Consider the following 54,502-nt stretch of genomic DNA (forward strand, 5'->3'; position numbering starts at 1 on the left):
TTGGAATCGGAACAGAAAATGCTGGCACTCATAAATTAGCAGTAAACGGCTCCATAAATGCCAAAGAAATTCTAGTAACCGAAACAGTACCAAGTTCTGATTATGTATTTGAGGAAGATTACCCATTGATGCCATTAACAGAGCTAGAAAACTACGTAAACACCAAAAAGCATTTGCCAGAAGTAATGAGCGCCAATGAGTTTGCCGAAAACGGATACAACCTTGGAGAAATGGATGATGTCTTATTAAGGAAGGTGGAGGAATTGACTCTTTATATTATCCAACAGCAAAAGGATATTGCTCAACAGCAGAAGGAGATAGATAGTTTAAAAGAAAAGCTTGAAAACCAATAAAAAGAAAAACGATATGAAAAATATAATATTTGTGCTTGCCGCACTTTTGATTGGACTTAGCTCTTGTAAAAAAGAAGAGGAAGTGGAACCACAAGTTAATAAGGATGATTTGCTTTGTAGGACATGGCAATTAGATAAAGAAATTAAAAATGGAGTAGAAAACGAAACTATGTTTGATACCGACTATAAGTTTAATAAAGATGGTACAGCCACTGCCATAGTGTATTTTGCTCAACCATATACTTTTAATATTGAATGGCGATGGATAGATAATAAGGAGAATATAGAGATTTATGTTATCAATTCGAAATCTCATATTCTAAAACAATTTGAAAACTTTTCCTTTCCATATTTCAAATTAGTGAAGTTAGGATGGGATAAGGTGGAGATAAAAAAGCTTACTGCTCAGGAACTAGTATTTGAACAATTAATTGGAGAAGACCTCTACAGGATGGAATTCTCAGAAAAATAAAACATAATGAATAAATTGTATTTTAAACTTTTGATGTATTCTTTGGCATTATTAATACTTTCAATGTATTCATGCGATAAAGAGGAGAACTTAATAGAATTAATCAAAGGAAGTTATAATATTAAGTATGCTAGTGTTGGTGGTGAGGATTTGACAGGATATTTAATTAATGACTCTGTGAGTTTAACAAATTTAGTTGTTGGTCAAGATGGAGGTAGTTACTTGTTTTACATGTATTTCCAATCTTATGATCGTCACTTTGTTTATTCATCGAGGTATTCATTTTTAAATGATGAAAAGTTATCAATAACAAACACAACTTCAGAAAGTGGTATGCCTATGATTATTTACGAAAACATTGCTTTTCTTCCTTTTTCTAAGCAAGAAAAAATTGTTTTTAACCTTGAAAAACTAACTGAAAATCAATTGGTTTTAAATACTTTTTATTCTGGCAAAACATATAGATATGAATTTGAAGAATAAACTTATTATATTTTTTACTCTAGTTTTTTCAATGCAATCTTTTACTCAAAATAATTTTAATACCTCTATGGCTTCTGAATTGCATGAGAAATATTGGTTCTATAGAGAGCGATTAAAATATTTTGTCTTACCTGGTGAAGGTCCTGGTAACAGTGTTGTATTTGGTTCAAGAAACCATTGGGAAAGTGAAAAAGTTAGTGTTGGAGACCAAACAATTAAATTAGGTTGGTATTTATCTGTACTTGCGACAGAATATAAGCTATTAGGGAATCAGTCTTTAGAAAGGGATCAGACTTTGACAGAATTGTATTATGCAATAAAAGCTTTTGAAAGATTGGACTTATGCGAAACATATGATCCATGGTTTAAAAATGTGGCTTATAAAGATGGTTTTTTTATGAGGTGTGATATTCAGTTGGTTAACGGAGAAGCAGAACCTGATTATAATCATTTAAACTTTGGTATGAATCAAGAAGACGATTTTAAAAGTAGGCCACCTGGTTTGCCTGCATATATTAGTGATGTTCATTTTGATGGAAATACTTCTCAACATAAGAAGGCTGAAGCAATGAGTCAAGATCAAGCTGCTGTAATGATTATGGGATTTGGTATGGTAATCAAGTGTATGCCTTGGGGCGATATTACTTTTAATAACACATTGACAGGTGAAGAGAACTTTCCATATAATTTTGTACAGAATGCCATAACAAATGTGAATAATATTGGTGACTATATTGGCAATGTTGATTTAAGCAATGGTCCTGCGTATTTTAGTTTTGATGATATGGATGAAGAAGAGGGGATATATTGGGAGATATTATTTAATAGAATTCTTCCAAACCCATTGCCAGCTGTTGATGTGGCGAGTTATTGGACTATTTTTGATCCTAATCAAGAATTAGTAAACAGAGGCCCATGGGTATATTTTTTTAGATGGGGTTTCAGTGAAGCGATTAGGAAGTTAACGGGTCATACTATTCCAACCTCATTTCTAAATGATTGCACGAATGGTGACGGTAGTGAGCTATGGTGGGGATTTTCAATGTTTGCTCCAGCTGGTAATCACTACAACAGAGTGAATGCTTCTACATTAGCAGCTATTGCAAATTCATGGGATCAAGCATTTACTAATACAGATGGAAGAATTAATGACCTGCTAAATAATGAAAATCATCAATATTTGTATTTATTAGCCTATATCCTGTTTCAGGGTCCAGATGATGATGCAAATACTGAATATATAAATGATGGAACTGGGTTGTCAGGAAGTTTTAATGGAGAAGAAAATTCGGAAGCTGTTATACATGAAATGTTAGAAACAGCTCCTTGGTGTGGGCCTTATCAATTTAAGCCTGAGGGAGGAGATGATTATATCCATTTTGATTTCTGTGATTGTGAAATATATAGAAGGGCTGGGAATGGATGGGCTTCTGGTAATAGGTTTAGAAGTTATGTATCAGAACAGTATGGTGAGGATTGGATTGAGCAAGGTAGGGGTAGCTCACCTGGTTTAGACTATATGCTTTTATATAATCTATTCCATTACTATCTCAATTGGTGGTATGGTTGGGATTATGGATATATTCCATATAGAAATATGTTAAACTCTGTTTCTTCACAAGATTATCCATATCAGGAAGATGGAGTCACATATGGAAATGTTAATAACCCGGCAAATCTCCGAGCCTTTCATTCATTTACGGATAATGGAGTTGTGAGTTCAAATGGTGATTTAAACCTGGTGGCAGGGGAGATGATTAAGTTAACTCCTGGTTTTCATGTTGTTCCGGGTGGGCGTTTCTCAGCTAAAATAGAAGAATTCGATTGTTGGGATAAGGCTCAAAATAGCAAATCAACCCAGTTTGCCGATAATAATTATATTCAATATGAATGGGAAGACCTACCGGATAACTCAAGTTTTACTTCATCAAATGAGGAGGCTAAAAATATTGACAAAAGCAGTATCGTTGATAGTGAAAATGTTTTTGTAGTTATCCCTAATCCAGCTAATAATCAATTGCATTTTGAGTTTAGTAATCGTTCAGGTTTATCCTATCAGATCACAATTAGAGATGCATATGGTAAAACAGCCCAAATAGAACCCAATTATCATTCAGGAACTACTATAGATATCTCTGCCCTAAGCAATGGACTATATATTGCAGAGGTAGTAATAGATAATCAAGTTTATCAGGAAAAGTTTGTAGTGTTATAATCAATAAATAATCATTTATAAAAACCGTTTCATTTGTTCGAAACGGTTTTTATTATATAGAAGCATTTGATAATAATGGCATAGCATTTCGAGAAAAATTTATTGTAAAGCACTAAAAACTAAAATATGAAAAAAGCGTTTTTTTATCTCTCATTAATTCTATTGGTTTTAATAATCAGTTCTTGTAATGACTGTAAGGAACCTGATTGTCCTAAATTAACAGCTGAAGAGTCATCTTGGTTTCCATATAATGAATATGACTCCTTGCTTTTTAAACATACTGCATCTGATTCAATAATACTTGTCCGATTAAGTAATTACGGTAATAGTTCAAACCTTTATACTCCAACAAATGGAGATGAATGCAATAAGTACTGTCGAGCGAGCATGGGCATATATTCGCGTTATTATATTGACCAAATAGAAATATTTAGTGGTGATTTTGTTATTAGTAGAGTAAAAGAAGGTTTCTATGTTGTTATTTCTCCTTCAACTAGTATTGATGTAAGTCGTCCTGAAGCGAATAGTTACTTCGATTTGAGGTATGCCATAAAATTAGACAGCATAAACATTAATGGTAACTTGCTTGAAGATGTCTATCATTATACCTGCAAACCACAGCAAGAGGAGTTGGCAGAGACTTATGTAAAAAAAGGCATGGGCTTGGTAAAAATAGTTTTAAGAGATGGACAGGAATTTGAGTTAGTGGAGCATATAAAAGCGGATTAAATAATTAATAGTCAGGGCGCGAATGAATTATATTTTGTGAAATATTCGCAACCTGACTTCATTTTATCAAAAACAAAATGAAAAAATCAATTTTAACATTATTCATTTTTGCAGTGCTTTTTTCGGCCTGTAAAAAAGACGAGGAAGAAGAGCCAACACCTCCTACAAAAGAAGAATTACTATGCCAAACATGGAATATTGACACCTATTACTTAAATGGCCATGGCTATGCCTATCTCACCTGGCAATATGTATGGAAATTTAAAACCGATGGTAGCATAGAGTGGCGTAAAATAGAAAATGGTGAGCTTTACAAAACCACCACTTGGGCTTGGGCAGAAAACCAAACAGCATTGGATATCACGGTACCCGATTGGAATGACAAAACAGCCCGCACCACAATTAAAAAGCTAACAGAAACCGAAATGATACTAGAACCCGGGGAAACTGATATTGTTTTGGAAATGACTTTTTCCAGGTAGATTATCTCGTTTGGAAAGTTCTGCTGAGGGTAGCCTTAGTATGTTTTCTGAGTGGATATAATACTCAAAACAATTTGTTACTATCGTGGTTAGTAAAAATATAACACACAAAAAGTTTACATAAGACGAAACATTGTGTATCTTTGTAGTCTATTTTTCTTTCAAGACAATATGGTAAAACGATTTGAAACAAAATTACTAGAGGAAGCTTTTGAATTTATTAAATCGCAAAATCTTAAAACCAGAAACAAGATATTACAGAATATAAGAAGAGCAGAACAACAATCTGATCCAAAATTCTTTAAGAAACTTACTGACGAGATTTGGGAGTTTAGAACCTTGTATTCTGGGGTTCAATATCGGCTTCTAGCATTTTGGGATAAAGATGATAAAACGGAAACGCTAGTTTTTGCAACTCATGGAATTGTAAAGAAAAAGAGCAAAGTCGAAAAAAAGGAAATTGATAAGGCAAATAAAATTAGAAGCGAATATTTTAAAAATACGGAGAGATGAAAAGTTACACTTTAGACCAGGCAGAAGACCTTTTAATTGGGAAAAAGGGGACTGTAGAACGAGATGAATATGAATTTGAGTTAAAGCTTGAATTGATTGGGGATATGATTAAAATTGCCAGAAAGAAAAGGAATCTAACTCAAGAGCAATTAGGAGAATTAGTAGGAGTAAAAAAAGCACAAATCTCCAGGCTTGAAAATAGTACAGGAAATGTAACTCTTGAAACAGTAATGAGAGTTTTTAATGCTTTAGGAGCAAAACTGAATTTGAACCTTCAGATATAGAGATTCACCTTTATTAGTAAACTAGCTCGCTCGGAAAGTTCTGCTGAGCCTAGCCTCAGTATGTTTTCCGAGTGTGTAAGTTTCTCAAAACTATTTTGTTATCTTTGTTTAGCTCAGCTAGAAATCCGATAACTATCGGATGCTGAATGGCCTATTGTATTGGATATAATAATGGAAATACTTGAATTAAAAACATATGCTTAAGATACAGAAATACAGTATTGTAGGGCGCATGGAAAGCGTTTCTGCGCTAGCGGGTACTGGAGCCCGGCGACTCTGATCATCAGCTTGAAATGACTTTTTCGAGGTAAATGAAAACCAAATAACAAGATAAAAGCCGTTTCAAATGAATTGAAACGGCTTTTATTATATTTTAATCTGCGATTAATTACACTTCAAAACTTCTTTAACTTGAAATTCGGCAGCTTTAACATTTGGGCCACCAGTAACTTTTTTATAAGAAGTACATGCATTGGCAGCATCGCCTTTTCCTTCGTAAGCTTTACCAAGCTCAAAATTAACGCTGTTTCCATCTACACCTTCTGTAGCTAGAGCTTGAGTGGCAGCTTTAATGGCATCGTCAAATTTACTTTGCTTGTTATAGGCTAAAGCTAACATATAATAAGTGTTTGCAGAGCCTGTACCATAAGTGTTGGCTTTGTTTAAATAATCAATAGCTTGCTGTGTATGCTCAATTTGTAATTCTTTAGCAGCATTGGCTTCTAACATGTTTTGAGCTGCTGACTTGGCTTTATTTACTGTTTTTTCAGCTTTAGGATTTCCAGCTCCATTTTTAACTGCATTATCGAAACTTTCAACTGCAGCATCAATATCGTCTTTTTCTTTATAAGCAAGTCCCATACCGTAATAAGCATTTACACAATCGGCTTTAGATCCTAAAGCTTTTTCGAAAATCACTAAAGACTCGTCGTACTTTTTGTCACCAACTAGGGATAAACCTTGACTGGCATATACCTTAGGGATAAAGTTTTTAGCTTTTCCAGCTGTTTTTGTATCTTTAGATACTGCAGCAGCTTCAATGGCTTTATTGAACTCAGCAACAGAAGCGTCAAATTTCTTTTTCTTATAAAGAATTTGGGCATTATAATAATATGCTTTTGTTAGCTGTTTTTCTACATTAGCTTGCAGATCAGCAGCGTCAGCACCAATCATATTACATTCGTCTAAACTTGATTCGTAAAATCCAACAGCACCAGCAAAATTCTTAGCTTTAATGGCTTCGTTACCATTATTAAAAGCTTCTCCTGCAGCGTTCATATCTTGAGCATAATTAAAGCTCACCAATCCAACAAATAATAAAATCAGTACTTTTTTTAGGTTTTTCATAGTTTTCTCTTCTATTTTATTTCAATTTCATTTTAATGAGTGGCAAATATAAAAAAATACAGGAAAAATCGGGTCCACTTAACATTTTTTGGTATTCAATGAAAAAGTCATGCCAAAAGTAAAATCACTTTAGTAGTCTAAATATCAGTATGAAATACGCTGGTTATTTTTGGTGCTAATAGTGGAGATGGTTAATGTTTTCTGTTGTTGTTTTATAGTAAATGGATTCTCTTTAAAAACAAAATATTATCTTTATCAAAAATTAAAACTATGCATGGAAAAAGATTTTTAATAGCAACAGCCATAGGTGCGTTGGCAGGTGCGTTTTGCGCTTATGGAACAAAAATGTCTTCAGATGCTGGAGAATTAGGCTTTGTAGCTACTACTGGCATTATCGGCTCTGTATTTTATAACAGATTGCTCATTGGTATGTTTATTGGTTTTATGGGGAACTGTAGACCACATCCTGTAATTAGAGGTGCTATTGCTGGTATCATTGTTAGTATGGGATTAGGTATCACTCCTTTGTTAGATGGTAAGCCCATGGGTGCTGTTATTCTAGTGGGTGCAGGAATGGTGATTGGAATTATTATAGATGTAGTTGCCACATGGCTGAGCAAGGAAAAAGCTGTAAAATAATTATTTTTAAAGCTTCCAACTTCGAGCTTCGCGCTTCAAGCTTCAAGCTTCCCAACAGATTTAAAAAAAAGCTTCCTCATATTGGAGGCTTTTTCCATATCTATTATCCATGCTTTTCGCTCAATGCTTAGACAATTAATTGGTGAAACACCTTGTTTTAGTTCTAGTTTCTCATATTGCTCAATGGCCAATTCTATGATACTCGTAAATACGGCCAATACTTGTTTAAACTTTTTGAAATACCTAGGAGAGGAGCTTACTTTAAAAGCCAAGCCTAAAATTTGTTCTTCTTTCTCCTCTAAAACAAATCGGAGATCAATTATTTTTTGCGATTGATTCACATAGGTTCTAATTCCTTCTTTTTGATCATCATATAGGTCAAACACATCATCCATCAATTGTCCAAAGCTACCCAATTGATAACCTAGTGATGAGAAATCCTTTGCACTAGACTCCTGCAAAAACAGGGTGTACATAAGACCAGAAAAACCACCTTTCCTATCGCTAATATCCAAAAGCTGTTCTTGGTTTAAGGATTGGTCTTTTTGATTTTTGCTTTCTAATTGAGCCAAGAATAAATCGTCAGCCGCTTGTAAGAAAGCCTTTTGATTTATGTCAGACTTTAAAATATTATTTAAGAAATGGACAGATAGTTTTTCAGAAGGAGATAAAGCACTGTTTTTATCTGGGTGATGAAGTAGTGTTCTGATGTGGTCTAAATCGGTTTTGTTTTCAAAGAAATCATCAAAAATGGGAGCGCAGGAACTTAGATTGGCAAAAAGCCTTCTTTCTTCTTTGCTCATCTTTCTCCCCAAAATACTCGTGAGCAATTCACCAAAAAAATGATTGGCATGCATATATTGCTTGGTTCTATTGTAATAACTGGAATGATAGAAATAGTTCTTTTTCAACTCCTCAGGAAAATCTAAATCCTTTGAATATTCTATCTTTAAATACAAATACAACTTCAAGTATATAATTGAAGCATTGCTATAAAGACTAATGGCTTTGGTATAGGAGCTTATTTTTGTCAAAGGAATAATTTTGGTGATAAAGATAGATATTATTCCCATTAGATAATTCTTCCTGAAAAGCGGATTGGGAATTACCTAGAAAAATTTTCCTTAATTCTTTCCTTTTTATTATATTTGTTTCGCCTTATTAAAATATGCTATGGATATTATTCTACAAGTAATTTACGTCATTATCAGTTGTTTAGTCATTTGGCGTGCAAGTGACGGTTTTGAAGCAGCTGCTAGTTATTTAGGTCGTCATTTGTCGGAGGGGGTAAAAGGAGCCACTATTAATGCCATTGCTAGCTCTATGCCCGAATTGCTCACCACTTTTTTCTTTTTGTTTTATCTGGGAGATGAAAATGGTTTTAGTGGAGGAATAGGAACTACTGCCGGGAGTGCTATATTCAATGGTATGATTATACCTGCTGCTGTTATCTTTGTGGTTATCTTCTCAGGTGTTGCTAAAAACATTGTGGTGATGCGTAAAGTTTTATTGAGAGATGGAATAGCATTGATTTTAGCAGAGATTATTTTAATAACCATGATTAGTGGTGATACTTTGCATTGGGGGCACGGTTTGATATTGATGGTAGTATATGTGATATATGCAGCCTATACTTTAGGCACCATGAAGAAAAAGGACAGAGATGCTGTTGAAGAATATCATTTGGAGGTAGATAGAATGCCTGCTATTCGAAGCTTTTTTACTTTTAATCTAAAGTCTCTAGTGTTAAGTGATAGGAAAATTAATAAATCCAATGCTTGGTTTTTATTAGTTTTGTCTACTACTATTATTGCTGCAGCTTGTTTGTTATTGGTTTTTTCCATTGAACAAATGGGTCATACTATGGGAATTCCCATTATGTTTCTGGCTATTGTTTTGGCTTCTGCTGCTTCTAGTGTTCCCGATACAATTTTATCCATGCGTGATGCTAAAAAAGGGAATTACGACGATGCTGTAAGTAATGCTTTGGGAAGTAATATTTTCGATATTAGCTTTGCACTGGGTTTACCATTGTTCCTTTATACTGTTATTTATAGTCCTATTCATATGTCCCATGAAATTATCTTGCAAAGTGGTGAACTGAGGATGTTTTTGTTGATTCTAACGGTGATAGCTTTTGTTATCTATCTCTCTGGGAAAAAACTTGGTATTGGGAAAGCTATAGCTTTAATAAGTATTTATGTGGTATTCCTACTTTATATTGTTGGACGTAGCGAAGGAGTGGAAATCACCAATCAAATTGCAGATTTCTTGTTAAAAATAGTAGACCTCATTTCCATTAAATGGTTTTAAGTTTCGGTGGTTCATTACCAGATTGAAATCTTTCCTATCTTAGCTTTTTATTAGAAACAAAAATATAGCTATGAAGAAAACTGCTACACTTTTATTATTATCATTATTTGCATCTATTGGATTATTTGCACAAACCTATGGTGAACTCACCGTCACGGCTACTACCAGTAATGCCGGAGGAAATTACAACCCACGAAATGTTGTGGCCATTTGGGTAGAAAATGACAATGGGGAGTTTGTAAAAACCCTGATGGCTTATGCTCAAAACAGAAAGACTCACCTCAATACTTGGCAAGCCTCCACAGGTGCTGCCGGAAGTGAATATAATACCACAGATGCCATTACTGGCGCTACTCGAAATAGTCATGCCACTCGTAGTTGTACTTGGAATGGCCTAGACTTTAATGGTGATTTAATGCCTGATGGAACTTATCATGTTTGGATGGAATTGACTGATAAAAACAATACTGGAAATTATTCGTCTTTTACTTTTACCAAAGGAATTGACCCAGATACACAAACCCCAGCAGATGTTCCAAGTTTTGCAGGTATCAGTATCCATTGGCAACCAAGTGGTACAGGTATTGCTGTAACTGATAAAGAAAATCTTTATAGCATCACTAATAATCCTGGGAATGGTATTTATACTATCAAAGGAGCTCAATTTGATGAAATATTAATCACAACTATGGCAGGAAAATTAGTCTACCAAGGTCAAAATGCCAATATCGATTTAAGCAAAGAGAATAAAGGGATGTATTTATTGACCATCAAGAATGATCGTCAAAAAACGGTAAAGAAATTAATTAAGAATTAATCATCCACAAACTAAACCTTTCGAGGTAATCCCAAAAAGATTGTAATAAATGAGCTGGCACATCTGTCAGCTCATTTAATGCTATCTGATAGCATTGTAGCCAAACTATTCTGGCATTCATATCAATAGTAAAAGGCAAATGTCTTTTGCGCATCATGGGCTCACCACGACTTTCCTTATAATATTCCGGACCTCCCATTAATTGAATAAAGAAGTCGGCAGAATGCTTTTTGGCAGCTGCTATTGCTCTTTCATGGGTTGGGAATATTTCTTTAATAGAACTCTCCACTAAGAGGTCGTAATGTCGGCTCACTAATGCTCTAAACTTCTCTTCGCCAAGATATTTCAAAAACTCAGGATTTGGTAAAGTCACTCGTGGTGGATTGCCATCGAAATCGGTATTAATATTGAAGTGTGTTGTGTTCATGCTACAAAATTACTGTATACTGGTTCAAAGCTTGGATATTATGAAATATTTATGAGTTCTATTCTTATGACAAAGGTTTCAATAAGTGTATTTTTGCTTTACAAATAAAAAAAATAATATCCCATGTCAGATCAGCATAAGCACAGCAATAAACTCGTTAACGAAACCAGTCCATATTTACTTCAACATGCCCATAATCCAGTAAACTGGTATCCCTGGGGAGAGGAAGCTTTGGCCTTGGCTAAGGCAGAAAACAAACTTATTTTGGTGAGTATTGGGTATTCTGCTTGCCATTGGTGTCATGTAATGGAAAGAGAAAGCTTCGAAAATGTAGAGATAGCACAGTTGATGAATGAAAATTTTGTGTGTATCAAGGTGGATAGGGAGGAACGACCCGATGTGGACCAAGTTTATATGAATGCGGTACATTTGATGAAAGGACAAGGGGGCTGGCCTCTCAATTGTTTTGCCATGCCCGATGGAAGACCTGTTTTTGGTGGAACTTATTTCCCTCCAAGCCAATGGCGTCAAACTCTTAAGTCGTTGCATAATTCTTATAAAGAGAATCCACAGAAGTTCGAAGACTATGCCAATCATTTATTGAACGGAATTGCCCAATCGGAAGTGATTCATGTGAAAAGTGATCATGACTTATTTGAGGAGGCTGATTTACATGAAATATACAAAAATACTGCTGCTACCTTTGACCATAAAGAAGGAGGTTTTGGTGGAGCTCCAAAATTCCCATTACCCATAGGACTCGAATTTGTATTAGCTTATGGTCAATACTACAAAAATACAGAGGCATTAGATTTTCTTCACCTTACTCTTGACAAAATGGCCATGGGTGGAATTTACGATCAAATTGGAGGAGGATTTGCTCGATACTCAGTAGATAATATATGGCTGGCACCTCATTTCGAGAAAATGCTTTATGATAATGGGCAATTGATAAGTTTATATGCTAGAGCTTTTAAATTAGCACCCAAAGCACTTTACGAAAAAACCATTCGCCAGAGTTTGCAATATATTTCTAGAGAAATGAGCCAAGAAGAGGGTGGATTCTATTCTGCTTTAGATGCCGATAGCGAAGGAGTGGAAGGTAAATTCTATGTATGGACTAAATTAGAAATAGACCAAGTTCTTGGAAATAGTGCTGAAGTCTTCTGTGCAGCCTACGATATTAGTGAACAAGGTAACTGGGAAGGTCATAATATTCCCATGAGAATTGAGACTTATGAAAAACTAGCTCATCAATTTAATTTGGAGGAGTCTGAATTACAAGAAATTCTAACTAGGTCGATTGAGAAGTTATTAGAAGTACGAGCAGAACGAGTGAGGCCGGGATTAGACGATAAAATCCTCACTTCATGGAATGCTATTATGTTACAAGGTTTGATAGATGCCTATGTATCCTTATATGAAACAAGTTATTTGATTATGGCTGAGAGGAATGCTAATTTTATTTGGGATAAACTGAGTGACAAGAAAGGTAAATTATACAGGACCTATAAAAATGGAGTGGCAAAAATTGATGCTTTTCTCGATGATTATTCTTTGCTCATCAAGGCTTATGTGAGTTTATACCAAGTGACTTTCAAAAAAGAATACCTAGATAGAAGCCAGTTATTGCTCAATAATTGTTATCATGAATTTCTTCATGCTGATTCTCAAATGTTCTTTTATACAGAGGAGGATAATAATTTAGTGGCGCGAAAAATGGAAACGACAGATAATGTGATTCCTGCTGCCAATAGCATCATGGCTCAAAACCTCATGGATTTAGGTTTGATATTATCCGATCAAAGATATATCAGTCATGCACAGGTGATGCTTCAGAATGTGCAGTCGAGCTTGAAAAAAGGACAAGTTTATTATGCCAATTGGGATTTATTACTCATGCGTTTTCTTAGTCCAGCCAAAGAAGTGGTGATGATGGGAGAGAAGAGTCAGGAATGGATTATTGAAATCCAAAAATCCTATAGTTTTAATACTGTGTTTGCAGGTAGTAAAAAGGATGCTTATTTGCCTCTTATGGAAGGAAGATATCAAAAAGGCACATCTTTGATTTATGTTTGTGAGAATAAGTCTTGTAAATTACCAGTTTCTAGTGTTGAAGAAGCACTAGCATTAATGTAAAACTTCATTTGTTTAAGAATATTAGAATTATGGCTGATTATGATAAATACTACGTGACTGAGAATTTGTTTGGTGAACCCTATGTTGAATTAATAAAGTTTTTTAAAGATTATCCAGTCAAAGGTAAGTTGATTGATATAGGTTGTGGTCAAGGTAGAGATGCCATTGCATTAGCAAAACTAGGATACGAGGTTACAGGTCTTGATCAATCAAAGCTTGGAATTGATCAAATGAACAAAATATCTGAAAGAGAAAAATTGAAATTAGTAGGCATAGTAGATGATATCTACCAATTTGATCAGTTCCAAGATTTCAATATTATTCTGTTTGATTCCATGTTTCATTTTGAAAAAAGAGATAGAAAGCGTGAAACAGATCTGATTATTAAAGCGGCTTTAAAAATTGAAAAAGGAGGGGTCTTATGTATTTGTATTCAGGATACATGTTCTAAAGTTAAGATTCTAAAAGAGACTATTCAGAATTCAAATATAGATTTTGAAATATTAAAGGATTCATCATTAATCTATAAATATGAAGATAAGGCATCGGGGCATAAATCAGAGACAAAATACCTGATGTATATTATTAGAAAAGTCTAATGAATCTCATTAAGCTTGGTGTTTTTTCAGTAAAAAGGAATGAGCCTATTTTTTCAAGCCTTCCGCATAGAAAGTCAAAGGAAGTAAACTACCAATACCTTCTAAAACCTGAATACGAGTATGGGGACTTCCGAGAATGATTCTCAATTTTGTACGATAAAGATTTTCGTATTCTGCCATGACTTGTCTACAGGATCCACAAGGACTCCCAGGGTCTTCTAAATGCACCACATCAGATTTTACGCCTACGGCAATCGCTTTCATTGGTACTCCAGGATAGTGCGCCGAAGCATAATACATGGCTACTCTCTCTGCACACAGACCACTTGGATAGGCCGCATTTTCTTGATTATTTCCACTAACAATTTCACCATTTTCTAATAGAACAGCAGCTCCAACATTAAACCTACTATAGGGAGCGTATGCGGTATCACAGGCTTCCCATGCTTTTTTAAGTAATTCTTGATCTTGCTGGTTTAGTTCTGAGATATTTTCGAACTCTTCGATTTTTATATGTAGATCTATTGTTTTCATCTGTTGGTTTTTCATTCCTGAGCTTTGATAAGCCCTAGGAAAATTGAATTTACAAAGTAACGAAAGAATTTTTTAATTCTTCAAGTTTTTTTAAGGCCTATCTTTTGATGAGTTTGATAGTGTTAATGCGGTTTCCATTCACTAGTCTCATGATGTATAAACCATCAGAGTTTTCATGTAAATCAACTTCTGAGATTCCAACTTCTAATACTTCTTCTTTTATGATATGGCCTTTTAAATCAATGATTTGCATATGGGTTCGTTCTGAGAGTTCTATTTTGAAGTATCTAGAGCTTGGGTTTGGATAAGCGAAAATTGAAGAGGTCTCTGTATTCTCAATGCCATCAATAAATTCGAAAACTGCTTTAATATTGCGATTTGACCAAGCAGAGAAGTTATAATTATCATTTTCACTCACCAACTCACCATCCTCTTTCCAACCTACAAATGTGTAGTTGGTATTTGGCGTGGCACTAAGGGTGATGGAGCTACCATAATCATACGAACCAGCTCCTAATATAATTCCACCATATGCAGGAACTGCTAATGCTTCTATGTTGAATTGTTGAACCTTGAAATGTGCCTTTAAGTTTCTGTCTGAGGTAACAGTGAAACTGAATTCTGGGTCTATAGATACCACATCACCATCCTCTGTCCATTTTAAAAAGTAATAAGTAGAAGAAGAGTTGGCAATAACAGTGGCTGTTTCTCCGTAAATAAAATTTCCGTCTCCTTCAACTTCACCACCATCATCGGTATTAGCTGAGGTAGAAATATGATATTCTGCAATGATGAAATTGGCTTGTAAAATCATGCTGTTGTTCACTGAAAATGTGTATGTAGCTTGATCACTAATTACAATGCCATTATAGGTCCAGTTAAAGAATTCCCAGCCCGTATGGGGTGAGGCCAAGACAGTAGTTTCATCGCCAATATTAGCAAACCCACCACCGCTAGCAATACCTGCAATTGATGAACTCACAGTTGTTGAGATTTCAAAATCGTAAACACCAAAATGAGCTTCTAGATTTCTGTTTTGTTCCACAGGAAAAACAAGGTGAGGATTACTTGATATCGATGTGCCGTTTTCTTGCCAACTGATAAAATAGTATCCTGGATTTGGAATGGCATACATGTGACAAGATTGTTCCGGAGTAAAGTTTCCATCTCCTTCAATTATGGCTGAACCATCTGGAATAGCATCGGCGGTAATGGTATAATAATCTTCAGAGAAATTGGCTACAAGATTTCTGTTCTTTGTAATTTCAAATTCATAAATGGCATTTGATGAAACAACTAAGCCATTTTCTGACCAATTTACAAATTCGTAATCGTTTATTCCTGAGGCTGTCATGCTTACAATATCACCATAGTTATATTCTCCAGCACCAATTATATTTCCTCCTCCAGTAATGTTAGCCTCAGCAGTTACGGTAAACGAATTGCTCTGGAAATAAGCTATTAATTCGGTATTTTGACCGACATAAAAAGTATAATTGGTATTGGTGGATACCTGCACTCCATTTACTCTCCATTCCATGAAAATATATTCTGGATGTGCAATTGCTGATACCGATACTGACTCTCCATATTGATAGATTCCTCCACCTTCTACATTTCCTCCGATACTAGGATTGGAAATAAGGTTAACTGTAAAGTCCTTTAAAGCATAATTAGCTTGTAGTATTAAGTCTTCTTCAACAACAAAGCTATAGGTTTCGTCAGAAGTAATTTCGGAGCCATTTTTTGTCCAATTTATAAACTGATATCCTTCGTTTGCTTCAGTATGAATGGTGCAGGCTTCTCCTAGTAAATAACTTCCGTTCCCTTGGGTGTTCCCAGCTGTGCTGGGTGAAGAAAATGTTTCAATTTGAAAGTATTGATAAGGAGTGATATGAACTAGAAAGGCCACATTCCAAATTCCTTCATCACCTTCTAATTTCAAATTAAAGATAACATCTTTTTCTGGGCAGTCCTGAGCAATTTCAAAGTTGAAATCATTAGATGACCAAGCTTGTGATCCTTCAGAGATGTTGCCAAATTCTTCAAAATCATCGGTTATGGTAATGTGAGGATCGTTGGTAAAAAGTTGCCCAGAAACAGAGTGAACTGGACCATTTCCAATGTTACTAATATTAATAGGTAGTTCTATGGTTTCTCCAGGTTGGGCAACACCATTGTTGTCACCTGAACTTCCGCCTTCATTATCGTCATTTATTTCAAAGGAATCAAATGTTAATTGTGGAATGCCTGCACCAGCTATAGGTAAAAAGAATGTGCTGGTCCAGCTTCCTTCATCAGCAGAAATACTTAATGTAAACATGACTGTTTTGTCTTCACAATCATTGGCAATTTCAAAATTATAAGCATAGTTGGATAATCCATATTCACCTACATTTAAATTGGGATAAGATTCGTTGGCATCTGTAATATTAATATCGGAATCTTCGCAATTTAATACTGCAGAGATGTTATGAGCACTGGCATCGCCCATATTCTCAATTTCTATTTGTAATTCAATATTTTCTCCAGCAGAAGGAATACCATCACCATTACCATTGGAGCTACCATTGTCATCATCATCAATAATATGGTCGTTAAATCCTATTGTAGGAAAGCCTTCTGTTGTATGAATGTGTACTATAAAGGTATCGGACCAATTACCTTCGTCAGATAGAATGTTTAAGTGAAATATGACATCCTTTTCAGGAGTTCCATAACCCACAGTAAAGTCAAAATCTAAATTGGACCAATCCACTTCACCTACTGAAACAGTGCCGAAACTTTCTGTATCATCGGTAATGCTGATATCAGAATCGGAACAAGAAATAATTGCGGTTACGTTGTGAGCTATGGCAGTACCAGTATTGATTAGGGCTAATGGAATTTCTATGTTTTCACCAGGTTCGGCTTTATGGTCGCCATCTCCAGAGCTGGAGCCTTCATCGTCATCATCAATATTGAAACTTGAAAATTCTAGTTCAGGATTACCAGCTATGCTCACATGAATAGTGAAATTGGAAACCCAAACCCCTTCGTTGGAGCTGATGCTTAAGGTAAAAAGGACATCTTTATCTGGGCAATTTGGTTGTACATAAAAGTCAAATTCATTATTGGACCAATCGGAATCACCAGCATCAATGCTGCCAAAATTTTCGTTGGCATCCGTAATATCGATATGAGGATCGTTTGTGCTTAAAACTGCACTTACATTATGGGCATTTGCTTCCCCATTGTTTTGGATGAGAATAGGGAGTTCTATATGTTCTCCTGGTTCCACAAATCCATTAATATTCCCATTGTTATTTGAGTTGTCATCGTCAATTGTTAGTTCTTCGAAAGCCAATTGGGGCATTCCTTGTTCAGAAATGTGTAGCACAAAACTATCAAACCATATTCCCTGATTGGATTCAATGGTCATATTAAAAACCACATCTTTATCAGGACAGTTGGAATTCACTTCGATATCAAAGTCATTATTGCACCAAGCAACTGCTCCAGCAGCAATATCTGCATAGTATTCAAAATGATCAGTAATTACAATATGAGGGTCTGATGTAGAGATTGAAACAGAAATATCTGTGGCGTTTAGGACTCCTGCATTATGAATTTGTATGGGAATTTCAATGGCCTCACCAGCTTCTGCAACTCCATCTCCATCACCGTCACTAGAACCAGAACTGTCATCGTCAATATTATGATTGGCATATTCTAAAATTGGGGAACCTGGATGAATAATGGAAATAGTAAAACTTGAGTTCCAGCTACCTTCTTCAGAAGTAATTTGTAGAGTGAATTCTACATCTTTATCGGGACAATTAGGTGAGATATTAAAATTGTATTCGTAATTAGACCAAGATTCGTCATTTGTAATTATATCTCCAAATGATTCAGAAAGATCAGTGATTTCAATATCAGGATCGGTACAGGTAAGAATTGCCGATACATTATTGGCTGTTGCTTCGCCTGTGTTTTTTATACTTATTGGTAATTCAATAGATTCTCCAGATTCTGCAATTCCATCTCCATCTCCGTCGCTACTGCCGTTGTCATCGTCATCAATTTGGTGATTGAAATAAGAAAGCTGAGCCTGACCAGCTTCGCTCACATGAATGATAAAAGTACTCACCCAATAGCCTTCATCTGATGTAATGCTTAATATAAATTCAATATCTTTTTCTGGGCAAGAGGCAGATACCTCAAAATCGTAATCATTATTACTCCAATCAATTTCATCAACAGAAATGGTTCCAAAGGATTCTTGATTGTCTGTAATATCTATCATGGGATCGGAGCAGGAAAGAATGGCACTCACATTATGTGCTGTTAAGGTTCCGGTATTAACAATTGCTAAGGGGAACTCAACTGTTTCTCCTGCTTCAACTAAACCATCTCCATCACCTTCGCTTGCACCACTCGTATCATCATCAACCAGGTGAGAAGAATAGACAAGCTCTGCTGAGTTGACTCCTCTATTTCCTTGTGCCATAGTTTGGTAAGGAATAGATGCAAGCCAAATGCAAGCCAAAAAAATGACGCTTAAATTTGAAGACTTTAGTCTCATGAATACAACATTTACAACACAATTTGAAATTCAAAGTCTACCTTAAATTGAATTCCGACTAAAGTTTTCAGCTTTAGCTAGTTCGTTATACTCAGGATATAAGGAAAAGTTACAGTTTTATTGGATGTTTATTTTCTGGCTAGCAGTTCTTTTGCCATCAAATAAGCGAAGGAAATATATGCCTTTTTGTAATTGAGAAACGTTAATCTCGATCTCTTGACTGTTTAGAGTGTTTTTTCGTTGATTTAAGATCATTCTCCCTGAAAGGTCGAGTATCTGATAGTTAATTTCTGAATCAAAATCGGAAATTTCAACTTTTATAAATTCATCAGCAGGGTTAGGATAAATAAATAAAGAGCTTAGTGCATTTTCTGGCTTAAAAATACCATTGGCTTGTTGTGTGGTACTTGGGTATATTGTGCTGTCTGCAACTAATATAGTATCAATGATATCTGTAGCGTGAATAATAGGCCAGATGTCTTGAATAATAATGTTAGTATGAAGTATTTCAATACTGTTAATGGTGTCGTCAGCCATAATCGTATCAATATAGGTTATACTATCAAGACTCATTAAAATAACTGTTGGAAAAGATTGTATTTCGAAAGCATTTGTGATGTCATTTCCATTACCTCCTATTCCAGGAACAACGCCATGTTGAATAGATAAGGAGTCGATATACTTTTTACAGGCTGCAGAGTCATTTCCCATATTTATGGAAATAAAATGAATGTCATGCTCATTATTTCCAAAATACTGATAAGCTGAATCTACCATTGGAGAAATTTCCTGACAAAATTGGCTTTCTGTAAAGAAGAACTCTAAGGCCACATATTTATTGGGATATTCATTCCAAAATTCTACCAGATTAAAAGTATCCTTCTCCATGGTAATGGCAGTGAAATCTGGGGAATATTGAGCATTTGATTGTCCAATAGACATCATATAAAGCGTGGCAAAAAATGCTAATAGTAAACTTTTCTTCATATCATTATTTTTTCAGGCGGTAAAGATAATAGTTTGCACCAAACCAGCCTATTTAAAATGATGGGGAAATCTTAAAAAAGCTTATGGTAAAGAATGCACTGTGAATATTGAGGTAATCCTCTTGTGAAACTCAAGAAAAGATTTAAATATTTTAAGCTTTATTTATTGAAAATGGTTTTAATCTGGTCCAGAAACGCGAGATCGTTTTCAATAGCTGTTCCAATAACAACCAAGTCGGCACCAGCATCGATTTTCTCTTGAATGGCTTCAGCACTTCTTATGCCGCCACCCACCATTAATGGTAAATCAGTGATGGCTCTCACTTTGCAAATCATTTCTTTTGAAACGCTATTTTTTGCTCCACTACCAGCATCTAGATAAATCATTTTCATACCTATCATTTCTCCTGCCTTAGCAGTAAGTGCAGCAATATCTGGTTTATTGGCGGGAACAGGTAAGGTGTTAGAAATATATTGAGCTGTGGTCATGCTTCCACCATCCACTAATATATAACCCGTGGAAATAGGTTCAATATTTGCGTGAAGAATATATGGAACAGATTCTACCTGTTTTCCTATTAATAGTTCGGCATTTCTACCAGAAATAAGAGAAAGAAAGAGTAAGGCATCAGCTTTGGGATTAATTTGCATTACACCACCTGGGAAAATAATCAATGGAATATTGCAGACTTCTTTAAAGGCTAGAAGGCACTCGTCCAGCAAATCTTTACTTAATAAGCTCCCACCAATTAAAAAATAATCGATAGGGTAAGAAGACAACTTGCTAGCTAAAGGAAGGAAATCTGACACTTTATGTTTGTCAGGATCCACCAATACAGCTAATTGCTTTTTTCCTTGCTCTGATTTTTCTTTAATGCGGGAATAAATATCCATTATTCAATTTTGGCCTTCAAAATTATTAATTATGGCGGATTTATCATAAATAATATGGTTATTTCTCAAAAAAGACTTCAATCTTTGATGTTTCGACCTTTAAATGCTTGTTTTTTTATGAATCTGCTTCTTTCTGTAACATATGCCACCGCTATTCAAATTTAGATGGAGATATTTCCCTATTTTTGCAACACAATACCTAAATATACGTAACAAATAAAAAAATATACAATAAATGGCTAATTCATTAATGGATCCTATTGGGAAACTAATGGGCTTAAGATATAAATCCCACCCATGGCATGGTGTGGATGTTGGTACAGGTGCTCCAGAAGTAATGACTTGTTATATCGAAATGGTTCCTACCGATACGGTAAAGTATGAGGTAGATAAGGAATCAGGATATTTGAAGCTAGATCGACCTGCAAAATATTCTAATACAGTACCTGCTCTTTATGGTTTTATTCCTCAAACCTATTCTGCCGAGAATGTGGCGGAGTATTGTAAGAAAATGACGGATAGAAAAGGAATTGTTGGGGATGGTGACCCAATTGATGTTTGTGTTTTAACAGAGAAAGAAATCACTCACGGTGATATTCTCGTTAGAGCACGACCTATAGGTGGTTTTAGAATGATAGATGGTGACGAAGCTGATGACAAGATTATAGCAGTTTTGGATGGTGATGTGGTTTATGGAAATATGAAAGATATTCATGATGCACCTGCTTTAATTATTGAAAGACTAAAGCACTATTTCCTAACTTATAAAGATATGCCAGGGCAAAATGAACTGAATGTAGAGATAACTCATACATATGGTGCCGAAGAAGCTCAAGAAGTGATTAAAAGGTCGCTAAAAGATTATCAAAATAAATTTGAAACTCTTCAGACTATTTTATCAGGATATTAAAATTTGAATATTATTTCTTGATGAATGTTCTGGAATATCTTTCTCCAGATTTGTATTCTACAGAAATAAGATAAACCCCATTTTGAAAGTCATTCACATGGATAGTTATATCTGATGTGGATGATTTTCCATTTATAGTGAGTACCTCTTTTCCAGTGATAGCGTATATCCTAATGTTTTCAATGATTTGATTGGATTGAGATTGTATTTGAATATTATCGGTACTTGGGTTTGGAAATACATTAAAGGCCGTTTGGTTTGTAAGCTCATTTGTGGAACTAGAAATTAAACCATGTGATTCTAATAACTCAATGAGTTCTTTGGCTGAGGAGGGCTCCGGAATAGCTTGTTCTATAATACTATGATCTGGAGCTATCAGTATTAAACTTGGATAATATGGAATTTGATAAGCCTCATATGCATCACCACCACCACCATCTAATCCTGAAACCAAAGGGTAATGAGTGGCATAATCCTCCTCAAAGCCCATCACCATATCAGTAGGGAAGAACTGGTCGATGGCCATGACATATAACCCATGTTCGTTTTGGCCGAAATAATGATACACTGAATCTATCATAGGAGCCATAGTTTGACAAGGTCCACAAGTCACACTAAAGAAATCAATAAGTACATATTGTTGATCTTCATCCAATATAGTAAAGAGTTGTTGGATTCCGGCATGAATATCTTTGGTTTTAAAATCTACAGCTTCGGTTAAAGGCGTTTGCGCTTGTAGGCCTAGGCTGAGTATTAAACTAAATAGGATAATATAGATTGATTTTTTCATGATTCAGAATGATATAGTATTGTGTCTTGCAAAAATAGGCAAATTCCTTGCTTGCATTTGTTAAAAGATTTTAAAGGGTAGGCCTTCTGTTTCTTTTATGAACTTTCGCATCTTGTTGGAGTATAGGGGGTAAATTTTTTTTTCTGTCCGCGACAATTTGCGTTTAAACCTTGACCGTAGTGTCAAGGCTTCCTTTTTTTTATGCAATTGCCATTTGTGGTCATCCATATCTGTCTTGGTTTACCTTGCCATTCCTGCATGGGTGGCAAATTAATAATTCTCCTATTTGTAAATCCAATTTCATCCCCATCCTCAAAATTCTTATTTTTGCGCAAATAGCTGATTTCTCATGAGAAGATTTTTTGTTTCCCTATTAATGTTTATGGTGATTTTGTCTTATAGTCAGGTGACTATGGAGAATGTACTAGTAGAGATAGGTACGGCCACATGGAGTTCTGCTTGTGCAAATGAGGCTCAGATTATTGAGCAAATGAAAGCTGATGGCTATCAGATTAGTGTCATCAACTATCACTTAAACGACCCCTTCTCTAATATATATGCCAATCAGAGAGCTGGTTTTTATCAGATTCAGAATATTCCATATCCTATAATAGGTGGTCAAGCCATAGCAGCCGGAGCATACGAAGATTACGTTAGTGCCTTCCATCAATCAAATAATACACCATCTTCATTTACAATAACCGCAACAGGTGAGTTTTTTGAGGATACTCTGGTTTTAGAATTAGGTATATTTAAAGTAGCAGCTATTGAAAGTGACACCATTAGTTTGATTTTGGCACTTACCGAATCCGAAATAAACTATGAGTGGCAAGGCAGTTATATTTTGAATCATGTGGAAAGAATCATGTCGCCCAATGCTCAAGGTATATCTTTGGATTTTTCAGAATCAAATTACCTTGAAATAGAAGCACAATTTTTATTAGAGGGGGAGTGGAATCCTGAAAATATGGAATTGGTAAGTTTTATTCAAAATGACACCACCAAGCAAATTTTGCAATGCCATTCTGAAAATGTTACCGCATTTGCTCCTTTACCTGTTCATGCTTTTTTTCAGGTAGAAGATACTATGATTTGTCGTAAAGATATCATCACATTCGAGAACTACAGTACGGGTGATGTTGTGAATACCCATTGGTATTTTGAAGATGGAAATCCTGAGGAGTCGAATGATATTAATCCTGCGGTTAAATATGAAGAATCGGGTGTTTATCAAGTAAAATTGGTGGTGAGTAATTCGGTAAGTTCCGATACTTTGCTCCTTGAGGATTATATTCACGTTCAGGAATTACCAGAACTTTCATTTGCTTTATTACCTGAGTTTTGTCACAATCATGTGGCTTATCCTCTAATCGAAGGACAACCTGAGGAGGGCCAATATTTTGGACTTTTTGTTGATACCGGTTATTTTCATCCTGAAGCAGCTGGAATAGGAAATCATTTTGTCTATTTCACCTATCAAGATCCAGTAACCCTATGTTCTGATACTTTGGGGCAAGAAGCTTTTGTTGATTTATGTGAATCAGTTGAAGATTTTGAACAAGAAGATTTTCAGATGTTCATTACTAATGATGATCAACAAGTCAGGGTGTCTTTCCCTTTTTGCAAAAATGTGATAGTGAGCGGTTTTAGTGTTTTTGATTTGAAAGGAGCAATGATTTATCAATTGGCTAAGGAACCTAAAAATGAGGAAATCATTCAATTTCCCATCCCTTCATACAACCCCTGTTTGATTTTTCGTGTCCATACAGCCAAAGGAATTCAAGTATTTAAATATAGTTTAAAGTAAAGCTGATAAATTTAATAATTAACAGCTTCATACTTAAATTATTAGTATACTTGCGCTATCTTTTGAAATATTTTTACAAACTCAAATAAAATTCAATCATGAAGAAATTTTTACTAATTGCTATGGCTGTAATGATGGGCTTTGCCTCATTTGCAGACGGTAGCTTTTCTGTGAATTATTCACAGAGCTCTGATAGTGAAAGACAATTGTCGTTTACACTAGGCGAGTACAGTATTGAAAACACAGTAATTAATGGTCAAAACTATTCTAAAATTATTTTTGACCATAGTGTAGTTACTCGAGAAAAAGGATGGGCTGAACTACCATTTTTAAATAGTTCTGTTCAAATCTCGAATCAAAAGAACGTAAGTATTGATGTCGCTAATAGTGAATATGTAGATATCACATTAGATTATCCTTTGGTACCTTCAAGAGGAACCATCTACAGAAATCAAGATCCTAACACTATTCCTTATGAGATAGATCCAGCTTCTGTAAATGATTCTTGGTATCCAAAATCAATTGCAAGTGCAGATGAACCTTTCATTTTGAGAGATGTTCGTGGTACTAATGTTAAGGTATATCCTTTTCAATATAATGCCGCAAATAATACACTAAGAGTTTATACTGAAATCACAGTAAATGTTAATGATAACAATAGCCGTGCTATCAATCCTAAAACTCGTACTTCAGTTATGGTTCTTCAAGAAATGGATGCCATGTATAATAGTATGTTTGTAAACTATGCAGACTATACTCGTGAAGCACTTCCTATCGGAAACTTTGGTGATATCTTGGTCATTACTACTGAAAGAGATGAGGATGCTTTACAGCCATTTATCGATTGGAAAATGGAAAAAGGATTCAATGTTTATAAAGAAGTTGTTGCTACTGGAACAAATGTAAAGTCATTGATTCAAGAGTCTTACGATAATAATCCTGATATCATGTATGTTCAACTTTCAGGTGATTGGGCTGATATCAAAAGTGATTTAGGTGGTGGTGCCAATGCACCTATGGATCCTATGATGGGTTGTGTGGAAGGAACTGATTGGTATCCTGAAATTGCAATAGGTCGTTTCTCTGGTTCTTCTCCTGCTCATATTACTATTCAAGTTGATAAAGCTATTAACTATGAGAAAAATCCTGAAGTAGGTGGTGAATGGTATACTCATGCTTTATCATTAGGAAGTAATGATGGTAGTGGTGGTGATGATGGTGAAAAAGACTGGGCTCATACAAATGTTATCTATGATAATAAATTAGAGCCTTTTTCATATACTACACATACCACAGCTTACGATCCAGGAGCCAATTCTGGTATGGTAGCTAATGCTGTAAACGATGGTATTAGTATTGCTAACTATTGTGGTCATGGTTCTGAAAATTCTTGGGTAACTTCTGGTTTTAGTAATTCTCATATTGCTTCCTTAACTAATGAAAACAGGTTACCTATTCTTTTCTCAGTAGCTTGTGTTAATGGTGCTTTCCATTCTGGTGAGTGTTTTGCTGAAGCTTGGTTGAAAAAAGAAAATGGTGGTGCTGTAATGGCATTAATGGCTACCATTAACCAGCCATGGAACCCTCCAATGAGAGGACAAGATTATTTCAACGATATTTTAACTGGTGGATATGATTATGCTACAAATCCTGGTAATGGTACAAGTACCGAAGAAGGAAGAACTTTCTTGGGAAGTATTGTTGTTAATGGATTGAACTTGATGTATGCTGAGGCATCTCAAGGAGAGGATCTTGAAACTGTTCAAACATGGACTACTTTTGGTGACTGTGCATTACAGCCTAGAACTATGGCTCCTGCTGAGTTGAGTTTAAGTAGCGAAACTATTATTAGTGGTATTGCTTTTTCAACAACAGTAACTAGTGATGGAACTCCAATGCCAGGTGCAATGGTTGCTATCTCTCAAGCTGCTGATGGTCTTTATTATAGTGCTATTGCTGATGAAAATGGTGAGGTAACTATTGAGCATGAATTACTTCCTGGTGATGCCAAACTAGTAGTTACTGCTATGAATACCCAAACTATTTATGAAACTGTTCAGATTATTTCTCCTGAAGGACCTTATATGGTTATCGAAGGTTTTGAAGTAAATACTGATGATGGTTTAGTCATGTATGATTCTGAAATTTCTATGGATGTTGCATTTAAAAACTTAGGTGCTGATCCTGCAACTGCAGTTACAGTTACCATTACTTCTGAAAATGATGATTATTGTACTTTATTATCAGCTGCTACCATTACTCTAGGTGATGTTGATGCTGATGAGATGATCACTATGGAAGATGCATTCAGCTTTGCTATCGCTGATAATGCTCCTGACCAATATATGGAAACCTTAACTTTCGAAATCAATGGTACTGCTAAAGATATGTGGGAAGATAATGTAAGTTTCAAAATTAATGCTCCTGCTTTAAATATTGTATTTGCTGAGATTGACGATGCAGCTGGTGACGGAAACGGTCGTTTAGATGCTGGTGAAACTGCTATCCTTAAATTCAATGCTAATAACAATGGCCATGCAGGTTCTCCTGAAGCCAATATGACCATTGCTACTTCTAGTCCTTATATCACTATCAATACAAGTGCTGCTACTTTAGGTGCTTTAGATGCTGCTGGAACTGCCATGGCTGAATTCGAAATTACTGTTGCTGATGACGCTCCTCTTGGAGAATTAGCTAATTTCTCAACTGATTTAAGTGCAGGAAATTATTCAACTAGTAATTCTATCATGCTTCCTCTAGGTTTGGTAATTGAAGATTGGGAAACTGGTGATTTCACTCAGTATGAATGGACTTTCTCTGGAAATGCGGATTGGACTATTATTGAAGGTTCTGATGTTTACGAAGGAACATATTCTGCAAAATCAGGAACTATTTCCCATAACCAAAGTTCAAGTTTAGAAATTGAAGTTTCTGCTGCGAGTGAAAGTTTGGTAAGTTTCTATAGTAAGGTAAGCTCTGAAGGAAATTATGACTTCTTAAAGTTCTTCATTGATAATACTGAGATGGATTCTTGGTCTGGTACAGAAGCATGGGGAATGCATGAGTATACTTGTCCTGCTGGAGAACATACCTTAAAATGGTCTTATTCTAAAGATGGTTCTGCATCAAGTGGTAGTGACTGTGCCTGGGTTGACTATATCGTTCTTCCTGGTGCTAGCTCTTCTTCTCCTTTATTCGCCGATTTTGCTGCTGACCAGCAAGATGTTTGTGATGGTGAGATGGTAGAGTTCTCTTCTAATTCTGTTGGAGCTGTAACTACTTATAGCTGGACTTTCGAAGGTGGAGAGCCTGCAACATCAACTGATGAAAACCCAACTGTAGTTTATGCTACTGCTGGAGTATATAATGTAAGCTTAACTATTGGTGATGGTACTAATGAAAATACTATGACAAAAGAAGCCTATATCACCACACATAACTGTACTGGTTTAGGTGATGTACAAGCTTTCAATATGGAAGTATATCCAAATCCTAATAATGGTCAGTTTACTATTAAATTGAACCAATCAGCGAAAGTTGAAATTATCAGCGCTGTTGGACATACCGTTTATTCAAACCAATTGATTGGTAAAGAAATGATTGATTTATCAAGTCAAGCGGAAGGGGTTTACTTTGTAAAAGTAGAAACTGAAACAGAAAGTAAAGTAGAAAAAGTGGTTGTTAGAAAATAATAACTGTTTATGATATTTTTAAAACCTCGGCTTTTGGTCGAGGTTTTTTTTGTGCTTTTTTTGAGGAGCTTATCTTGGGTGTTTAGTTTCATTCCCAAATAGCTGCAATGGATTTGTAATCCGTTGCCAACTTCTTTTATCTATCATATTGTAGAAAGCTTAAATTAAGAAAGCGGAAAACATTTCCGCTTGAGCTGGAAGATTAAATAATGAGCTGGAAATATTTACCTAAAACAAAAAAGCGACAGAAAACCTGTCGCTCAAAATAATATCAATAGAAATATCTTATTTCTCCGTTAGAAAATGTCAAACTCTTCGTTACTTTCGTTTTAAAACAGTCATTTACGAAAGTAAATTCCTTGGCTTTTAAAACTTCAAAAGCCTCTATTTTGCCTTTTTCTAATCAGAGATTTTCGCTTTCTTATCCATGTAAGTCCAAAGTGTGAATCATATAGATAGAATGCATTAGTGTTTTTTGAATTTCTTCTAAATACTCTTTTACAGCTCTTGGGCTACCAGGTAAACAATAAACTAAGCTTTGGTCGATAACACCTGCAACAGAGCGACTGGTTAAGGCAGAAGGATGAATCTCGCCATATTTCATGCGAATTAAATCCATGATACCAGGAATCTCTTTATCAAGCATAGGTAGCACGACATCTGGAGTTAGATCCTTTGGTCCAATTCCAGTACCGCCAGTGGTGACAATGATGTCGCATTTATCTTCAACCATTTTTTGAAGGGTAGCGGTAAGTATTTCAGCATTATCAGGTATCAGTTGATAATCGAATTCTATAGGACGTTTTTTCTCTTCAAAGAAAGAAGTCATTAGTTTTTGGATTTCTACGCCACTTACATCTTTATAAAGTCCTTGAGAAGCACGATCGCTTAGAGTAATCACACCAACTCTGATTACTTTTTGTTTATATTTAAAAGTATCTCCGGCTTTTAAATCGCCATATTTCAGAACTCTTACAAAAATACCTTCCTTAGGCATCACGCAATTACCTACTTCTTGAAAAATCTGGCAATTACTACCATGGCATTTTTTACCAATTTGAGTGACTTCCAACTCTACATTCTCGCCTACAAAGCGATCCAATGGTAAGGTTTCGTAAAGTACTAGTCCTTCTGTAGTGATGTTTTCAGCAAATTCACCGTATTCTATTGTTCTTCCAGCTTCCTTGGAAAATTTATCGAAGCTTTCGGTTCCTAATAAGCTCACCATACGATTCCATTTTCCAGAATGGGCGTCGTTTTTAACTCCAACATCGCAAAGCTGTATTTGATCAACGGCTTTTTTTACGGTTCCTTTTTTCTCAGAAACATTTACAGATATGACTTTGAATTTTTGCATCTTAGTTTTCTTTGGTTTTTTCGATTAATTGTACAGCGTCTAATACCATGTTTTTGTCTACGGCTTTACACATGTCATAGATGGTAAGTAATGCCACCGAAGCAGCTGTTAAAGCTTCCATTTCTACGCCAGTTTGTCCTTGGCATTGTACCATGGTAAATACTTCTACTCCATGTTCTCGTAAATGGCATTTTACTTCTATTTTTGAGAGCAATAGATTGTGACAAAGTGGGATGAGATAAGGAGTTTGTTTCGCCGCTTGTATACCGGCCAATTCGGCTACTGTTATCACATCGCCCTTTTTCATTTCATTTTGGCTTATGAGTTCTACTGTGGCCTCCTCTAGTTTTATAAACCCTCTAGCTTTGGCTCTACGTTTTTGTATAGGTTTATTCCCAACATCTACCATGCTGGCTTTTCCTTCATCGTTGATATGACTTAAAGCTTCCATTATCCTCCAATATTATAAAATGAACCTACTTTATTACTGTGGCCACTTTTTGGTTTTAAACCAACAGCCATGTTATAAGCATTTTCTATACCTAATTCTTTAACATTATATCCACTAGAACTAAATAAGCAAGGCATAATATCGCCTTTAGCTGTTAATCTTAGTCTATTGCAGATACTGCATTTTCCTCCTTCACCACCTTCTACAACGGAGAATTCTCCTTTCTCAAGAGACATTTCTTGAATGAAACGTAATTGTAATCCTTCTTTGTTACAGAAAGATTTCAAATCTTCTTTGTCAACGGTGGTGGTAGTTGGAGTAACTACACAGTTTATTTTCACAGGCTCCAAACCTGCTTCTTTTGCAGCTTGAATTCCTGCTAATACTTCTTCTAGTTGACCCACTCTAGATAGCTTTTTAAATTTCTCAGCATCTAAACTATCCAAACTAATATTAACCCTATGAAGTCCGGCTTTTTTTAATTCTTGTGCAAATTCTGGAAGTAAGATTCCATTGGTGGTCATAGCGATATCTTCAATACCATCAATAGCTGCTATTTCTTTCACCAGACTCACAATACCTTTTCTTACTAAGGGTTCACCACCTGTAAGTCTAATCTTTTTAATGCCTAAACTGGCTCCAACTCTGGCCACTTCAGCAATCTCTTCTAGACTGAGTATTTTTTGATGTGGAATCCAATCGATACCCTCCTCCGGCATACAATAAGTACATCGAAGATTACAACGGTCGGTCACCGAAATCCTTAGGTAGGTGATAGGTCGTTTATAGGAATCTAACATCGACTTTATCTCCTTTTTTTAGTTGTTTTTTTCCAATAGGGAAGCATGCTAAAGCCTCCGCATTCTCGTAAGCATTAATATGAGCCGAACCATGATATTCCAAAGGATGCACTTCCATGTTTTCATCTACAACAACAGGTAAGAACAAATCTCTTTCACATACTTTCCTATCCATATCATTAGAGATAGGAAGTTGGAAGATTCTTGTGGCTTGACTTTTCCCCATTAATTTATTGATTAAGGGCTTGGTCAATAATTCAAATTGAATGGAGGAGGATACCGGATTACCAGATAGTCCAAATAAGAACTTATTGCCAAGCTTACCATAAAGCATAGGTTTGCCGGGCTGGATAGCTAGTTTTTCGAGTAGTATTTCTGCTTTAAGCTCTCGTAGAACCTCTTCAGAATAATCGAAGTCACCAAAGGAGGCCCCACCAGTAAAAACGATGATATCATGATCTGGAATTAATGATTTTATCTTCTCCAATATGGCTTCAGGACTATCCTCAACTACGCCTATATTATTTGTTTCTGCTCCTAATCTGTGGCAAAGTGCTTGTATTTGATAGGAGTTGCTATTTCTTATTTGAGGAGGAGTGATGGATTCTGATGGGTCCACTAATTCTGTTCCAGTGGCTAATATTCCAACCTTAACAGTTTTGTGAACAGGAACTTTTACCGCTCCCACATTGGCCATAATGCCAATATGTGCTGGATTAATGATGATACCTTTTTGAAGAACTACATCACCTTTCTTTTTATCTTCACCTTGGTATAAGATATTGCTTTTGCTCTTTTCTTTAAGGAATTTTATCTTTCCATTTTCTAAGGTTTCAGTTTGTTCAATCATGATTACAGTGTCTGCACCTTTTGGAACCATAGCTCCAGTCATAATGCGACTACATTGACCGCTTTGAACGACTTTCTGAGGAGCAATACCAGCAGGAATATGCTCAATCATCTCCAGCTCTTTAAACAAATCTTCCTGTTTCATGGCAAAACCATCCATGGCAGATTTAGAAAAAGAAGGGACATCGGTATCTGTTTTGATATCAATTGCCAAATATCTATTTAGCGATTCGTGAATATTCACTTCTTCGGTTTCCACTGACTGCGCGTCTTGCAGAACAATTTCCAAAGCTTTACCTAATGGAGTCATCTTTTTTAACATACAAAGTATTTTATTAAGAGCATTATGTTGCTAAAAATATTCATCATCAAACTATAAAATATACGGAAAGGACAATATCAGAAAATGACATTGTTTTACTCCTTTCCAAAGTCAACCTGATAAAATCGTCAGGTATCGGGAGGCTGATGGTTTCCCAGGCAACCCATTGGTTTTCATCTCATATATCCAATGGATACTTAGAAAATCAACTCGGAGTTTAATGAGACACAAAAGTAAAAATAAAATCAATGGAATGGCAATTTATTAACATATCGCTTTTTGTTAACCATAGCACATGCAATTAATTGAAAAGAATAATTTATTTCGTTAATAAATTGGGTTTGAAAGTGAGCATAATACTAGCCCAATAGGGCGAAGTGCTCATACCTCTTGGTACGCCCTTTACATACTCTGTAGTTTCGGTTGCAAAATAATAGCCGAAAAAGGCTTGAATATTAAAGGTCTTATCATATTTATAGGTGTAACTAAGATCAAGTTCAGCACCTAGATCCTTATTTAGGTATGAATAATCTCCTCCAACCATATATGTATAAGAAGCTGTTTCGAGCCAAAATTTATGGAAAGCTGCATATAAGAAATGTTGTTTATTAATAGACCATTTAATATTGGCGTTAAGGTCAATGAGTCCTCCATTCTTAGTGTTTCCAGGAATGACATAATAATTCATCTTACCATTATACTTAGAGCGTGCTCCATACATATTATCAAAAGCGGCATTGTTTTCTCCATCTCCGCTAATGTATTCGAAACCCGCTCCAAGTTCAATTGCATTGATTTTGTGTTTTCCCGAGATGGTTAACATATAGGAGCTTTTATTTTGATTCGAGCTTTTATTACCATATTGATAAAACACATTTGCTAAAACCTTGGTATTTTCTGTATGATAATCGAAATGCACAGCTGTAGTAGCCAAGGTATATAAAGTAGAAGTAGTATTTGGAGCTAAATAGTTAGCAATATATTCTGATAGGCTAATAGAGAATTTCTTGGAAGCATGGAATTTCATCCATAAGAAATTGAAATACTTGATTCGATATCCTAATGGTTCTTCAAATGGGCTATTGGGGTTGAAGCTTGTTTTGTCAAAGCTAAGCCAAGTGTTATTTATTGAAGAACCCAGGTGGAGCTGAAAATCATCTTTATCTAAGTGTAAAAGAAAAGCATCATAAGCCAATCCATATTGGTTCCAATTTCTCCATGATAATAATCTTCCATCGTCATAATTCCATATTTGTCGACCTGTTTTTAAGCCCCAATTCTTAGTAAATCTCCAATCGAACCAGGCTTCTGAAATTCCAAATCCTTTAGTGCTGGTTTGTATTCCAGTTTTAGTGGCTATATCGTTCTCTCCCCAGACTCTTACATCTTGTATGCTAAAATAGGAGACGAATTTTTCGTTTTTATAATTTAAATTCAATCGGCTTCGTTGGGAGACAAATAATACGGCTTCAGAATTCTCTGTGGGAAGAGTCATGAGTCCATGATTCAATTCAGCTCTAGTTCTGAGTTCTGCATTGATGGTGAATTGAGCAAAAAGGGGAGTGCTGATTAACAATACGAACAGCACTAAGAAATTTAAATATCTATTCATGATTTAGGTTTTGGTTGCCGCAAATATAAAAAAAAGAGGAGCCGTTGGGACTCCTCTTAAATATTCATCAAAAAAATTTAATGAATGAAGCAGATCTTTATTTCGTTATAGGGTTCGATGCAGTCTCTTTCCATTCGTTCATAGCACCATCATATACTTTTACATTAGGAAAACCTAAAATTGTTTTGGCAACTAAGTAAGGAAGTCCAGCTCTAACAGAAGTAGTACAGTAGAAAACAATAGTTTTGTCAGCAGTGATACCAGCAGACTTCATTAGAGATTCTAGAGTAGCTTTATCTTTTAATACACCTTGGTCAGTAACTAAAGTTTCCCAATTTAAATTAATAGCGCCAGTGATATGACCAGGACTAGGATTTTTAGTAGAAGTGCCAGCAAATTCTTCACCATCTCTAACATCAACAATAGTTACCTTGGCATCTTTAGCGTGAGCTTGTACCCAAGCCATATCCACAATAATATCAGTGTTTACATTAGCAGTAAAAGTTGTAGCTTTAGCTTTTGCGGGGGCTTTAGTTAAAGGTACTCTAGCTGTTCTCCAGGCATTCATGTCTTTCTCAAGAAGATTTACATTTTCAGCACCTAAATACTTTAGTATCCAATATACTCGTCCAGCATATTTGTCTTTTGCACCATCATAAATAATGATAGTATTGGTATTTGAAATTCCTAAGTCACCAAAAATTTGAGCAAGCTCCTCAGGTGATTTAAGCATGCCTTCAGGTTTACCATCTTTGTATAGGCTTTTGTGGTCTACATGAATAGCATCTTTAATGTGAGAAACACCATAGTTCTTGCCCGTTTGTGCAGAAACTACAACCGTGTTTTTGTCTTTTATGGCTTTGCTGAAATCTTTAGCCGTGATGATATCACCTTGAGCAAATGAAAAGCTAGCTGCAAATAAAAAGGCTATAACTAGCGTGAATGTTTTGATTGTATTTTTCATAATATAGTTTTTTTAATATTTTTAATTTACTAATGAGCTATTGATTAACAGCCACCAACTTCACCACCACCTTCGTGAACTTGGTCAAGGTTTTTCTCTTGTTCAAGAGGGTAAGTTAATTCCCATTTCTTGAATCCACCATCTAGTACCTTAACATTTTTGAAACCTAATTTTTTCACTGCGTCTACGCTCATAATACTTCTATGGCCTTTTTTGCAAATGAGTATAATGGTTTCTTCTTTTAATGGAGGATATAAAAATTGATCTTCCCAAAACTGATCTTTTGCAATTTTAAATTCAATTAAACCACGAGGGATGTTAACAGATCCTGGGATAAAACCTGGATTGAATTCATTGGCTTCTCTTACATCAATGAGCAGAACCATTCCGGTATCTAGCCAAGTGTGAAGTTCTTCAACAGTAAGCAAATCCACTGAAGGAGTGAGCTCTACTATCATTTCATCCACATTTTGATATACTTTAGTGTTATCACTGCAGGAAACCATCAAAACGATGCTTAATAATCCTAGCAGTTGAAATAAATATGACTTTTTCATTATCTTGATTTTTTCTTATTATCTATTTCTTTATTTGTCCCACTGCATGGCAGCAGCATTTTTAGCATCTACATCTAGTATGAAGCCTTCTACACCATTGATTTTTCCATCTTTGGTACAAGGTGTCATGGTAATAGTGTGATAACCAACGCTTCCGTCTTGGCATTTTCTCATCACCAAGCCATGTTCTATGGTCTCGCCCTTCATTACTTTTGCAAAAGAATCCTCTAATTCTTTTAAGGCTTCTTTTGAACGGGAAAGGCTATAGTGTTTTCCAATAACATCAGATGGGCTATGGTATTTATATAACTTCACCCAAGCTTTATTTACATCTTCAAAGTTCCCTCTAGCATTTATTTTAAAATAACCAGCTCCACTATTGGCAATCACATCGCGGAATTGATGTTCTTTATTGATCCCCATTTTCTTTTCTGTGGCTTCAAGTGCATCATCTAAGAATTTACTACTGTCTTCTTTAGACATGAGTTGTTCTTTCGTCTTTTGAAGGTTGTGTTCCATAGAGCTAATGATAAGTTCTTTGGCTTCTTTCTCATCCATCTCTTCCCAACCTGTAAGCATGGCTTTCATACTACTCATTGGCTTATGACCAGTAGTAGTTAAATAGATGTGTGCTATAACAAAGATGATAAGGAAAAAGGCACCCATGGTATGAATGGCAGCAACTGTATCTAGAGATGCCAACTCAAAAGCCATATTGGGATAATTCAAATACATATAGGCAAATCCTGACAATACCATTACTGGGATTACCAAAATTTTCAGGCCTAAATAAATCATTCTCTGTAAAGGGTTGAATTTATTATAAACTAACTTGTTTGTGGGGTGTTCGGCTCCTTTAAAAATACCTGTGATATAGTATTGTGCTTGTTCTTTAAGCATTTTTGTAGTTGGAATATATTGTCTCCATTCACCAGTGGTGAAGTGCCAGAATATGGCAAAAACAATAAGTACTAAGAAGGCCCATGCTGCATTATCGTGAAATAGAACAGCTTCTCTATATCCAAATAATTCATAATAGCCATGGATTTCAAAGCCTGTAATAGCAAGGAATAAAATGAGCAAGGCTTGAGTCCAGTGCCAGAACCTCTCAAATATTTTATATATATATACTTTCATAATTTTTCTTTTTTCAAGTGAAGAACCGACCTACTTCTCTTTGTGATTAGCATTACTACCTAAAACAACTCGGATTCCGCCATGAATAACCACACCTGCTAGTGTTAATAATAATAGAAGGATTCCCATATTATCAATTAGAGCAAATCGGTCTCTTCCAGGTAAATAGAAGTCGCGAAGATTTGCCAAGCGTCCTTTTTTACTACTAGTGTGACAATCGATACATTGTAAAGAATGACTAGCGGGAGAAACTTGATGGTTTAAAGGCCAATACATTTCGGTTTCAGCGAAATCATACTCTCCACTATATGGAAGGCCTAAATAGCCCATGCCCGCTATAATGGATTCGTTCCAATCGAAATCTACCCAATAAGCACTGTCACCTTTTACTGGCGACCATAATTTAGGTTGAACTAAGGTCATGTTTACCTTATCGTAGGGCTGTTTACCTCTGTGCACTTTAACAGGCCAAATCTTTGAACTTCCAGTGGATTCAATATTGGCATTTTTATCGGTATAAGAACCAGCTAATGAATTCATTTGGATAGGAAAAGACCTGATGGTGTCAGTAATTAGCATATGATCTGCTAAACCATTAAACCAAAAATACTCGGGAATTACATGATCGTTATAAACGAAATTCCCCTTTATACTTAGGTAATTATGATTTCCATCCGCATCATTCTCATGTGTGGGGTGGCCGTCTTCGTCTAATCGTCCAGCTGTACTCCAGTCCCAAATCATCTTTGTAGAATTGGCTTTGGCATATTCTGGAATATGACAGGTTTGACAAGCAACACGATAACCATGGTCGTTTAGAATTTTGTCTTGATGTGGTTTGTCAGTGTGACATTGGTCACATGTGACCCTGTTTTTGTTTTCAGAAGAAAGAGCATAAAGTTTACCAGAAATGTAGTGATTCTCTGTTACGTGGCATTCTATGCAACTCATGTCTTCACCTTCAGTGGTCATGTGAACATCTACTTCTCTAGAGCAGTCGTTCATGGCTTTGTCTAGGTCACCATGTTTTACATTGTTTCCGCCTCCACCCCAGTAGTGGCATATCCCACAGTTTGCTCTTTCTGGAGAGCCAACACTCTGAGATATTACATTTAAGTTCAAGCCTGCAATTGGATTTCCAGCCTTTCCTTTTTTATACATTCCACTTTGATCGTGACACACCAAGCAATCAATATTTTCTTTTTTTGAGAAATCGAAACTCTTGTCTTCCCATCCATATCCAATATGACAACGAGTACATGTTTTCTCGCTGGCATTTACTCCAATACAAAAATTGTTAAGAATGTTCGTTTTACCCACTGAAACTAAGCCTCTGCCGTGAAGTTTTTCTTTACGGTCCCAAGTCCAGTGGTTGTTGGCCATGATTTCTCCATGTCTTTCGGTGTGACAGCTTAAACAAGCCAAGGTCACATCTTGTGGACGTTCGAAATCTTGTCGTAGCTCTTTAAATTTGGTATGATCTACTACTTTTTTATCCAACCTGTCGGCTTTCTTAATGTAGTTGACCAATTTGATGTCTTTATCTTGCTCCTCATCGATATTGGTTATGTAACCAAACACAATAATCTGCGGAACAATCAAAATTAAAATTACATAAAATATCCGCTTCATACTTTTTTGTTATAATATTCACAACAAAATTAGAGCTAGTGGACTTGATTGGCAAAAAATAGATAGCCAGATACATAGGTTTAAAATCAAGATTAAATCAAATAAAACTTGATATAAATCAAGTTTAAATTTGTTGTGGAGTTCCCATTAAAAATACAATGCGCAAAAGTATTGGTTTTGAGATGTTTTTCTTCCCTCTAATCTACAAACAGTCAATGTAATATGAGGCGTTTTTAGACTGGTTTTAAGAAAGGGAAATGGAGAGGATTTGAGGGAGAATTAATGCGGAATCTTACAAACTGCTGGACGAGATTTTACAAGCTCCTCAAAATTTTGTCTTAAACTAGCTTTTATTACTGTAGAATTTTCAGAATGACAAGAGAGACAAGCGCCTATTTTTAGAACTTTGTTTTGTTCTTCCTGATTCAAGGATCTAAAATCACTTCTGGTAGATTTTCCTCTCATTTCTTTTTGGTCTATAAAACTTGTCCAAGCATCTTCTGGTAAGCCATCATATTTAGAATTTGCAAAGCTTGGATTGAATACCCATTGGTTTTTTTGGAAATCTAATCTTAAATCTCCTCTACCAAATCCTAGAGCTAAAGAATTGAGGTGGCAAGACTTGCAATCTCTGCCTTTGGATTGTGTGGTGTGTGGGCTTACTGGAGCATATAATCTATGAAAAGCATGAGCGCCTTTTCTATTATAAAAACTGGCCGTATCAATGGTCATAATCATTCCTGGTGCAGCAGATTCGTATATGAGCTTATTGCCATGCTCTCTCACTCCAATAACTGGCGCTTCATGGAAATACTTCCCAATAAACTCGTTCCACTCTCCTTGAATTTTCTTTCTGTCGAGTAAATCATAAGCCATTTCATCCTCTGAATCATAGGCATTATGACATCCTAAACATTGAGGAACCCAAGAGCTATGACAAAGAGAACAACTTACGTTTTTGTGAGCCTCGGCGGTACAGACTTCAGCTGGAGGATTTAGAGGATGTTGTTTTTCGGTGAATTTCCCTAATAAATAGGCTTCATTTTCATTAAGTACTCTTGAGTTTAAAACGGCTACATTATCGTTCAGGGTTTTTATTATTCCTAGCTCTGAGTTTATATATTCCCTTAAATCGAATACGTTTTTCTCTTCTCTATTTAGATCTTCGTAATTGGTCGTTGAAGTAAAGGCCTTACTGTGACAATCTATACATTGTATTTTTACCGCTTGCTCCTGATGTGCATATTTTTTACCATCCCCCATTACTCCTTGATAAAGGTGGCAATCGATGCATTGTAGGCCCGCTTTATGATGAACATCAGCTTCTATCATTTCGAATACCCTTTTATCATTTAGTAAACGAAGGCTATCTGTTTTTACATAATCCTTATGGGAAATTAATGTTTCATGCCATCCTTCGTAATTGGTAGAAATTCTTCCAGAGCGGCTATGGCAACCAAAACATTTTCCATTATCTACTTGTATATTGAGTTGAGGATGTTGATAATTGAGGATACTGTCTAAAGCTTTGCCATTTGAGAGTGCTTGATGAGAAGCCAATTGTGTATCTGAGTATTGGAGATGACAAGCTAAACAGCCTCCTCCTCTCGACTTTTCATGGATAGGGCCAGTTTCTGTTTTTTCTTTTCCCAAATGACAATTGGCACACAGGTTTCTAATGTGGGTTTCTGCAGGAGAATGGCCTATTTCTTCAATATGATATCGAGCATCGAGATTGTTAGATTCATGAAACACAAATTTATCCACAGCCACCAATCCACTATTACTCGTCATCAGCGAATTGTTAATATGCTCTAATTCATTGGGATGACATTCACTTGTTCCACAGGTTTGCTTAGCATTGGAAAGATTTCCGGGAAATAATACCATGCCTTGGTGTGCAATATCTTTATCGGTGCTTAGTTTGTTCCCTAAATGGCAAGAGGCACAGCCAATGGCTTGCACATCATGTGATATGACAAAGCCACTAACCTCACCATGACACCACATGCAAGATTCTTTACTTTGAATGTCAGAATCGGGTCCATTAGGCTCCTCCATTCCCCTCCATATATTATAGGGCTCAAAATATTCAGTATCCTTATTGATTTGGTTTTCCCATTTCCAATTTTCTCCTCTAAAATAAAAACCGATAATGGTTAGGGATAAGTAGATGATAGATAGTGAGATGAAGAAAACAGTGGTGTATTTTTTAAATTTACTAGGAATTAATTTCAATATATAAAGCAGGAGTATGATTAGGCCAATAAAAAATAAAGACCAAGCCGGTTCCCCCATCCAATGCAATATCTCTTGTAAGCCAACAAAATACCATGGCCCTTTTAAAGTAGCATCTAATCCTTGATGCAGTGGTGCGTTGAAAAAAGAAGACAGTAAAGCTAAAAACATCAAAGAAATGACAAAAACTAATCCTCTTGGCCAGATTTGCTTGGCATGTTCGAAAATGATGAATATGATGATGATGCTAAAGGTTGCCACGTGATGCATATAGGGAATCAACAGATTGGTAGTCTGATCACCCAATAAGAAATAGGCAATGCTATCTCCTATATATGGAATAGAAGAACTTAAGAAATGGAGGATTTCCCAAGCTTGTTTGCTATCGGCATCACCTTTCAATAGGAAACCGGAAAGCATCACTAAGTAAATAATCAATATGCTTATCACAAGTCTAAACCATAGCCCATGTTTTATTTTGGATTCTGATTTTTGAATCAAATGATCAATGAAATGAAGGATAGTGAAGATTAAAAAGAGTTGACTACTCCAATAGTGTAGGTTTCTGAAAAATAATGCAAATGAATTTTGTATACTAAAACTGATAATGGATTGATAAGGCTGATTCACATCATAAGGGATGATCAGGAAAACTCCTGAAAACAAACAAATCATCAGCATGGCAATAGACCATTGTCCGAAGGAAAACCCAAGGAATCTCTTGATCAGCGAATTCATTTATGTGTTTTTATAGATGAGGTATTTCTTTTCATCTGCAAGATACTCATATTTCAGAGATTTGAGATTTTTGGTGGCAGGGCCATTTATAACATGGCCATTGACATCATATTCTGAACCATGACAAGGACATATTAATACTCCCTCTTTTATTTGATTGATATGACAACCTAGGTGGCTGCATTGTGCAGAGTAAAATGATACTTGCTCGTTTTCTATTCTTACAAATACCCCTTCAAGGAATTGCTTGTCTATTAGTTTAGCCTCCTCAATAAATAATTGGTTTTTCGATTGAATATGTTTTTGCCTTTTTATGGAAAAGAAAGATAGCAATGCTGCAGGAAAGAGCATTGCTAAACTAAGTCTTTTAAAAAATAAGCGCCGATCCATATGGAAATTATTAAATTCTAACCATAAAGGCTGATTTCTTTCAATTTATCAAAATTGAGGACACTAATCATTTTGCCATCCACATCAATTAATTTTTCTTCTTTAAATTCTTTGAATATTCTGATCACACTTTCTGAAGAGAGGCCTGTTAAGTCAGCCAAATCGTTCCTGCTTATATTTAATTTGAATTTGCCTTTTTTAAAGACGTTTTCAGCCAAGCATAAAATGATATCTGCTACTCTTCCATGAGATTGTTTTCTAGAAATACAGTAAAATCTACCATAAATTTGAGCTGTATTAGAATTTAATAAGTTGATGATTTGAGTGGCGAATTTTGCATTTTTTCTAACCAATTGTTTGAAAATATCAACACTGATCAGTGTTGCTGTAGATTCCACATAGGTAGATACACTATATATAAAGGTGTCGTTTCCATCAAAAATAGAAGAGAGACTTACAAAATGATTGTCTGGCACAATCTTAAGAATTAAGTCTTTTTGGTTTCCCTCTAAATATACTTTTACCAGACCCTCTTTTAAGAAAACAACATGAGAGGCAAAGGAGCCTTGTTTGGCTATAACCTCACCCTTTTTAAATTTAACATCTCTCTTGTTTGCTGACAATAAAGCGGCCTCCTCTTCGGTCAAAGAATCGAACCAATTAAAGTGTGAAGTGTTAACTATACAACTGGGAGCTGCTATGGTTTCTGTCATAATTATAGGTTTATTTTAGACTAGCAAAAATAATAAAAAAAAGAACATATGTGATTTTCTGCATATAAAAACTTGATATAAATCAGTTTTTTAGAATGGATATGCCTTGTTTTTTCATGTGGAATTACCATGTCAGTTTTTCTGTTACTAGGATAACAATAGATAGATTTGTAACATAAACAAAAAGAAAGTTACTTATGAAAAATTTTATGAAGTTTTCCTTGTTAATAGGAATGATCGCGATTTTATTTTTAAGCGCATGTAAAAAGGACGAACCGACTCCGGTTCCGGCAACCAACAATTTTGAAATATTAAAGCAATATTTGGTAGATAATACTATGGATTTACCTGATGTATTAGGTTCATGGATTACTACAGCCGAAGCTATATATCCAAATATGGCATCTTTACATATTATTGATATTAGAAGTGCAGAACATTATGCTGCTGGTCATATCCCTGGAGCTGTTAATTCAACTTTAGCTGGGATATTAAATGAAGCTGCTAATGCCAATGGTAAACCAATTATTGTGGCTTGTTATACTGGCCAAACGGCAGGGCATGCTGTAATGGCTTTAAGATTAAGCGGATATGCTGATGCTAAAGTGTTAAAGTGGGGTATGAGTAGCTGGAATGCTCAAACTGCAGCAAGCTGGCAAGATAATACAGGATCTATTGCTGTAGGAAACGCAAGCTGGTCTTTCCCTGATGCTATCACACCAAACCAAACATTCTCTACTCCTAATCTAATTACAAGCGCTGAAGATGGTGCTGGTATCTTAGCAGAAAGAGTTACTGCTTTACTAACAGGTGGTATGAATATGGCTAAAAACACTGATGTTTTAGCTGCTCCATCTGATTATTTTGTAAATAATTACTGGGCTTTGACAGATGTAGAACATTATGGTCATGTAGCTGGTGCTTATAGGGTTAATCCTTTGAGCTTAGCTGATGGTGAATATTTAAATTTAGATCCTAATGCACCAGTCGTTACTTATTGCTGGACTGGACAAACTTCTTCTATGGTTACTGCTTATTTAAAAGTTTTAGGTTATGATAGTAGAAGTTTATTATTTGGTACCAATGGAATGATTTATAGTGAGCTCGAAAGTCATAAATATAGCGATGGTGAGATTATGGGATATGAATTAGAAACTTCTACTCCTGTTACTAATGGTTTCCCAGTTTTGAAGCAATATTTAATTGATAACTCAATGGATGTAACTGAAGTTTTAGCTGCAGGTTGGATTACTTCTTCTACTGATGTTTATGATAAAATGACAGATGCTGATGCAACAAATGATTATTATGTAATTGACATTAGAAGTGATGTTCATTTTGGTGAAGGACATATTGATGGCGCTGTAAATTCTACTTTGGCAGATGTTCTTACAACAGCAGAAAATGCAGGTGGAAAAACTATCGTTGTTGCTTGTTATACTGGACAGACTGCCGGACATGCTGCAATGGCGCTTCGTTTAAGTGGATATCCTGATGCTAAATTAATGAAATGGGGAATGAGTTCTTGGAATGCAGCTACTTCTGCTTCTTGGGCAAATAACACTGGTAATGCTGGTACTGAAAGTGAAAGTTGGACAGATGCTCCAGGTGCTATTACGGAGAATGTAAATTATGGTGATCCTTTAATTGATACGGAATTAACTGATGGAGCTGCTATATTAGCAAATCAGGTTCAAGTATTATTAACTGGAATGAATAAAGTAACTAATACAGATGTTTTGGCCACACCAACCAATTATTTTATTAATAATTTTTGGGATGCTACAGATGTAGAGCATTATGGTAATATTACTGGAGCACGTAGAGTAAAGCCTCTTACATTAGCAGGTGATGAATATCAATTCTTAAATCCAAATGCAACAGTAGTATCTTATTGCTGGACAGGTCAAACATCTTCTATGTTAACTGCATATCTTAAGGTTTTGGGTTACGATAGTAAGAGTTTATTGTTTGGAACTAATGGAATGATTTATGATAATTTAGAAACTCATAAATTCTCAAGCGAAGAAACCAAAGATTATCCTTTGGTAACTAAATAAAGATTCAAAGTCGAAGGGAGAATAATTTTTCTCCCTTCTTTTTAGATTCAAATCATAAAAAATAAGAAAATGAAGAAATTTTATATCGCAATATTAGCGTTAATACTTATGTTTCCCTCTTTGTCTTTTGCACAAGGATGTATGGGTTCTGATAGTGACGAAGGTGTTAAAGTTGTAGGTTATATCCAACCTCAATTCGAATACCAGTTTTTGGGAGATGATGTTAAGCCTATGCATGGGTTAGAATCAAATAATAGTTTCTATTTCAATCGAGCCCGAATTGGTGTTGTTGGAAATATTCCTTATGACTTCTCCTATTATGTAATGGCAGAATTAAGCCCAACATTAGGTGGTCCTTATCTTTTAGATGCATTTATTTCATATAAGAGATTCGATCCGTATTTGATAGTTTCTGCGGGACAGTTTAAATCTCCTTTTGGATTGGAATTAACTACCCCTTGTCAGAGTTTACATACAGTAAACAGATCTAGAATTGTTAATGAATTGGCCAGTCCTTTCCGTGATTTGGGTATTATGTTTTTAGGTTCTACTGGAGAATTACTTCCAATAAAAGATTTAGTTCAATATCGTGTGGCCATCACAAATGGTACTGGTTTAAATAAGTTTGATACTGACAAATTCAAGGATATTACAGGAAGAATTATCATTACGCCTATTGAAGGACTTAGTATTGGTGCTTCTTATAAGTTCGGAAAAGAATTGATAGCAGATACAACAGGTGTTGTGGTAGAAGATCCTATTCCAAACGAAAAATCGCGTTGGGGTGTAGATCTTTCTTTTGAGAAATACAATGTATTGTTTCAAGCAGAATATATTGACGGAAGTGATAAAGGATCCTCTTGGGTAGGAGGTGGCTGTGGTGAAGAAGCTACTCTTGTTGAAGGTGATTCTAAAAGAAATGGTTATATGGCTTTAGTTGGTTATATGACACCTTGGAATTTGCAGCCTATTGTAAAGTACGAAAGTTATGATCCTAATACCGAAAAAGATTACGACAAACAGCAAGATGTTACCTTTGGTATCAATTACTTCTTTAACGAATGGACTCGTGTTCAACTAAATTATGTTTATCGTTCTGAAGAAAGTGGAGATATTCCTGCAGATTATCATGAAGTAGATAACGATTTCTTCGTTATGCAAGTTCAGGTGAAATTCTAAATTAATTTTATAAATAATAACCATCAAAAATTTTTAATAATGAAGCAGATTTTTAAAAATATCACGATAGTTATTGCCTTCTTATTTGTACTTCCAACTGTATTTGCTCAGCTTGACATAATCAACGCTGCAGAATACAAGGCATTGGTAAAATCAGATAAAAACGTAGTAACAGTGCACGCAGGCAAAGCGAAGAATTATAATGCCAACCATCTTAAAGGGTCTATCTTAATATCATATAAAGACACTGACCAAAAAGGTGATATCAAAGGATTAATGATGAGTCCTCAAGATTTAGCCAAGTTCTTTGGCGAATCTGGAATTAGTGAAACAAATACCATTGTTCTTTATGATAATGGTTCTCAAAAATACTCCACAAGAATGTATTGGTTGCTCAAGTATTTAGGAGCACCAAATGTGAAAATCTTACACAAAGATAAAGATGAATGGCGTAAAGCTCGTCTTGTTTTAGTAAGTACTCCTACAAAAGGAAAAGCTACCACTTTTACACCAAGTGTTGATGCTAGTATTTTAGCATTAATGGCGGATGTTGAAGCTTCAAAAGATGATGCCAATATGGTATTAATAGATGTTAGAGCAGCTAATGAATTCGATGGAACTGAAGAAAAAAGCAATGGTCATATTCCAGGTGCTATCAATATTAATCATAAAGACTTCTTAACAGAAAGTGAAGCTTTCAAATCGGCTGATGAGTTAAAGGCTTTGGTTGAAAAAGCTGGAGCAACTTCAGATAAAACAATAATTCTTTATTGTACCACATCTATTCGCGGCGCGGTAGGTTATGTAGCTTTTAAAAATATTCTTGAATATCCAAATGTGAAGCTTTATGATGGAGCTGAGCAAGAATGGATCACAAAGCATAAGTTAGAAAAGTAGAATTTTCTCATGAGTAGCTTGTGAAAACAAGCTGCTCATATTTACTTATTTGCCACTCTATCCGAGTGGTTTTGGAGGATTATTATGGAAAAAAGTAGAAGAAATTTTATCAAAGTTTCAGCACTTGGTGTGGGCGGAGCTATGGCATTGGGTTCCTCATGGAATTTGGTGAATGCCTCAGTATTCGATAGCAGCAAAGGCGAAGAAGTTTTGAGCTCAGAAGGCAAAAAATTAAAGAGATACCCTACCTATTGTGAGGTGTGTTTCTGGAAGTGTGCTGGTTGGGTATATTTAGATGAAGAGGGTGGTATTGAAAAAATAATTGGTAACGAAAAAGACACTCATTGCGAAGGCCGTTTATGTCCAAGAGGCACAGGTGGGGTAGGAATGTTTAGCGATCCAGATCGTTTAAAGACACCGCTCATTAGAGTTAAAAAAGAAGATGGAGACATTTTTCAAGAAGCATCTTGGGAAGAAGCATTAGATCTAATTGCTTCTAAGTTCTCTGGCATTAAAGAAAAATATGGAGCTCCTTCGGTAGCTTTATTAAAGCATGGCTCCCCTGGGAAACATTTTGAGCATTTATTTAAAGCCTTTGGTTCCGATACCATAGGTGAACCTGCTTATGCTCAATGTCGAGGACCAAGAGAAGAAGGATGGGCTGCCACATTTGGAGGATGGGTAGGTTCACCAGAACCAACAGATATTAGAGATACAAAATGCTTGGTGCTTATAGGTTCACACATTGGTGAGAATATGCATAATAGTCAAGTGCAGGAAATGGCGCAAGCTATTGATAAAGGTTCTTGTATAATTACTGTAGATCCTCGTATGTCTACCGCCGCTACTAAATCTAAATATTGGCTTCCAATTAAACCCTCCACCGATATTGCCTTATTATTGGCTTGGATGCATGTTATTATATATGATGAATTATATGATGCTAAACATATAGAGCAAAATACACATGGTTTCGAGGAACTGAAAAAACACGTTCAAACCTTCACCCCAGAATGGGCCTATGGACATACTACCATTAAACCTGATGTGATAAGAAAGACTGCTCATGAGATGGCAAATGCTGCTCCTGCAGTCATTGTTCATCCGGGTAGACATGTGGCTTGGTATGGAGATGATACACAAAGAGGAAGAGCTATAGCCATCCTGAATGGTTTGTTGGGTTCTTGGGGAAAACGAGGAGGCTTTTATTTGAAAGAAAGCATCTCCGTACCCAAATATCCTCACCCAAAATACCCTCATCCAAAGTGGGATTGGAAAGATTTAGCCAAGGATTATCCTATGGCAAAAATGGGTTTAACTCAAGAAGTTATTAGAGCAAGTATTCCTAGTGAAGCAGGAGAGCATCAAGTTAAAGCTTGGCTTGTTGCGGGTACTAACCTTCCCAAGACTATTCCAAACAAGGCCATTCTTAAAAAAGCTATGGAAGCCGTTGAGTTTATTGCTGTGGTAGATACTATGCCGATGGATATAGTTCAGCATGCCGATGTGGTTTTACCCGAATGTACTTATCTGGAAAGATACGATGGCATCAGATCGGCTGCCAACAGAACTCCCTCTATTGCCTTAAGAATGCCAGCTAGAAAACCGATGTATGATTCTAAGCCTGCTTGGTGGATAGCCAAACAACTGGGTGAAAGAATGGGCTTGGGTGACTATTTCAATTATAATGATTATAGCGAAGTTATTGATTGGCAATTACAACAAATGGGTTCTTCATTAGAAGAAATGCAACATAAGGGAGTGAAAAACTTCCCAAGAAAATCAGGTTCTCCTTATTATCAAGATGGGGAAACCATAAAATTGAAAACCAATACTGGTAAAATAGAGCTTTATAGTACAGAATTAGCAGCTTTAGGTTTCGACCCTATGCCGGTATTTACTAAACATCCTGAACCAGATCCAGGTTTTTATCGTTTGATTTATGGTAGAGCGCCTATGCATACCTTTAGTCGTACGAGTAATAATGCCAACTTATCCGATTTAATGGATACAAACTCTTTATGGATGAATCCGAAGACAGCTAATGTTTGGGGATTTTCTGCTGGGCAGGAGGTATATTTAAAAAATCAAGATGGTATTATTTCAGAGTTTCCTATTAAAATTCGTGTTACGGAGAGAATGCGATGGGATTCTGTTTATATGGTTCATGGTTTCGGACATAGTAACCGTAAACTCACCAGAGCCTTTGGCCATGGAATTAGTGATACCGATATGATAACCAATGTAAGTATCGATCCTATTATGGGAGGTACTGGAATGCGAGGCAATTTTGTCACATTTTTAACTGAAAAACCTGAGGAGGCTGAATCATGAGATACGGAATGGCGATTGACACATTAAAATGTGTAGGCTGTGCAGACTGTGTGGTAGCCTGTCAAACAGAGAATAAAGTACCTATTGGGTATTGTAGAGATTGGATAACGGAAACTGTTGATGGGACTTATCCATTGGTAGAAGTAGAGTTGAGATCGGAGCGTTGTAATCATTGTGAAAATTCACCCTGTGTGCGTTGTTGTCCAACTGGAGCAAGTCATATTATTGAAGGAGGGATTGTATTAGTTACTCCAGAAGCTTGTATTGGATGTTCGGCTTGTATTGAGTCTTGTCCTTACGATGCTCGTTATACTCATCCTTCTGGTCATGTGGACAAGTGTACTTTCTGTCACCATAGAGTGGAGAAAGGATTAAATACCGCTTGTACCTCTGTTTGCCCGACTCACTGTATTTATTTTGGTGATTTGGATAATCCAAGAAGCGATGTTAGCCTGGCTTTGAAAAACAGGAAGTATAAGGCCTTGGCACCAGAAGCAGGTACCGGACCACAAATCTTTTATTTAATCTAAAACCTATTGATTATGAGAGAAGAATTATTTGTAAGTGGAAGAAACTTACCCAATATAGATCCTCATTTACATGCATGGCATTGGCCTATTCCAGTATATCTTTTTCTCGGTGGTCTGGCTGCCGGTTTGTTATTCTTTGCCAGTTATTATACTATTCTTGGAAAAGAGAAAACAATGCCTACCGTTGTAAAATGGGCTCCTTTTATTGTTCCTATTGCCTTAGTTGTTGGTTTAATGGCACTTTTCTATGACCTAACCAATAAGCTATATTTTTGGCGGCTTTATACCACGCTTCGATTGGAGTCTCCCATGTCGTGGGGTGCTTGGGTATTGATGTTGGTGACACCGTTATCGATGGTTTGGGTAGCTACCTATATCAAAGAGTTGATTCCATCTTGGGATTGGAAGTTTCCAATCATAGAAAATACCATTGAGTGGTTTGCCAAGTACAGAAAAGTGATGGCTTGGATTTTATTACCTATGAGTATCATTTTAGGTATTTATACAGGAATTTTATTGTCTGCCTTTAATGCTCGTCCACTATGGAACAATTCCATCTTAGGACCTCTATTTTTAGTCTCTGGATTATCCACTGCTGCGGCATTGATTATCTGGACCTCTAAAGATCATGCAGAAAGACTCCTCTTCAGTAAAATCGATTTGGTTTTAATTGGAATTGAGCTTTTCATTATTGTTCATATGATGATGGGATTTATGGCCGGACCGAGTGTACAACTGGAAGCTGCTGCTTTATTGTTTGGTGGTGCATATACTGTTGTTTTTTGGGTGTTTGTAGTTATCCTAGGATTATTATTCCCCGCAGCTTTAGAAATTGCCGAATTGATGGGTAATAAAATACCTGTAGCCGTTCCTGCAATCATGGTGTTGATGGGAGGCTTGATATTTAGATTTGTGATGGTGGAAGCCGGACAGATAACCAGATATCTCTATTAATACTCATTTAAAATTTGTAATTATGAATTTCTTATTAGAAGATAGAAAAACACGGATTTATTGGAATCCATATTTTGGTGGTTTCTTGTTGGGCCTCATCGTTATATTTTCATTTTATGTAAGTGGACGAGGAATAGGAGCCAGCGGAGGAGTAAAAAGCGCTGTAGTGGCAACAGTGAATGCTGTAGCTCCTTCACATGCTGAGAATTCTGCCTATTTCAGTAAATTTTTAAAAGGAGATAAAAGCCCTTTAAATACTTGGTTGGTATTTCAAATGTTGGGTGTTATTGCTGGAGCTTTTTTCTCTGGTGCCGTTAATAACCGACTAAAGATTAGAATCCAACATTCACCTAAGATTACAGCCAAAACTAGGCTCTGGTTTGTGTTATTGGGAGGTTTCCTTTTTGGAGGAGGTTCTCAATTAGCAAGAGGCTGTACCAGCGGAGGTGCTTTGAGTGGCTTTGCGGCTAACTCTTTAGGTGGACTTATTATTATGATAAGCATATTTGGCTCCGGCTATTTGTTTGCTTATTTCTTTAGAAAATTATGGATTTAATCATCAAAAAAGAAAAATTATGGGACCTTTAATTCCGAATGAAATAATATCGCCCGAATGGAATCATGTTTTTGCTGTGCTTATAGGTATTGCCTTTGGTATAGTGATGGAATCTAGTGGGTTTTCTTCCTCCCGAAAAATCATGGGCTCTTTTTATGGTTATGATTTTACCATGATTAGAGTATTTATGACCGCAGCCATCACTTCATTGATAGGAGTATTATATATGGATTATTTTGGCTGGATTGATAGAACTGAGTTATTTGTTGTGCCAACCTATTTGGGTGCTACCATTACTGGTGGGGCATTGATGGGCTTGGGATTTCTTGCTGCAGGCTTTTGTCCAGGAACAAGTTTCTTGGCCGCAGCCATTGGTAAGGTTGATGGTATGGTATTTATTGGTGGTGCCTTTTTAGGCATCCTGTTTTTTGGTGAGATTTTTCCTCTCATCAGTGATTTCTATTATGCCAATTACTTAGGACATATCACAGTAGAAGAAAGCTTAGGGATAGCACCAGATTGGTTTGCTTTGATTTTTGCGGTCATTGCTGTTGTTGTTTTCTATGTGCTCAGTATCATCAGAAAAAGCGTTGAAAAAGTTAAATACTAAAAAGAAAAGCGATGTCAAAAAGATATATATTCATATCAGTCGTATTTATAGCAATGGCTTTGGTTTTGGTTTTGCTTCCAAAACAACAAAACAGAGATGCTTTTCGACCTGATTTATTATTATTAGAAATAAATAGTGGTGAAAGATTCCTCTCAGTTGATCATATCGCTGAAAGAATTATTCAAGGGGATCCTTCTATTTTATTAGTAGATGTGAGAAGCTCAGATTTATATGATGAATATCATATTCCTGGCGCTATCAATATTCCGCTAAACGAGGTGTTGAACGATTCCTTGAATGCGGCTCTTCTATTGCCATTTAAAGATATTGTTTTCTATAGTAATTCTACACTAAGTGCAGATCAAGCATGGATATTGTGTAGAAGAAACAAAATGGAAAGCCAATATGTAATGGAAGGTGGACTTAATACTTGGTTCGACCATATTATGACTCCAGAGCCTCCTCAAGAAGTAGAAGGAAATGATGCCATTGCCTTGTATGAATTTAGAAAAGGGGCAAGCGTATTCTTTGGAATGCCAGCTCCTGTAGTTCAATATACTGCTCCTGAAAATACAAATGCAAAACCTGCTGCTGTTAAGAAATCCAAACCTGCTAAACAAGTGATTGAGCTTAAAAAGGTGGAAGAGGAAGAAGAGGAAGAAGAAGGCTGCTAAAAGTCAATTGATAATTTTTAAACGATAAAAAGATGAAAGAATTAAAAAGAACAAAGAGACTTTCTGTTAGCATCATAGGCTATTTAGCTATTATCCTCATTGGTTTAATGAGTTTAAATACTCCTGGCATTTATTTTAATGTATGTGAGGGTCATGTTATGGACGAGCTTGCTGAGATGAGTAATGAAGTTTTTCCTGATGAGGCTTTGGATTATATAGAAAACAATGAGCCAGGATATTTATTTATTGATGTGAGAGATGAGTATAAATACCTTCAAAGTCATTTAGATGATGCGATAAATATACCTATGAACCAACTTTTGGAGGACGACAACATTGAGGTTTTTCAAAAGGCACAACAAGATAGTCTAATAGTGGTCTTCTATGGTGATAGTCAAATACAGGCTAATGGAGCTTGGATGCTCATGTATCAACTTGGATATACCAATGCAAAAACAATGTTGGGAGGCTATGATTTAGTTGCATCTCCAGATTTTGATCCTGATCTTATGGAAGCTTATTTATTAGAGGAAGCTCAATATGATTTCTATATGATTATGGAGGAAGCTCGTGATCAAGTAGAAAACCCTATGATACTTGAGGATAAGCCTACCATGCAGATTGTTCCGGTTCAGCGAGTAGAAAACGAAATTGATGAAGGAGGATGTTAAACGAAATATTTTGATAATTATTTAATACTGTTTGGGCTATCTACTTAATAGAATTTACTTCGTTATTTAAGCGCGATCATTCATAAGTTAGTAGAATGTTAAGTAGTAGCCCTTTTTTTAGTTCAAAGCCTTTCTGAAATATGTTATGGCCAATAAACCCATTGATAAACCAATGATTATCCAACTGATTATTCCAAAAGAATTTTCATAAAAACCACATCCAGCCTCACAGAGATTAGCAAAGATTCCAACTAAGGAAATCATGAAATAATCTACAAAAAGCACTACCGAAACAACTAATAAAAACACGATTAACTTTTTCATTTCTCCTCCTATTTTATAAAGTGTTGTTCTTCACAACCTTCAATTAATTATATGGTAAAAATACAACCTTCAAACCCTATCAAACAATAGTATTCGTGTGAGACTAGTGGTTGTAAGGTGTGATAAACCCTATATGAAAATGTGGAAAATCTCACATAAAACAGCAATAATATTTTGGTAATAAGGTGTGAAATGTAGTAGATTTGTACTTATAATATTGTTAATCAAAACACAAACAGTATTTATAATGTGAAATACATCACATTGTGATAAAGACGCTATAAATGGGAAATGCAAATTGTAAGAAGTGTGATAAAATCTCTTGTGCAGCACTAAACTTAAGTACAACTCAGTTGGAATTGCAAAATTCTACCTGCAATGAGTCTACTATAAAAGCGGGTGATGTGATTCTATCGGAAGGCTCACTAACCTCTCATATTATTTATCTACGATCAGGATTAGTTAAAGAATTTCAACGTGTTGAGAATTCGAAACATGAATATATCATGAACTTGATTAAAGAAAAAGCTTATTTGGGTTTACACTCTTTATTTGGAGATAAGTATAATCACTATTCATATACCGCCCTTACCGATGTAAGTGTGTGTTATATAGATAGAAACATATTTAAAACCCTCTTGCTTGAAAACGGGCAGTTTGGGTATAAAATATTAGAGGCTGTGAGTAGAGATAGTTTAAATACCTATCACCGCTTTGTAACTCAGCACCAGAAGAAAATATTTGGAAAGTTAGCCGATGCTTTGCTCTATTTCTCAAAGAATATTTATAACAGTGAGAGTTTTTATTTGCATTTAAACAGAAATGAAATTTCCTATCTAATAGGGACTAGTAGGGAGAGCGTATCCAAACAACTTAGACAATTTGAGGAAGAGGGGCTAATCACCATGAAGGGACGAATTGTAAACATATTAAAACCACTTGAGCTCGAGCGCATCAGCAAATTTGGATAAAGGAAGGGATTAATTATGGCTAAACCAGTGTATACTAAAGAATGTTTAGAAGCATTCTGTGGAAATCTTTCAACTTGTGAACTCACTGTTGAGGATATTGAATTATTAAATCAGCATAGGGTTGAGGTAAAATATAATAAAGGGGAAAATGTTTGTAAACAAGGTTCTTTTGCTAATCATTTGATTTATATCAAAGAAGGTTTGTCAAAATCCTATTTAGAAGAGGATAACAAGGTTCAGATCATATGTATTAATCCGGCAGACTGTCTTCTCGGAATTCAATCAATGACCACTTCTAGTATTTTTCATTATTCTGTAGCAGCATTAGAAGATGTTTATGCTTGTTTGTTCGATATGGATGTAGTCAGAACCATTGCAAAGAGAAATCCGGGTTTTGGATATGCCTTATTGTCACAAGCTAATGAAGCACAGATACTTACCTATGATCGATTTTATAGCTTAACGATGAAGCAATTACATGGTAGAATGGCCGATATTATTCTTTGTTTAACCAATAGAGTATATAAAGCCGATCAATTTATTGTTAATCTTTCTAGGAAAGACTTAGCAGAACTCACTGCCATGTCGAACGAGTCTGCAACCCGAATTCTTAAGGATTTTAAGGATGATAAAATCATAGATTTGGATGGGAAAGCCATCACAATTTTGGATAAAAAGAAACTAGTTCAGGTCAGTAGGTTTGGTTAAAAAAACTCTACGTATAGATTCGTTCACTTGATTGGTTGCCGATTCTTGTAGAACCTAAAATAATTGCATCCTAATAATTATTAAAGATTTCTCGCTTCGCATCAAAATGACAGATGTTTTGACAAAGAAATAGGAAGAAGGGGTTTTAATATGAAACTTGTATTGGACATTATTGAACCTAAATTTAGAAAAATCAGATTATTTCTTGTTTGGATTTGAGCTATTTTATATACTGAAGTTTCGCACCAAATCAGACTGCCTTATCAAGCTGAATTAGAATAGGTT

48 protein-coding genes, 1 pseudogene and 1 riboswitch are annotated in these 54,502 nt (G+C 35.7%); of the genes and pseudogenes, 28 read left to right on the forward strand and 21 right to left on the reverse strand.

The window, feature by feature from the left end; all coding sequences use genetic code 11:
* The 8 genes and pseudogenes from HNS38_RS09260 to HNS38_RS09295 form a co-directional block, all read left to right on the forward strand.
* A pseudogene (locus tag HNS38_RS09260) lies at positions 1-353 on the forward strand (hypothetical protein); the annotation flags it as partial.
* Positions 354-366: 13 nt separating this feature from the next.
* Positions 367-825 carry a hypothetical protein gene (locus tag HNS38_RS09265; protein ID WP_172280614.1) on the forward strand — a complete coding sequence of 153 codons (459 nt, stop codon included), beginning with the start codon at positions 367-369 and terminating at the stop codon, positions 823-825.
* Between the two features lie 6 nt (positions 826-831).
* Positions 832-1,308: a hypothetical protein gene (locus HNS38_RS09270; protein WP_172280616.1), complete on the forward strand. Its 477-nt coding sequence runs from the start codon at positions 832-834 to the stop codon at positions 1,306-1,308.
* Complete coding sequence (locus HNS38_RS09275; RefSeq protein WP_172280618.1) at positions 1,292-3,523, forward strand: T9SS type A sorting domain-containing protein; 2,232 nt, start codon at positions 1,292-1,294, stop codon at positions 3,521-3,523. Before HNS38_RS09270 ends, HNS38_RS09275 begins: the two co-directional genes overlap by 17 nt.
* A 126-nt stretch (positions 3,524-3,649) precedes the next feature.
* Positions 3,650-4,252 carry a hypothetical protein gene (locus HNS38_RS09280; protein ID WP_172280620.1) on the forward strand — a complete coding sequence of 201 codons (603 nt, stop codon included), beginning with the start codon at positions 3,650-3,652 and terminating at the stop codon, positions 4,250-4,252.
* A 77-nt stretch (positions 4,253-4,329) separates the two neighbouring features.
* The gene (locus HNS38_RS09285; RefSeq protein WP_172280623.1) at positions 4,330-4,734 is read left to right on the forward strand and encodes a hypothetical protein; all 405 of its coding nucleotides are present in this window, start codon (positions 4,330-4,332) and stop codon (positions 4,732-4,734) included.
* 171 nt (positions 4,735-4,905) lie between these two features.
* Complete coding sequence (locus HNS38_RS09290; RefSeq protein WP_172280625.1) at positions 4,906-5,247, forward strand: type II toxin-antitoxin system RelE/ParE family toxin; 342 nt, start codon at positions 4,906-4,908, stop codon at positions 5,245-5,247.
* Entirely contained in the window at positions 5,244-5,531 is a 288-nt protein-coding gene (locus tag HNS38_RS09295) for a helix-turn-helix domain-containing protein (protein ID WP_172280627.1), read from the forward strand. The genes HNS38_RS09290 and HNS38_RS09295 overlap by 4 nt, the downstream gene beginning before the upstream one ends.
* Positions 5,532-5,915: 384 nt before the next feature.
* Here HNS38_RS09295 and HNS38_RS09300 read toward each other — a convergent pair whose 3' ends face one another.
* Positions 5,916-6,878 carry a lipopolysaccharide assembly protein LapB gene (locus tag HNS38_RS09300; RefSeq protein ID WP_172280629.1) on the reverse strand — a complete coding sequence of 321 codons (963 nt, stop codon included), beginning with the start codon at positions 6,876-6,878 and terminating at the stop codon, positions 5,916-5,918.
* Between the two features lie 270 nt (positions 6,879-7,148).
* On the opposite strand from HNS38_RS09300, the gene HNS38_RS09305 reads away from it, so the two are divergent.
* On the forward strand, positions 7,149-7,517 hold the full coding sequence (locus tag HNS38_RS09305) for a hypothetical protein (RefSeq protein ID WP_172280630.1): 369 nt from the start codon (positions 7,149-7,151) through the stop codon (positions 7,515-7,517).
* Positions 7,518-7,552: 35 nt separating this feature from the next.
* Here the strand turns inward: HNS38_RS09305 and HNS38_RS09310 are convergent, their stop codons facing one another.
* Positions 7,553-8,551: a class 1 isoprenoid biosynthesis enzyme gene (locus HNS38_RS09310; RefSeq protein WP_172280632.1), complete on the reverse strand. Its 999-nt coding sequence runs from the start codon at positions 8,549-8,551 to the stop codon at positions 7,553-7,555.
* A gap of 139 nt (positions 8,552-8,690) precedes the next feature.
* Here HNS38_RS09310 and HNS38_RS09315 point away from each other — a divergent pair, with 139 nt between their 5' ends.
* Both HNS38_RS09315 and HNS38_RS09320 read left to right on the forward strand, forming a co-directional pair.
* Positions 8,691-9,830: a sodium:calcium antiporter gene (locus HNS38_RS09315; protein WP_172280633.1), complete on the forward strand. Its 1,140-nt coding sequence runs from the start codon at positions 8,691-8,693 to the stop codon at positions 9,828-9,830.
* Between the two features lie 70 nt (positions 9,831-9,900).
* Positions 9,901-10,647 (forward strand): DUF2271 domain-containing protein, encoded by a 747-nt coding sequence (locus HNS38_RS09320; protein WP_172280634.1) that lies wholly within the window; start codon positions 9,901-9,903, stop codon positions 10,645-10,647.
* Here the strand turns inward: HNS38_RS09320 and HNS38_RS09325 are convergent.
* Positions 10,637-11,074: a globin gene (locus tag HNS38_RS09325; RefSeq protein WP_172280636.1), complete on the reverse strand. Its 438-nt coding sequence runs from the start codon at positions 11,072-11,074 to the stop codon at positions 10,637-10,639. The two genes, HNS38_RS09320 and HNS38_RS09325, sit on opposite strands and share 11 nt — an antisense overlap.
* Before the next feature lie 123 nt (positions 11,075-11,197).
* On the opposite strand from HNS38_RS09325, the gene HNS38_RS09330 reads away from it, so the two are divergent.
* Positions 11,198-13,213: a thioredoxin domain-containing protein gene (locus HNS38_RS09330; RefSeq protein WP_172280637.1), complete on the forward strand. Its 2,016-nt coding sequence runs from the start codon at positions 11,198-11,200 to the stop codon at positions 13,211-13,213.
* A 29-nt stretch (positions 13,214-13,242) separates the two neighbouring features.
* Entirely contained in the window at positions 13,243-13,812 is a 570-nt protein-coding gene (locus tag HNS38_RS09335; protein WP_172346343.1) for a methyltransferase domain-containing protein, read from the forward strand.
* 45 nt (positions 13,813-13,857) lie between these two features.
* Here HNS38_RS09335 and HNS38_RS09340 read toward each other — a convergent pair whose 3' ends face one another.
* From HNS38_RS09340 to HNS38_RS09355, 4 genes are all read right to left on the reverse strand, one after another.
* Complete coding sequence (locus HNS38_RS09340; protein WP_371742934.1) at positions 13,858-14,415, reverse strand: cytidine deaminase; 558 nt, start codon at positions 14,413-14,415, stop codon at positions 13,858-13,860.
* Between the two features lie 28 nt (positions 14,416-14,443).
* Positions 14,444-18,835 (reverse strand): T9SS type A sorting domain-containing protein, encoded by a 4,392-nt coding sequence (locus tag HNS38_RS09345; RefSeq protein WP_172280642.1) that lies wholly within the window; start codon positions 18,833-18,835, stop codon positions 14,444-14,446.
* Between the two features lie 192 nt (positions 18,836-19,027).
* Entirely contained in the window at positions 19,028-19,897 is an 870-nt protein-coding gene (locus tag HNS38_RS09350; RefSeq protein ID WP_172280644.1) for a T9SS type A sorting domain-containing protein, read from the reverse strand.
* Between the two features lie 158 nt (positions 19,898-20,055).
* Positions 20,056-20,790 (reverse strand): geranylgeranylglyceryl/heptaprenylglyceryl phosphate synthase, encoded by a 735-nt coding sequence (locus HNS38_RS09355; protein WP_172280645.1) that lies wholly within the window; start codon positions 20,788-20,790, stop codon positions 20,056-20,058.
* Between the two features lie 235 nt (positions 20,791-21,025).
* Here HNS38_RS09355 and HNS38_RS09360 point away from each other — a divergent pair, with 235 nt between their 5' ends.
* Positions 21,026-21,700, forward strand: a complete 675-nt coding sequence (locus HNS38_RS09360; RefSeq protein ID WP_172280647.1) for an inorganic pyrophosphatase — start codon at positions 21,026-21,028, stop codon at positions 21,698-21,700.
* 10 nt (positions 21,701-21,710) lie between these two features.
* On the opposite strand, the gene HNS38_RS09365 is transcribed toward HNS38_RS09360, so the two are convergent.
* Positions 21,711-22,490 carry a T9SS type A sorting domain-containing protein gene (locus HNS38_RS09365; RefSeq protein ID WP_172280648.1) on the reverse strand — a complete coding sequence of 260 codons (780 nt, stop codon included), beginning with the start codon at positions 22,488-22,490 and terminating at the stop codon, positions 21,711-21,713.
* Positions 22,491-22,839: 349 nt separating this feature from the next.
* Here HNS38_RS09365 and HNS38_RS09370 point away from each other — a divergent pair, with 349 nt between their 5' ends.
* Together HNS38_RS09370 and HNS38_RS09375 are read left to right on the forward strand one after the other, a co-directional pair.
* Complete coding sequence (locus HNS38_RS09370) at positions 22,840-24,297, forward strand: PKD domain-containing protein (protein WP_172280650.1); 1,458 nt, start codon at positions 22,840-22,842, stop codon at positions 24,295-24,297.
* 98 nt (positions 24,298-24,395) lie between these two features.
* Entirely contained in the window at positions 24,396-27,989 is a 3,594-nt protein-coding gene (locus tag HNS38_RS09375) for a C25 family cysteine peptidase (RefSeq protein WP_172280652.1), read from the forward strand.
* Between the two features lie 421 nt (positions 27,990-28,410).
* Here HNS38_RS09375 and HNS38_RS09380 read toward each other — a convergent pair whose 3' ends face one another.
* From HNS38_RS09380 to HNS38_RS09435, 12 genes are all read right to left on the reverse strand, one after another.
* Positions 28,411-29,346, reverse strand: coding sequence for an MOSC domain-containing protein (locus HNS38_RS09380; RefSeq protein ID WP_172280653.1), 936 nt, complete (start codon positions 29,344-29,346; stop codon positions 28,411-28,413).
* Between the two features lies 1 nt (position 29,347).
* The gene (moaC, locus tag HNS38_RS09385) at positions 29,348-29,797 is read right to left on the reverse strand and encodes a cyclic pyranopterin monophosphate synthase MoaC (RefSeq protein ID WP_172280655.1); all 450 of its coding nucleotides are present in this window, start codon (positions 29,795-29,797) and stop codon (positions 29,348-29,350) included.
* Complete coding sequence (locus HNS38_RS09390; protein WP_172280656.1) at positions 29,797-30,597, reverse strand: GTP 3',8-cyclase MoaA; 801 nt, start codon at positions 30,595-30,597, stop codon at positions 29,797-29,799. Before HNS38_RS09390 ends, moaC begins: the two co-directional genes overlap by 1 nt.
* Positions 30,581-31,768 carry a gephyrin-like molybdotransferase Glp gene (glp, locus tag HNS38_RS09395; protein WP_172346344.1) on the reverse strand — a complete coding sequence of 396 codons (1,188 nt, stop codon included), beginning with the start codon at positions 31,766-31,768 and terminating at the stop codon, positions 30,581-30,583. Before glp ends, HNS38_RS09390 begins: the two co-directional genes overlap by 17 nt.
* 82 nt (positions 31,769-31,850) lie before the next feature.
* Positions 31,851-31,996, reverse strand: a riboswitch (molybdenum cofactor riboswitch).
* Between the two features lie 91 nt (positions 31,997-32,087).
* Positions 32,088-33,380 (reverse strand): alginate export family protein, encoded by a 1,293-nt coding sequence (locus HNS38_RS09400; protein ID WP_172280660.1) that lies wholly within the window; start codon positions 33,378-33,380, stop codon positions 32,088-32,090.
* Between the two features lie 97 nt (positions 33,381-33,477).
* Positions 33,478-34,344: a sulfurtransferase gene (locus HNS38_RS09405; protein ID WP_172280661.1), complete on the reverse strand. Its 867-nt coding sequence runs from the start codon at positions 34,342-34,344 to the stop codon at positions 33,478-33,480.
* A 44-nt stretch (positions 34,345-34,388) separates the two neighbouring features.
* On the reverse strand, positions 34,389-34,901 hold the full coding sequence (locus HNS38_RS09410) for a rhodanese-like domain-containing protein (RefSeq protein WP_172280663.1): 513 nt from the start codon (positions 34,899-34,901) through the stop codon (positions 34,389-34,391).
* A 30-nt stretch (positions 34,902-34,931) separates the two neighbouring features.
* Entirely contained in the window at positions 34,932-36,038 is a 1,107-nt protein-coding gene (locus HNS38_RS09415; RefSeq protein ID WP_172346345.1) for a cytochrome b/b6 domain-containing protein, read from the reverse strand.
* 30 nt (positions 36,039-36,068) lie between these two features.
* Positions 36,069-37,670, reverse strand: a complete 1,602-nt coding sequence (locus tag HNS38_RS09420; protein ID WP_172280667.1) for a tetrathionate reductase family octaheme c-type cytochrome — start codon at positions 37,668-37,670, stop codon at positions 36,069-36,071.
* A 279-nt stretch (positions 37,671-37,949) separates the two neighbouring features.
* The gene (locus HNS38_RS09425; protein WP_172346346.1) at positions 37,950-40,646 is read right to left on the reverse strand and encodes a hypothetical protein; all 2,697 of its coding nucleotides are present in this window, start codon (positions 40,644-40,646) and stop codon (positions 37,950-37,952) included.
* Entirely contained in the window at positions 40,647-41,036 is a 390-nt protein-coding gene (locus tag HNS38_RS09430) for a ubiquinol-cytochrome c reductase iron-sulfur subunit (protein WP_172280671.1), read from the reverse strand.
* 17 nt (positions 41,037-41,053) lie between these two features.
* Positions 41,054-41,749: a Crp/Fnr family transcriptional regulator gene (locus HNS38_RS09435; protein WP_172280673.1), complete on the reverse strand. Its 696-nt coding sequence runs from the start codon at positions 41,747-41,749 to the stop codon at positions 41,054-41,056.
* A 197-nt stretch (positions 41,750-41,946) separates the two neighbouring features.
* On the opposite strand from HNS38_RS09435, the gene HNS38_RS09440 reads away from it, so the two are divergent.
* From HNS38_RS09440 to HNS38_RS09485, 10 genes are all read left to right on the forward strand, one after another.
* Positions 41,947-43,809, forward strand: a complete 1,863-nt coding sequence (locus tag HNS38_RS09440) for a rhodanese-like domain-containing protein (protein ID WP_172280675.1) — start codon at positions 41,947-41,949, stop codon at positions 43,807-43,809.
* Between the two features lie 69 nt (positions 43,810-43,878).
* Positions 43,879-44,988 (forward strand): porin, encoded by a 1,110-nt coding sequence (locus HNS38_RS09445; RefSeq protein WP_172280677.1) that lies wholly within the window; start codon positions 43,879-43,881, stop codon positions 44,986-44,988.
* A gap of 39 nt (positions 44,989-45,027) precedes the next feature.
* A complete protein-coding gene (locus tag HNS38_RS09450) occupies positions 45,028-45,885 on the forward strand; it encodes a sulfurtransferase (protein ID WP_172346347.1) in 858 nt (285 codons plus the stop codon).
* Positions 45,886-45,969: 84 nt separating this feature from the next.
* Positions 45,970-48,219, forward strand: coding sequence for a molybdopterin-dependent oxidoreductase (locus HNS38_RS09455; RefSeq protein WP_172280682.1), 2,250 nt, complete (start codon positions 45,970-45,972; stop codon positions 48,217-48,219).
* Positions 48,216-48,749 (forward strand): 4Fe-4S dicluster domain-containing protein, encoded by a 534-nt coding sequence (locus HNS38_RS09460; protein ID WP_172280684.1) that lies wholly within the window; start codon positions 48,216-48,218, stop codon positions 48,747-48,749. The genes HNS38_RS09455 and HNS38_RS09460 overlap by 4 nt, the downstream gene beginning before the upstream one ends.
* Before the next feature lie 12 nt (positions 48,750-48,761).
* Complete coding sequence (gene nrfD, locus HNS38_RS09465) at positions 48,762-49,703, forward strand: NrfD/PsrC family molybdoenzyme membrane anchor subunit (protein WP_172346348.1); 942 nt, start codon at positions 48,762-48,764, stop codon at positions 49,701-49,703.
* Between the two features lie 22 nt (positions 49,704-49,725).
* Complete coding sequence (locus tag HNS38_RS09470; protein WP_172280688.1) at positions 49,726-50,259, forward strand: YeeE/YedE thiosulfate transporter family protein; 534 nt, start codon at positions 49,726-49,728, stop codon at positions 50,257-50,259.
* Positions 50,260-50,278: 19 nt separating this feature from the next.
* A complete protein-coding gene (locus HNS38_RS09475) occupies positions 50,279-50,869 on the forward strand; it encodes a YeeE/YedE thiosulfate transporter family protein (protein ID WP_172280690.1) in 591 nt (196 codons plus the stop codon).
* Between the two features lie 11 nt (positions 50,870-50,880).
* Complete coding sequence (locus tag HNS38_RS09480) at positions 50,881-51,543, forward strand: rhodanese-like domain-containing protein (protein WP_172280692.1); 663 nt, start codon at positions 50,881-50,883, stop codon at positions 51,541-51,543.
* Between the two features lie 32 nt (positions 51,544-51,575).
* Positions 51,576-52,214 carry a rhodanese-like domain-containing protein gene (locus tag HNS38_RS09485; RefSeq protein ID WP_172280694.1) on the forward strand — a complete coding sequence of 213 codons (639 nt, stop codon included), beginning with the start codon at positions 51,576-51,578 and terminating at the stop codon, positions 52,212-52,214.
* A gap of 117 nt (positions 52,215-52,331) precedes the next feature.
* Here the strand turns inward: HNS38_RS09485 and HNS38_RS09490 are convergent, their stop codons facing one another.
* Positions 52,332-52,538: a hypothetical protein gene (locus HNS38_RS09490; RefSeq protein ID WP_172280696.1), complete on the reverse strand. Its 207-nt coding sequence runs from the start codon at positions 52,536-52,538 to the stop codon at positions 52,332-52,334.
* Positions 52,539-52,822: 284 nt separating this feature from the next.
* Between HNS38_RS09490 and HNS38_RS09495 the strand changes: the two genes are divergently transcribed.
* Both HNS38_RS09495 and HNS38_RS09500 read left to right on the forward strand, forming a co-directional pair.
* On the forward strand, positions 52,823-53,509 hold the full coding sequence (locus HNS38_RS09495; protein ID WP_172280698.1) for a Crp/Fnr family transcriptional regulator: 687 nt from the start codon (positions 52,823-52,825) through the stop codon (positions 53,507-53,509).
* Between the two features lie 15 nt (positions 53,510-53,524).
* Positions 53,525-54,217: a Crp/Fnr family transcriptional regulator gene (locus HNS38_RS09500; protein WP_172280700.1), complete on the forward strand. Its 693-nt coding sequence runs from the start codon at positions 53,525-53,527 to the stop codon at positions 54,215-54,217.
* Positions 54,218-54,502 lie beyond the last annotated feature (285 nt).

The sequence above is a fragment of the Lentimicrobium sp. L6 genome, assembly GCF_013166655.1.
Lineage (GTDB): Bacteria > Bacteroidota > Bacteroidia > Bacteroidales > UBA12170 > UBA12170.

Bases quoted from the DNA above. Each gene is read 5' to 3' on its own strand.
- HNS38_RS09265 (WP_172280614.1), top strand. From the start codon at position 367: ATGAAAAATATAATATTTGTGCTTGCCGCACTTTTGATTGGACTTAGC.
- HNS38_RS09270 (WP_172280616.1), top strand. From the start codon at position 832: ATGAATAAATTGTATTTTAAACTTTTGATGTATTCTTTGGCATTATTA.
- HNS38_RS09275 (WP_172280618.1), top strand. From the start codon at position 1,292: ATGAATTTGAAGAATAAACTTATTATATTTTTTACTCTAGTTTTTTCA.
- HNS38_RS09280 (WP_172280620.1), top strand. From the start codon at position 3,650: ATGAAAAAAGCGTTTTTTTATCTCTCATTAATTCTATTGGTTTTAATA.
- HNS38_RS09285 (WP_172280623.1), top strand. From the start codon at position 4,330: ATGAAAAAATCAATTTTAACATTATTCATTTTTGCAGTGCTTTTTTCG.
- HNS38_RS09290 (WP_172280625.1), top strand. From the start codon at position 4,906: ATGGTAAAACGATTTGAAACAAAATTACTAGAGGAAGCTTTTGAATTT.
- HNS38_RS09295 (WP_172280627.1), top strand. From the start codon at position 5,244: ATGAAAAGTTACACTTTAGACCAGGCAGAAGACCTTTTAATTGGGAAA.
- HNS38_RS09300 (WP_172280629.1), bottom strand. From the start codon at position 6,878: ATGAAAAACCTAAAAAAAGTACTGATTTTATTATTTGTTGGATTGGTG.
- HNS38_RS09305 (WP_172280630.1), top strand. From the start codon at position 7,149: ATGCATGGAAAAAGATTTTTAATAGCAACAGCCATAGGTGCGTTGGCA.
- HNS38_RS09315 (WP_172280633.1), top strand. From the start codon at position 8,691: ATGGATATTATTCTACAAGTAATTTACGTCATTATCAGTTGTTTAGTC.
- HNS38_RS09320 (WP_172280634.1), top strand. From the start codon at position 9,901: ATGAAGAAAACTGCTACACTTTTATTATTATCATTATTTGCATCTATT.
- HNS38_RS09325 (WP_172280636.1), bottom strand. From the start codon at position 11,074: ATGAACACAACACACTTCAATATTAATACCGATTTCGATGGCAATCCA.
- HNS38_RS09330 (WP_172280637.1), top strand. From the start codon at position 11,198: ATGTCAGATCAGCATAAGCACAGCAATAAACTCGTTAACGAAACCAGT.
- HNS38_RS09335 (WP_172346343.1), top strand. From the start codon at position 13,243: ATGGCTGATTATGATAAATACTACGTGACTGAGAATTTGTTTGGTGAA.
- HNS38_RS09345 (WP_172280642.1), bottom strand. From the start codon at position 18,835: ATGGCACAAGGAAATAGAGGAGTCAACTCAGCAGAGCTTGTCTATTCT.
- HNS38_RS09350 (WP_172280644.1), bottom strand. From the start codon at position 19,897: ATGAAGAAAAGTTTACTATTAGCATTTTTTGCCACGCTTTATATGATG.
- HNS38_RS09355 (WP_172280645.1), bottom strand. From the start codon at position 20,790: ATGGATATTTATTCCCGCATTAAAGAAAAATCAGAGCAAGGAAAAAAG.
- HNS38_RS09360 (WP_172280647.1), top strand. From the start codon at position 21,026: ATGGCTAATTCATTAATGGATCCTATTGGGAAACTAATGGGCTTAAGA.
- HNS38_RS09365 (WP_172280648.1), bottom strand. From the start codon at position 22,490: ATGAAAAAATCAATCTATATTATCCTATTTAGTTTAATACTCAGCCTA.
- HNS38_RS09370 (WP_172280650.1), top strand. From the start codon at position 22,840: ATGAGAAGATTTTTTGTTTCCCTATTAATGTTTATGGTGATTTTGTCT.
- HNS38_RS09375 (WP_172280652.1), top strand. From the start codon at position 24,396: ATGAAGAAATTTTTACTAATTGCTATGGCTGTAATGATGGGCTTTGCC.
- HNS38_RS09380 (WP_172280653.1), bottom strand. From the start codon at position 29,346: ATGCAAAAATTCAAAGTCATATCTGTAAATGTTTCTGAGAAAAAAGGA.
- moaC (WP_172280655.1), bottom strand. From the start codon at position 29,797: ATGGAAGCTTTAAGTCATATCAACGATGAAGGAAAAGCCAGCATGGTA.
- HNS38_RS09390 (WP_172280656.1), bottom strand. From the start codon at position 30,597: ATGTTAGATTCCTATAAACGACCTATCACCTACCTAAGGATTTCGGTG.
- glp (WP_172346344.1), bottom strand. From the start codon at position 31,768: ATGTTAAAAAAGATGACTCCATTAGGTAAAGCTTTGGAAATTGTTCTG.
- HNS38_RS09400 (WP_172280660.1), bottom strand. From the start codon at position 33,380: ATGAATAGATATTTAAATTTCTTAGTGCTGTTCGTATTGTTAATCAGC.
- HNS38_RS09405 (WP_172280661.1), bottom strand. From the start codon at position 34,344: ATGAAAAATACAATCAAAACATTCACGCTAGTTATAGCCTTTTTATTT.
- HNS38_RS09410 (WP_172280663.1), bottom strand. From the start codon at position 34,901: ATGAAAAAGTCATATTTATTTCAACTGCTAGGATTATTAAGCATCGTT.
- HNS38_RS09415 (WP_172346345.1), bottom strand. From the start codon at position 36,038: ATGAAAGTATATATATATAAAATATTTGAGAGGTTCTGGCACTGGACT.
- HNS38_RS09420 (WP_172280667.1), bottom strand. From the start codon at position 37,670: ATGAAGCGGATATTTTATGTAATTTTAATTTTGATTGTTCCGCAGATT.
- HNS38_RS09425 (WP_172346346.1), bottom strand. From the start codon at position 40,646: ATGAATTCGCTGATCAAGAGATTCCTTGGGTTTTCCTTCGGACAATGG.
- HNS38_RS09430 (WP_172280671.1), bottom strand. From the start codon at position 41,036: ATGGATCGGCGCTTATTTTTTAAAAGACTTAGTTTAGCAATGCTCTTT.
- HNS38_RS09435 (WP_172280673.1), bottom strand. From the start codon at position 41,749: ATGACAGAAACCATAGCAGCTCCCAGTTGTATAGTTAACACTTCACAC.
- HNS38_RS09440 (WP_172280675.1), top strand. From the start codon at position 41,947: ATGAAAAATTTTATGAAGTTTTCCTTGTTAATAGGAATGATCGCGATT.
- HNS38_RS09445 (WP_172280677.1), top strand. From the start codon at position 43,879: ATGAAGAAATTTTATATCGCAATATTAGCGTTAATACTTATGTTTCCC.
- HNS38_RS09450 (WP_172346347.1), top strand. From the start codon at position 45,028: ATGAAGCAGATTTTTAAAAATATCACGATAGTTATTGCCTTCTTATTT.
- HNS38_RS09455 (WP_172280682.1), top strand. From the start codon at position 45,970: ATGGAAAAAAGTAGAAGAAATTTTATCAAAGTTTCAGCACTTGGTGTG.
- HNS38_RS09460 (WP_172280684.1), top strand. From the start codon at position 48,216: ATGAGATACGGAATGGCGATTGACACATTAAAATGTGTAGGCTGTGCA.
- nrfD (WP_172346348.1), top strand. From the start codon at position 48,762: ATGAGAGAAGAATTATTTGTAAGTGGAAGAAACTTACCCAATATAGAT.
- HNS38_RS09470 (WP_172280688.1), top strand. From the start codon at position 49,726: ATGAATTTCTTATTAGAAGATAGAAAAACACGGATTTATTGGAATCCA.
- HNS38_RS09475 (WP_172280690.1), top strand. From the start codon at position 50,279: ATGGGACCTTTAATTCCGAATGAAATAATATCGCCCGAATGGAATCAT.
- HNS38_RS09480 (WP_172280692.1), top strand. From the start codon at position 50,881: ATGTCAAAAAGATATATATTCATATCAGTCGTATTTATAGCAATGGCT.
- HNS38_RS09485 (WP_172280694.1), top strand. From the start codon at position 51,576: ATGAAAGAATTAAAAAGAACAAAGAGACTTTCTGTTAGCATCATAGGC.
- HNS38_RS09490 (WP_172280696.1), bottom strand. From the start codon at position 52,538: ATGAAAAAGTTAATCGTGTTTTTATTAGTTGTTTCGGTAGTGCTTTTT.
- HNS38_RS09495 (WP_172280698.1), top strand. From the start codon at position 52,823: ATGGGAAATGCAAATTGTAAGAAGTGTGATAAAATCTCTTGTGCAGCA.
- HNS38_RS09500 (WP_172280700.1), top strand. From the start codon at position 53,525: ATGGCTAAACCAGTGTATACTAAAGAATGTTTAGAAGCATTCTGTGGA.